Source organism: Spiroplasma platyhelix PALS-1, from assembly GCF_021496725.1.
Lineage (GTDB): Bacteria > Bacillota_I > Bacilli_A > Mycoplasmatales > VBWQ01 > Spiroplasma_D > Spiroplasma_D platyhelix.
The window spans coordinates 1-57,671 of sequence record NZ_CP051215.1 but is presented as its reverse complement, the minus strand read 5'-3'; the positions used below and the strand labels follow the sequence as shown (position 1 = coordinate 57,671).

Annotated in this window: 51 protein-coding genes and 1 other RNA gene; 6 read left to right on the top strand and 46 right to left on the bottom strand. The window is 28.2% G+C overall.

Features of this window, described 5'->3' with window-relative positions; all coding sequences use genetic code 4:
• Positions 1 to 207 precede the first annotated feature (207 nt).
• The 22 genes from SPLAT_RS00260 to rpmE all read right to left on the bottom strand — a co-directional run bounded on the left by SPLAT_RS00260 (position 208) and on the right by rpmE (position 18,440).
• Positions 208 to 438 (bottom strand): hypothetical protein, encoded by a 231-nt coding sequence (locus SPLAT_RS00260; RefSeq protein WP_168105084.1) that lies wholly within the window; start codon positions 436 to 438, stop codon positions 208 to 210.
• Positions 439 to 440: 2 nt separating this feature from the next.
• Positions 441 to 752: a FoF1 ATP synthase subunit delta/epsilon gene (locus SPLAT_RS00255; RefSeq protein WP_168105083.1), complete on the bottom strand. Its 312-nt coding sequence runs from the start codon at positions 750 to 752 to the stop codon at positions 441 to 443.
• 15 nt (positions 753 to 767) lie between these two features.
• The gene (gene atpD, locus SPLAT_RS00250; RefSeq protein WP_168105082.1) at positions 768 to 2,264 is read right to left on the bottom strand and encodes a F0F1 ATP synthase subunit beta; all 1,497 of its coding nucleotides are present in this window, start codon (positions 2,262 to 2,264) and stop codon (positions 768 to 770) included.
• A gap of 18 nt (positions 2,265 to 2,282) precedes the next feature.
• Positions 2,283 to 3,140: an ATP synthase F1 subunit gamma gene (atpG, locus tag SPLAT_RS00245; protein ID WP_235083226.1), complete on the bottom strand. Its 858-nt coding sequence runs from the start codon at positions 3,138 to 3,140 to the stop codon at positions 2,283 to 2,285.
• Between the two features lie 18 nt (positions 3,141 to 3,158).
• Positions 3,159 to 4,745, bottom strand: a complete 1,587-nt coding sequence (atpA, locus tag SPLAT_RS00240) for a F0F1 ATP synthase subunit alpha (RefSeq protein WP_168105081.1) — start codon at positions 4,743 to 4,745, stop codon at positions 3,159 to 3,161.
• A gap of 5 nt (positions 4,746 to 4,750) precedes the next feature.
• On the bottom strand, positions 4,751 to 5,302 hold the full coding sequence (locus SPLAT_RS00235; protein ID WP_168105080.1) for a F0F1 ATP synthase subunit delta: 552 nt from the start codon (positions 5,300 to 5,302) through the stop codon (positions 4,751 to 4,753).
• A 14-nt stretch (positions 5,303 to 5,316) separates the two neighbouring features.
• Positions 5,317 to 5,847, bottom strand: a complete 531-nt coding sequence (gene atpF, locus SPLAT_RS00230; RefSeq protein ID WP_168105079.1) for a F0F1 ATP synthase subunit B — start codon at positions 5,845 to 5,847, stop codon at positions 5,317 to 5,319.
• A 25-nt stretch (positions 5,848 to 5,872) separates the two neighbouring features.
• The gene (gene atpE / locus SPLAT_RS00225) at positions 5,873 to 6,184 is read right to left on the bottom strand and encodes an ATP synthase F0 subunit C (protein WP_168105078.1); all 312 of its coding nucleotides are present in this window, start codon (positions 6,182 to 6,184) and stop codon (positions 5,873 to 5,875) included.
• A 74-nt stretch (positions 6,185 to 6,258) separates the two neighbouring features.
• The gene (locus SPLAT_RS00220) at positions 6,259 to 7,074 is read right to left on the bottom strand and encodes a F0F1 ATP synthase subunit A (RefSeq protein ID WP_168105077.1); all 816 of its coding nucleotides are present in this window, start codon (positions 7,072 to 7,074) and stop codon (positions 6,259 to 6,261) included.
• Positions 7,068 to 7,484: an ATP synthase subunit I gene (locus SPLAT_RS00215; RefSeq protein ID WP_168105076.1), complete on the bottom strand. Its 417-nt coding sequence runs from the start codon at positions 7,482 to 7,484 to the stop codon at positions 7,068 to 7,070. The genes SPLAT_RS00220 and SPLAT_RS00215 overlap by 7 nt, the downstream gene beginning before the upstream one ends.
• On the bottom strand, positions 7,471 to 8,133 hold the full coding sequence (gene upp, locus SPLAT_RS00210) for a uracil phosphoribosyltransferase (protein WP_168105075.1): 663 nt from the start codon (positions 8,131 to 8,133) through the stop codon (positions 7,471 to 7,473). Before upp ends, SPLAT_RS00215 begins: the two co-directional genes overlap by 14 nt.
• A 140-nt stretch (positions 8,134 to 8,273) precedes the next feature.
• Positions 8,274 to 8,546, bottom strand: coding sequence for a zinc ribbon domain-containing protein (locus SPLAT_RS00205; RefSeq protein ID WP_168105074.1), 273 nt, complete (start codon positions 8,544 to 8,546; stop codon positions 8,274 to 8,276).
• Between the two features lie 69 nt (positions 8,547 to 8,615).
• Positions 8,616 to 9,233 (bottom strand): hypothetical protein, encoded by a 618-nt coding sequence (locus tag SPLAT_RS00200; RefSeq protein ID WP_168105073.1) that lies wholly within the window; start codon positions 9,231 to 9,233, stop codon positions 8,616 to 8,618.
• A gap of 15 nt (positions 9,234 to 9,248) precedes the next feature.
• Positions 9,249 to 9,800, bottom strand: coding sequence for an L-threonylcarbamoyladenylate synthase (locus tag SPLAT_RS00195; RefSeq protein ID WP_168105072.1), 552 nt, complete (start codon positions 9,798 to 9,800; stop codon positions 9,249 to 9,251).
• Positions 9,801 to 9,886: 86 nt separating this feature from the next.
• The gene (locus SPLAT_RS00190; RefSeq protein WP_168105071.1) at positions 9,887 to 11,815 is read right to left on the bottom strand and encodes a BglG family transcription antiterminator; all 1,929 of its coding nucleotides are present in this window, start codon (positions 11,813 to 11,815) and stop codon (positions 9,887 to 9,889) included.
• A gap of 113 nt (positions 11,816 to 11,928) precedes the next feature.
• Positions 11,929 to 12,771, bottom strand: a complete 843-nt coding sequence (gene prmC, locus SPLAT_RS00185) for a peptide chain release factor N(5)-glutamine methyltransferase (protein WP_168105070.1) — start codon at positions 12,769 to 12,771, stop codon at positions 11,929 to 11,931.
• A 2-nt stretch (positions 12,772 to 12,773) separates the two neighbouring features.
• Entirely contained in the window at positions 12,774 to 13,163 is a 390-nt protein-coding gene (locus SPLAT_RS00180) for a hypothetical protein (RefSeq protein WP_168105069.1), read from the bottom strand.
• A gap of 60 nt (positions 13,164 to 13,223) precedes the next feature.
• Positions 13,224 to 14,324, bottom strand: coding sequence for a peptide chain release factor 1 (gene prfA / locus SPLAT_RS00175; protein ID WP_268833980.1), 1,101 nt, complete (start codon positions 14,322 to 14,324; stop codon positions 13,224 to 13,226).
• A gap of 22 nt (positions 14,325 to 14,346) precedes the next feature.
• Positions 14,347 to 14,940 carry a thymidine kinase gene (locus SPLAT_RS00170; protein ID WP_168105067.1) on the bottom strand — a complete coding sequence of 198 codons (594 nt, stop codon included), beginning with the start codon at positions 14,938 to 14,940 and terminating at the stop codon, positions 14,347 to 14,349.
• Positions 14,941 to 14,964: 24 nt separating this feature from the next.
• Positions 14,965 to 15,993, bottom strand: coding sequence for a DHH family phosphoesterase (locus SPLAT_RS00165; protein WP_168105066.1), 1,029 nt, complete (start codon positions 15,991 to 15,993; stop codon positions 14,965 to 14,967).
• A gap of 12 nt (positions 15,994 to 16,005) precedes the next feature.
• On the bottom strand, positions 16,006 to 17,973 hold the full coding sequence (locus tag SPLAT_RS00160) for a hypothetical protein (RefSeq protein ID WP_168105065.1): 1,968 nt from the start codon (positions 17,971 to 17,973) through the stop codon (positions 16,006 to 16,008).
• Positions 17,974 to 18,116: 143 nt separating this feature from the next.
• The gene (rpmE, locus tag SPLAT_RS03535; protein ID WP_168105064.1) at positions 18,117 to 18,440 is read right to left on the bottom strand and encodes a 50S ribosomal protein L31; all 324 of its coding nucleotides are present in this window, start codon (positions 18,438 to 18,440) and stop codon (positions 18,117 to 18,119) included.
• Between the two features lie 145 nt (positions 18,441 to 18,585).
• On the opposite strand from rpmE, the gene SPLAT_RS00150 reads away from it, so the two are divergent.
• Entirely contained in the window at positions 18,586 to 18,723 is a 138-nt protein-coding gene (locus SPLAT_RS00150) for a hypothetical protein (RefSeq protein ID WP_168105063.1), read from the top strand.
• Here SPLAT_RS00150 and SPLAT_RS00145 read toward each other — a convergent pair.
• Positions 18,720 to 20,366, bottom strand: coding sequence for a lysine--tRNA ligase (locus SPLAT_RS00145; RefSeq protein WP_168105062.1), 1,647 nt, complete (start codon positions 20,364 to 20,366; stop codon positions 18,720 to 18,722). The genes SPLAT_RS00150 and SPLAT_RS00145 overlap by 4 nt on opposite strands.
• Before the next feature lie 203 nt (positions 20,367 to 20,569).
• On the bottom strand, positions 20,570 to 21,589 hold the full coding sequence (locus SPLAT_RS00140) for a restriction endonuclease subunit S (protein WP_235083225.1): 1,020 nt from the start codon (positions 21,587 to 21,589) through the stop codon (positions 20,570 to 20,572).
• A gap of 59 nt (positions 21,590 to 21,648) precedes the next feature.
• Here SPLAT_RS00140 and SPLAT_RS00135 point away from each other — a divergent pair, with 59 nt between their 5' ends.
• Entirely contained in the window at positions 21,649 to 22,365 is a 717-nt protein-coding gene (locus SPLAT_RS00135; RefSeq protein ID WP_168105060.1) for a tyrosine-type recombinase/integrase, read from the top strand.
• 24 nt (positions 22,366 to 22,389) lie between these two features.
• Positions 22,390 to 23,544: a restriction endonuclease subunit S gene (locus tag SPLAT_RS00130; protein ID WP_235083224.1), complete on the top strand. Its 1,155-nt coding sequence runs from the start codon at positions 22,390 to 22,392 to the stop codon at positions 23,542 to 23,544.
• Positions 23,545 to 23,553: 9 nt separating this feature from the next.
• Here SPLAT_RS00130 and SPLAT_RS00125 read toward each other — a convergent pair whose 3' ends face one another.
• From SPLAT_RS00125 to gyrB, 19 genes are all read right to left on the bottom strand, one after another.
• On the bottom strand, positions 23,554 to 25,077 hold the full coding sequence (locus SPLAT_RS00125) for a type I restriction-modification system subunit M (RefSeq protein ID WP_220190958.1): 1,524 nt from the start codon (positions 25,075 to 25,077) through the stop codon (positions 23,554 to 23,556).
• Positions 25,078 to 28,140: a type I restriction endonuclease subunit R gene (locus SPLAT_RS00120; RefSeq protein WP_168105058.1), complete on the bottom strand. Its 3,063-nt coding sequence runs from the start codon at positions 28,138 to 28,140 to the stop codon at positions 25,078 to 25,080.
• 189 nt (positions 28,141 to 28,329) lie between these two features.
• A complete protein-coding gene (locus SPLAT_RS00115) occupies positions 28,330 to 29,253 on the bottom strand; it encodes an ABC transporter ATP-binding protein (RefSeq protein ID WP_373422705.1) in 924 nt (307 codons plus the stop codon).
• 511 nt (positions 29,254 to 29,764) lie between these two features.
• Entirely contained in the window at positions 29,765 to 32,962 is a 3,198-nt protein-coding gene (locus SPLAT_RS00110; protein WP_168105056.1) for an ABC transporter permease, read from the bottom strand.
• A 122-nt stretch (positions 32,963 to 33,084) separates the two neighbouring features.
• Positions 33,085 to 33,651 (bottom strand): hypoxanthine phosphoribosyltransferase, encoded by a 567-nt coding sequence (gene hpt, locus SPLAT_RS00105; RefSeq protein WP_168105055.1) that lies wholly within the window; start codon positions 33,649 to 33,651, stop codon positions 33,085 to 33,087.
• Between the two features lie 74 nt (positions 33,652 to 33,725).
• Positions 33,726 to 35,747 (bottom strand): ATP-dependent zinc metalloprotease FtsH, encoded by a 2,022-nt coding sequence (gene ftsH / locus SPLAT_RS00100; protein ID WP_235083223.1) that lies wholly within the window; start codon positions 35,745 to 35,747, stop codon positions 33,726 to 33,728.
• A gap of 178 nt (positions 35,748 to 35,925) precedes the next feature.
• Positions 35,926 to 37,224, bottom strand: a complete 1,299-nt coding sequence (gene tilS, locus SPLAT_RS00095; protein ID WP_168105054.1) for a tRNA lysidine(34) synthetase TilS — start codon at positions 37,222 to 37,224, stop codon at positions 35,926 to 35,928.
• A 15-nt stretch (positions 37,225 to 37,239) separates the two neighbouring features.
• Entirely contained in the window at positions 37,240 to 37,992 is a 753-nt protein-coding gene (locus tag SPLAT_RS00090) for a tRNA1(Val) (adenine(37)-N6)-methyltransferase (protein ID WP_168105053.1), read from the bottom strand.
• A complete protein-coding gene (locus tag SPLAT_RS00085) occupies positions 37,982 to 38,860 on the bottom strand; it encodes a hypothetical protein (RefSeq protein WP_168105052.1) in 879 nt (292 codons plus the stop codon). Before SPLAT_RS00085 ends, SPLAT_RS00090 begins: the two co-directional genes overlap by 11 nt.
• 22 nt (positions 38,861 to 38,882) lie before the next feature.
• Positions 38,883 to 39,512 (bottom strand): dTMP kinase, encoded by a 630-nt coding sequence (tmk, locus tag SPLAT_RS00080; protein ID WP_168105051.1) that lies wholly within the window; start codon positions 39,510 to 39,512, stop codon positions 38,883 to 38,885.
• Between the two features lie 23 nt (positions 39,513 to 39,535).
• Positions 39,536 to 39,811 carry a YbaB/EbfC family nucleoid-associated protein gene (locus SPLAT_RS00075; protein ID WP_168105050.1) on the bottom strand — a complete coding sequence of 92 codons (276 nt, stop codon included), beginning with the start codon at positions 39,809 to 39,811 and terminating at the stop codon, positions 39,536 to 39,538.
• A 26-nt stretch (positions 39,812 to 39,837) separates the two neighbouring features.
• Entirely contained in the window at positions 39,838 to 41,526 is a 1,689-nt protein-coding gene (gene dnaX / locus SPLAT_RS00070; protein WP_168105049.1) for a DNA polymerase III subunit gamma/tau, read from the bottom strand.
• A gap of 33 nt (positions 41,527 to 41,559) precedes the next feature.
• On the bottom strand, positions 41,560 to 42,024 hold the full coding sequence (locus SPLAT_RS00065; RefSeq protein WP_168105048.1) for a nucleoside deaminase: 465 nt from the start codon (positions 42,022 to 42,024) through the stop codon (positions 41,560 to 41,562).
• 25 nt (positions 42,025 to 42,049) lie between these two features.
• Positions 42,050 to 42,146: signal recognition particle sRNA small type (gene ffs / locus SPLAT_RS00060), an RNA gene on the bottom strand.
• 44 nt (positions 42,147 to 42,190) lie between these two features.
• Positions 42,191 to 43,324: a C39 family peptidase gene (locus tag SPLAT_RS00055; RefSeq protein ID WP_168105047.1), complete on the bottom strand. Its 1,134-nt coding sequence runs from the start codon at positions 43,322 to 43,324 to the stop codon at positions 42,191 to 42,193.
• A gap of 72 nt (positions 43,325 to 43,396) precedes the next feature.
• On the bottom strand, positions 43,397 to 44,545 hold the full coding sequence (locus SPLAT_RS00050) for a hypothetical protein (RefSeq protein ID WP_168105046.1): 1,149 nt from the start codon (positions 44,543 to 44,545) through the stop codon (positions 43,397 to 43,399).
• A gap of 139 nt (positions 44,546 to 44,684) precedes the next feature.
• Entirely contained in the window at positions 44,685 to 45,968 is a 1,284-nt protein-coding gene (serS, locus tag SPLAT_RS00045) for a serine--tRNA ligase (RefSeq protein WP_168105045.1), read from the bottom strand.
• Between the two features lie 37 nt (positions 45,969 to 46,005).
• On the bottom strand, positions 46,006 to 48,501 hold the full coding sequence (gene gyrA, locus SPLAT_RS00040) for a DNA topoisomerase (ATP-hydrolyzing) subunit A (protein WP_168105044.1): 2,496 nt from the start codon (positions 48,499 to 48,501) through the stop codon (positions 46,006 to 46,008).
• A gap of 30 nt (positions 48,502 to 48,531) precedes the next feature.
• Complete coding sequence (gene gyrB, locus SPLAT_RS00035; RefSeq protein ID WP_168105043.1) at positions 48,532 to 50,460, bottom strand: DNA topoisomerase (ATP-hydrolyzing) subunit B; 1,929 nt, start codon at positions 50,458 to 50,460, stop codon at positions 48,532 to 48,534.
• A 386-nt stretch (positions 50,461 to 50,846) separates the two neighbouring features.
• On the opposite strand from gyrB, the gene aguA reads away from it, so the two are divergent.
• A complete protein-coding gene (gene aguA / locus SPLAT_RS00030) occupies positions 50,847 to 51,953 on the top strand; it encodes an agmatine deiminase (RefSeq protein ID WP_168105042.1) in 1,107 nt (368 codons plus the stop codon).
• Between the two features lie 25 nt (positions 51,954 to 51,978).
• Here aguA and SPLAT_RS00025 read toward each other — a convergent pair whose 3' ends face one another.
• Complete coding sequence (locus SPLAT_RS00025) at positions 51,979 to 53,520, bottom strand: ABC-F family ATP-binding cassette domain-containing protein (RefSeq protein ID WP_168105041.1); 1,542 nt, start codon at positions 53,518 to 53,520, stop codon at positions 51,979 to 51,981.
• A gap of 142 nt (positions 53,521 to 53,662) precedes the next feature.
• Here SPLAT_RS00025 and SPLAT_RS00020 point away from each other — a divergent pair, with 142 nt between their 5' ends.
• Together SPLAT_RS00020 and SPLAT_RS00015 are read left to right on the top strand one after the other, a co-directional pair.
• On the top strand, positions 53,663 to 54,325 hold the full coding sequence (locus SPLAT_RS00020) for an FMN-dependent NADH-azoreductase (RefSeq protein WP_168105040.1): 663 nt from the start codon (positions 53,663 to 53,665) through the stop codon (positions 54,323 to 54,325).
• Between the two features lie 78 nt (positions 54,326 to 54,403).
• Positions 54,404 to 54,886 (top strand): hypothetical protein, encoded by a 483-nt coding sequence (locus SPLAT_RS00015; protein ID WP_168105039.1) that lies wholly within the window; start codon positions 54,404 to 54,406, stop codon positions 54,884 to 54,886.
• Positions 54,887 to 54,943: 57 nt separating this feature from the next.
• Here the strand turns inward: SPLAT_RS00015 and dnaN are convergent, their stop codons facing one another.
• Both dnaN and dnaA read right to left on the bottom strand, forming a co-directional pair.
• Positions 54,944 to 56,131, bottom strand: a complete 1,188-nt coding sequence (gene dnaN / locus SPLAT_RS00010) for a DNA polymerase III subunit beta (protein WP_168105038.1) — start codon at positions 56,129 to 56,131, stop codon at positions 54,944 to 54,946.
• 184 nt (positions 56,132 to 56,315) lie between these two features.
• Entirely contained in the window at positions 56,316 to 57,671 is a 1,356-nt protein-coding gene (gene dnaA, locus SPLAT_RS00005; protein ID WP_168105037.1) for a chromosomal replication initiator protein DnaA, read from the bottom strand.

Here is a 57,671-nt window from a genome sequence, read left to right as displayed (position 1 = left end):
TATGTATTAGTCATAAAGTAAGAAACTTTAATTAATTAATTCCGTTATTTTTATTAATTTAATTAATATTCTTGTAATGCCCTAGAAGTTTGCAATACTTCATAACTAATAATAGTAATTAAGTTAATAATTTAATAATTTAAATCTTCCCCCAGATAATTATATCGCTATTAAATGCTAAAATAAAAAAATTAGCAAATTTAATTGCTAATTTTTTACTGGTAGTCAAATATCAATGCCAATAAACTTAGTAATTAGGCTACCAATACAAAAAGTTAGAGCTAGAACTGTTAGTAAATATAAAATTCAAGCTTCCTTAACCTTACTGTGATCAAGAAATTTATTAAAAGGAATTGCCTTAACTGCAATTGCACTAACAATAAAACTTAATAAGTAAACTGTCAACTCAATTCCCCATCTTAACAAACTGCTATCCATCGCTACTCCTGACTAGTACTATCTTTTTTTTCACTAATACTTGCTTGATTTTTCACACCTGATGTATTGTCAATCTTATCAGTGATGATTCTAACATCATGTAAGGTCGTAATTAAAAGTCCACCCGCAATACTTAAGTTATGCGGTTGATTGTTAATGCGATACATCATATTAGAAATTGCAATGTTAGCAATCAATGGTGTGTGTCACTCTAAAATAGTGATGTAACCTTCTGTTGTCTTGATGTTAACACTATCAACAGTACCATCAAAAAATATGCCATCTGGAGTAATAATTTTTAACTTTAAAGCCATGATACCTCACTATTTTTATAAGTTTTTTGCTTTTGTTCTGACTTCTTCAATTGAACCAACATATAAAAATGCTTGTTCAGGCAAATCGTCACACTTACCATCTAAAATTTCTTTAAAACTAGCAATAGTTTCTGCTACTGGAACATAAACTCCTTTATGTCCTGAAAATTTTTCAGCAACATGGAAAGGTTGAGAAAAAAAGTTACGAATTCTTCTTGCTCTACCCACAACTAGTTTATCTTCTTCATTCAACTCATCCATCCCTAAGATGGCAATAATTGGTTCTAATTCTGAGAAACGTTGTAAGACTTGTTGTACTTTTTGACCTGTTTCATAGTGCTCTTGACCAACAATGTCTGGATCTAACATTCTTGATGCTGATGCTAAAGGGTCTACAGCAGGATAAATACCTAAAGCTGCAATACTACGATCTAGCACTGTTTTGGCATCTAAGTGAGCAAAAGTTGTTGCTGGAGCAGGGTCAGTTAAGTCATCCGCAGGAACGTAAACAGCCTGAACAGATGTAATTGAACCTTTATTTGTTGAAACAATTCTTTCTTGTAAGGCCCCCATTTCAGTAGATAAAGTAGGTTGGTAGCCAACAGCTGAAGGCATTCTTCCTAATAAAGCAGATACTTCACTACCAGCTTGAGTAAATCTAAAAATATTATCAATAAACAGCAGCACATCTTGTTGCTTTTCATCACGGAAGTATTCAGCAATTGTTAGACCTGTTAGCGCAACACGCATTCTAGCACCTGGTGGTTCAGACATTTGCCCAAAAACCAATGCTGTCTTGTCCAACACACCAGCTTCAATCATTTCATAGTATAAATCATTTCCTTCACGAGTTCTTTCACCAACACCAGTGAAAACAGAAATCCCACCATGTTCAATGGCGATATTGTTAATTAACTCTTGTACTAGCACTGTCTTGCCAACACCAGCACCACCAAATAAACCAATTTTTCCACCTTTAGCATATGGCACTAATAAATCAATAACCTTAATCCCAGTTTCTAAAATCTCTGACTTAGTTTGTAAGTCTTCAAAATTTGGCGCTGAATGATGAATTGGATGAGTTTCTTTTGTCTTGATTGGACCTTTTTCATCAATTGGTTCACCCAAAACATTAAACATTCTTCCTAAAGTTTCTTCACCTACTGGCACAGAAATTGGATGACCTAAGTCAACTGCATCTAAACCTCTTGTTAGTCCTTCTGTTGGTCCCATTGAAATACAACGAACAACATCATCACCAATATGTTGTGAAGCTTCAACAATTAATTGCTTATCATGATTAGTGATACTAATTGCGTTATATAAATTAGGTAAATGGTTGTCATTAAATCTGATGTCGATTACTGGTCCAGAAATTTGGACAATTTTTCCAACCTTTTGTTCTTCAGCTTGAGCATCAGTAGTATTTTTAGTGCTAGTACTTTTTACGCTAGCTTTTTCTACTTTTGCTGGGGCTGATTTTTTAGTTGTTGCTTTTTTTGCTTCTGCCATTTTTTTCTCCTTACTTAGTTAGCTTGATGTTTTTTGAGCATCAGCACCACCAATAATTTCTGATATTTCTTGAGTAATTGCACCTTGTCGTGCTCTGTTGTAGTGAATTAGTAAATCATCTTTCATATCCCGAGCATTGTTAGAAGCATTCTCCATTGCTACTCTTCTTGAAGCTTGCTCAGAGACTTGCGATTCAATTAGTGCTCCATAAATAATTGCTCCGATATAAAGGGGGATTGCTGTTTCAATCACAGTTCCAGGACTTGGTTCAAAATCTGTTAGCACTAAACTACCTTTTGTTTCTTTGCTCTCACTAACAATTGGTAGTAAATCAATAATTGTTGGTGTCATTGTTACAGTATTAATATATTTAGTATAAGCAATTTTAATACTATCAACACTTTGATCATTAAATTGTGACATTAAAGTCAACGCAATATCCTGTGAGTCATTATACGTTGAGTTAATATTAAAATTGAGATACTCTTTAATCACAGTTTTATGATGATTTTTAAAAAATGTCACTGCTTTGCTACCAATCGCAATAATCTCATCATCAGCCTTTAGTTGTGGTAGCACCATTTTATTAAGATTACTATTGAATCCTCCACATAAACCTAAACTAGAGTTAAAAACAACTCATAAAGTTTTTTTAGGTTCAATTGGCTTATCTTTAATATACAGAGAATTCTCTAGTTTTGGCAATAATTGATGAAAAGTATCGTAAACTTCTGAATAATAAGGTTTAATAGCTTCAATTCGCTTACCAATTCGTTTCAACTTCGCTGTTGCAACTAATTGGGTTGCTTTAGTTATCTTATAGTTAACTTCAATCACTTTGATTCTTTGACGAATTTGTTCCATACTTTGAGCCATCAATCTTACCTCCTTAATTTATTTTTTAACTGAATCTGCTAAAATCTTTCATTCTTGAGCAGTACCATATTTGCTAAAGTCATATTTAGAAATTTTAGTTGTTAGATCGTAAACAACATGAGCAATTCCTTCACTAATGTTTTTCATCAACTGGTCATCAAACTCTAACTTTTCTTGTAACTTTTGATAGTCAGTACGTTGATTCTTAGCAAAATAAGAAATTACTTCTTTTTTAAAGTCAGCCATCATCTCAACTGGTAGTCACTTAATCACTTTGTTTTTAATTGCTAACAAAATAATCACTTGATTAATTTGACTTAAAGGATTATTTTGCTTTTGCTTTAACAACTCAATTGCTCTTTTTCCATGCTCAATCACATTTCTAGTGTTCTCATCTAGATCTGAACCAAATTGTGAAAAAGCTTCTAATTCACGGAATTGTGCTAGTTCTAATTTCAAACTGCCAGCAACTTGTTTCATTGCTTTGATTTGTGCTGCAGATCCAACACGAGAAACTGACAATCCAACATCAACAGCTGGACGTACTCCCGAGTTAAATAATTGTGTCATCAAGAAGATTTGACCATCAGTAATTGAGATGACATTAGTTGGGATATAAGCAGAAATGTCACCAGCTTGTGTTTCAATAATTGGTAGGGCAGTGATACTTCCTCCACCATACTTATCATTTAATTTTGCAGCTCTTTCTAACAATCTTGAGTGCAAATAGAAAACATCACCCGGATAAGCTTCTCTACCTGGTGGTCTTCTTAAAAGTAAAGAAATAGAACGATAAGCAACGGCATGTTTACTTAAGTCATCATAAACAATCAGAACATCCTTACCTTGTTCCATTCATTCTTCAGCAATTGTTACTCCAGTATAAGGAGAAAGATATTGTAAAGGTGCTAACTCACTAGCTGTGGCGCTAACAATTGTTGTGTACTCCATTGCTCCTAATTGTGTGAACTTTTCAACAATTTGAGCAACAGTTGAAGATTTTTGACCAATTGCGACATAAACACAATAAACATTTTTGCCTTTTTGATTCAAAATTGTATCAATTGCAATTGTTGTCTTTCCAGTTTGACGGTCACCAATAATCAATTCTCTTTGACCCTTACCAATTGGAATCATCGCATCAACAGCAATCAGACCTGTACTTAATGGTTGAGAAACAGACTTTCTTGTCATAACCCCTAAAGCAATTCTTTCAACTGGACGACTTTTAGCACCTTGAATTGGTCCTTTACCATCAATTGGTTGTCCTAAAGCATTCACAACACGCCCTAAAAGTTTGTCCCCAACAACAGTTTCAACAACATTCCCTGTTCTTTCAACCATATCATTTTCTTTTACACTGGCATCACTTCCCATCAAAACAACACCAACAGTATTTTCTTCTAAGTTCAGAACCATACCATAAGTGTTTGAACTAGGAAAGAACACTAACTCACCATTCATCGCCTTATCCAAGCCATTAACTAAAGCAATCCCATCTCCGACAGTAAGAACCATCCCTTCTTCGTTAGAAACGATTTTCTCACCATAGTTTTTAATTTGGGCTTTGATTATCTCTGCAATTTGATCAATGTTTAGGGACACTTGAACTACCTTCCTTCTTGATTATTTCTTAATAAGTCATTTCTTAATTGGTCAACTTGTGCTTTAACTGACCCATCAAAAACTTGATTTTTGACTTTAATTTTAACCCCAGCGATTAAATTTTCGTCAATTTTGTTAACTAACTCAACAGTTTGCTTAGTAACTAGTTTTACTTTTGCTTCTAACTTCTTCATTTGTGTGCTACTTAATGGCACAACTGAGTAAACAACACCATATTGAACACCGTAATAAGCGTTACACTCTTTACGAAATTCTTTTAAAATTAGTAATACGTAACAAAAACAATTTTCTTGCGCTAAAAGTAAAAGAAAGTTCACCATATATTTAGCAAATTGCTTAAATGTTGTTCTAATGATAGTAGCTTTTTCTGAAAATGGTAGCACTGCACTATCAATAATATGGAGAAAGTCTTGATATTTAGTAAATAAATCAATCAAAATGACTGATTCATCACTATATTCTTTTACTTCTTTTTCTTCAACAATTAATTGGAAAAAAGCATGACTTCAATTAGTGACTATTGTTTCATTAATCATAATTTCTTAAACCTTTAAAATTCGTCAATAAAATCATCAATTAGCTTTTGATGCTTTTTAGCACTAATTTCTTCCTTTAAAATCTTTTTTGCTACCTGTAAAGATATCGATTCAATCTCTTGCTTAATCTGCTTTTCTGCTTCTCTACGTTGTCTTACAATATCATGCTTTGACTGATTAGTAATACGCATTGCTTCTTCGTTAGCCTTATCAATGATTTCTTTTCTTTCATCATACGCTTTATTCTTAGCAGCACTAAGGATATCATCTGCTGATGTCTTAGCAGAATTTAATCTTGCGATTGCTTCACTACGATCTTGATTAGCTAACGATTGCTTACTTGCTGCATCATCTAATTTACTTCTAATTTCTAAATGTCTAGCATTCAACATCTTACGAAATGGATTATAAACTCAACGTCAAAGAACTAACAGCAACACAATTGTCGAAATGATGTGAGCAATTAAAACTGGAATATTAGGAAATAATTGATTGATGATCTCATCACCATCAATCGCCTCTGCTAAAATTGCAAATAAATTCATAAAAACACAACCTTAATCTTTTTAGCTAAGCAACGAAAATTAAAATTAAAGAAATAACTAAACCATAGATAGCACCAGATTCAGCAATCGCTGCTCCAATAATAAACATATTTCTAATTTTCGATTCTACTTCTGGGTTTCTTGCAACCGCTTCAACAGCTTTCCCAGCTGCATACCCTTGTCCAATCCCTGTTCCAAAACAAGTGATAATAGCAAGACCTGCTCCAACAAATTTTAATCCTTGCCCAACATCACCTGTTGTTTCTAAAAGATTTCAAATGTGACTAAAAAATACTGTAATAATATCAAGATGACTAGCATCAGCAAATATGTTCATAATTTTCTCCTTTGGTTTTTCTCTATTAATATTTTATTAAATTTTCTTATTGAAAATAACAAAATATATTTAAACTATTTTTTTTCTTTTAAAAAACGATCTAAGAATTCACGTTCATTTTCTAAAATTTCAGTTAAATGTGATTGTTTGTGCTTCTTACGATATTTCTTTGGAAGCTTAATTTCTACTTCAGATTTTTGATCAGTTACCATTTGTAATTTTCAGTAAACAATTGTCAACATCCCAAAGATTAGTGCCTGAATCGAGCCAGCAAACAAATCAAAATACATATGTAGAAATGGAGCAATGCCACCAATTAAAAAGTTTGCTTGACCAATAATTGGAATCTTAGCTCAAATTTGTCCTGTAACTCCGTAAAGTAAACTAAGGATAATCGCTCCCCCCATAATGTTTCCAAATAAACGGAAAGATAAAGAAATTAATGGGGCAAACTGAGTAATCAACTCAATTGGGTTAATATACTTTTTAAAAAATACTAATTTTTGAAATTTAATCCCAACATAGTAAATTCCTATAAAAGTTACTAAAGCTAATGATAAAGTTACTGTATAAGTTGATGCTGGAGATTCAAGACCAATAATTGAAAGCCAGTTACCAATCAAAATATAAAGAATTAAATACATTAAGTAGACAGTTAAATTTTTATATTTAACACCTAAAACTTCAATAACCATCTTTTCAATGTATTTAACAATTAACTCAACCACCAAGACAATCCCTCTTGGATCATCATCAGATTTCATTTTCTTAACCTTACGGCTGTAAATGAAACTAATAGTAACAATGAAAACTGTGGTAATAACAATTGTCACTAATTGCGGCATGATTTTTCAATAATTTCAATTATCCATTCCCGCTGCTATTAACATTTTGTTTTTTCCTTCTTTCCTTGTCTAAAAAATAAAAATTCACTAGTTATAGTAGCAAGCACTAATAGCGAAAATCCACCAAGTATACTAAATCAATTGAAAGAATTAAAAACTATTGCTAGAGTAACTATCGCTCCATAGAAAGCAATGCGAATTAAAAATGTAAAATAAGCTAGAACTTGCTTAAAAGTAGTTTTGCTAAAAAATCACTTGCTTGTTGATGCTAAAATTAAAAAACCAATAAAACTGCCAACAAATCCTAAATTAAAACCATTGATTATCATTCATTGATTACTAATAACATTGATTAAACTAAATAGAACAACATTAATTAATAATCAATAAACTAACATCACAACACTAACTCGATAAGTATTGTTAGTTTTAAAGTTAGATTTATTTTGTGCCAAAAATTCGATCACCTGCATCACCCAATCCAGGAATAATAAAGCCATGTTCATTTAATTTTTCATCCAATGAGGCTAAGTAAATTTTAACATCTTTATGCTCTTTATGGATTTTATTGATACCTTCTTGAACTCCAACAATACCAATGAAGACAATATTCTTAACACCAATACTTTTTAATTTCTTAATTGCTGCTAGAGTACTACCTCCTGTAGCCAACATTGGATCTAAAATATAAACTAAAGTATCTTCATGATTGCTAACATTAGGATACTTAAAGAAGTATTCTTGTGGTTCTAAAGTTGCTTCATCACGATACATACCAATATGACTGATGATTGCATTAGGTATCAAATGTTCAAGACCATGAACCATACCTAACCCTGCTCGTAAAATTGGACAAAGGACAATTTTCTTTGCTAGTGTTTTACCTTGCATTTGAGCAATTGGTGTTTCAATAGTAACATCTGCTAAAGGAACATCTTTAAAAACCTCATAGGCCATTAAACTAACAATCTCAGTTAGATTTTCTTGAAAATCTTTCTTTTCTGTTTTCTTATTTCTAATTCTTGTTAGCTTATCTAAAATTAATGGATGATTAAGAACAAAAACATTACCATTATTTGATTGATTTGAAGTAGCTTCTGTCATTTATGATACGCTCCTTTGGTGAAATATTCTGCTTTCGATAATTAGTTTCTTACTAAATTATACTTAATAAAAAATTCTACGCCTTTGTTTCTAATAATTCAACCATAATAATAAAAAATAGTTAGATATACTAACTATTTTTATTGAGTTCAGCGTTCTAATTTTGCAATTGAGGTAATATATTTTTTTCCAAATAATGTTGACATAACTGGATGTTCAATTTTAAAGAATTCAGCACACTTCTCTTGCATTTCTTTTAATGTAATATTAGGTTCAATAAATTCGCCATCTTTGTAGCAAAACTGACAGTATTTCATACTTAAAGTCTTATTTGCTTCTAATCCTTTGTTTTCATCTTTTTTAATTGACATCGCACAACTTTGACATTTCTTATAACTTTGATTTTCAGTCATTTGAATTCCTCTTTCTAAACCTAAAAATTTTGTTGACTTTTCTTAATGCAACTCTATTATATCAAATAACTAAAGCAAGTAAGTTAAATTCAAACAAGTAAGAAACTTAAGCATTTCATTATATGTTTGAAATAGCAAGAAATAACTACGTTTCTGACAATTGAACCCAACTCCAGGAAAAAATTCTTTTCTTTGAATTAAAGTATTCTTTTCTCAAAAAATTGTAACATTCTTAATTTTATTCAAAGTAATTGTTTCTGGTTCTAAAGGATGATAGAGATAAACCTTACTTTTAGTTACTAATAAATCAATTTTATTTAACGGAACAAATTTTGAAGTACCCAAATTAATAATTTTATAATGATAGAAAGTTTCTAACTTATTAGCTTCTAGTAAACTTGAAACATTAAAATTTTTTTCATTGATAACTCTAGCAGGACTATCATAATTTCCAATCACTGCTTTGTTACAAAAATAAATATCTTCTTTTATTTCATCTATTGCAACTGGTAGTTCTTTAATTTCAATTTTTTTAAGTTGGGCGTTTTGATAATTATGATTTAAATCTTTAGCAAAGTTATTTAAAACTGCTTTACGATGCTTTTGAAATAATGATAGTAAAAAAGTTACTAAACAAATTGTCAGTACTAAAATTACTGTTAGAACAATGATACTAATTACATTCATTAGATACTCCTTTTTTTAAGAACGAATTATTTTTTTAGTGACGCTATCATAAATAGTTGATTCTTCAGGCTTTGAAATTTTTCCACTTACAACATATTCTAAAAAAGGTAAATTAATTTTGCTAGAATCATTAATTGGCTTTTGACCACTGATATTACAACTAGTAGCTGCTAGTGGTCCAACAGCAGCAATAATTTTTTGTACTAAAGGATATTTAGTAACTCTAATTGCAACACTATCTCATTGTTGTCAGTACTTAATTTTATCTAACAACTCTTGCTTTTTCACAATCACTGTAACATGACCTGTTGCATATTGATCTTCTAAATATCTAACTAAATGATCATCGAAAATCCCAATCTCTTTTGCTTGCTCTCAATTAGCTACTAAAATTTGTAGTGCCTTTGTTATAGGACGCTTTTTCATTTCATAAATCTGTACAATAGCTGATTCATAATCATACTTGCAAACAAGTCCATAAATTGTATCTGTTGGTAAAGCAACAACACTGCCCGCATCAATGATGTCAACAATTTGACTAAATTCAGTTGGTTCAACAACAGTCATGATAAGACTCCTTTAATTTACCTAAAAATATGAAAAAATTATATCATTTAGTGCTAAAAAGTCAAAAAACATAAAAAAATAAAAGTCTAGTTTCGCACTAGACTTTTATGAGATAAAGAATTGCTACAAACTTGAATTAATTTTTTGATACTTGTGATTTTAATATTAAAATTATTCTTAATTAAATTGAGATACGAACTCATTCAATCGTATTGATATAAATTATTTGAATTATTAATTAAGATAAAAATAAAATGAATTGGGTTTCTTTTATGAAAAAATAAAGGGTTTTTTAAATAAATTAGGATAATAGGTAAATCAATATTATTAATGGGGATTAATTTATGTACTAAGAGAATATTTGCTTCAGAAAATTTCTGATCAATAAAGGCATCTTTTAAATCAAAATCAATTCAATTTATTTTAAACTTCCTAATTAACAATGCTTGAAACAATGTTAAAAAAGTTTTTAAGCTATAGAATTTTTGTTTTAGAAAGAAATCAAGAACTAAGATTGATGAACTAATTTTATTAAACATTATCTTTTCAATCATTAAATCAATACTTGTTTGTAGTTGATTTAAAGTTAAATGATGATATTTAATTGGGAGAATTTGCTCAAATTGCGATAATTTTAAAGAGGGAGTATCATCAAGCAAAATCATATACTGCTTATTTAAAATATTCCATTGATAAACATTATTATTTATATCTAAGGATTTTAAAATAATGTTTGGATATTTATTCTTAATAAATAAAAGCACTTTATTTAACTCAGAATAAGAGGCTAGATTTTCTTGATAATAGAGAGGAATTATTCAGTTTTTTTGACTGTTTCGCAAGTAAAGACTATTAAAGTTCATCAATCAATAATCATTGACAAATAAATTAAAATTGATGTTAATGTTAAATTGCTTAAAAGCAAAGTTAATAATATTAAGTATTTCTCAACCATAGAAATAAGAATCATCATTTGAAAAAGGACTTTTTTTAACCTCATTAAAATTAAAAGACTGATAAAGATTAAACAGGAATCTTAAGTAATTTTCTGTCAGAAAATTATTAAGCGTTAATTTAAAGTTTTTAACTAATAATGTAAGCTGATATTTTTTAAAAATTAAATCTTTGATCAAATTCTTAAGTTCAAGCATTAGTTTTGAAAACAAACTATTATTAAAATGCTTCTGATTAAAAAACATTACAGATTTAAGATAATCCATTTCATGTTGATTAAATTTCAAAGCAAAATTTCTTTGTAATAAATTAATTAATTCATCACAATGTTTTTTGATCGTCTTTTCGCAATTAACTAATTGCGTTAAAAGCTGATGACAATCGTAATTATTTAGTAATTTATCAATCTTTATTCTTCTAACGACCATAATCAAAAAATATAATATTTCAGAATAATAGAATTTATAAATGCTACTATTTACCAATACTTCTTTCAATTTGTTAATAAGATGAAATAAATTAGATTCTAAATAATTACTAGGATTTGAAGCATTATGACTAAGATTGATTAAAATATTTGTTGCAAGTAATCGCAAATCTTGCTCAGAACCAGCTAACAATCATCCTTTTTTAGTTTTAAACTTCAAGCTAAGATTCAATTGATAATATTGAAAAAAACTATTAATTAAATCTAACTGTTGTTTCAAACTATATAAATTACCACTAGTAAAGCTAATCAATTTACTATTAGATAAAGGCTGATTCTCTCAAATAAAAAACAAAAGTAATTGATAAGTTTTTATCTCATTATTATTTGAAAGTTTAAGAAATTTTTTTAGTAAATTATTAATCGCAAAATCAGAATTATCTCCAATGAGAATTAATCGATCTTTACTTTTAATAATCTTACAATTACTAATTTCTGATAACAAAGTGTTAATTCTTTGAATATCCCTTTGTAAGGTTCTAATAGTTAATGAAAACTTTGCTGTTAGATAAGTTAAGGAAAGAGATTGTGAGTTATTTTGAAATTCTTTTAATATTTCAATAAACCGCCCCATTAAATTGCCTCCATTATCCTAATTAAAAAGATATGGAGCAATTTCCTTTTTCAAATATAAAAAATATCATTATCTCAATGAAAAAAATAATGATATTTAAATTTAAATGTATGTTATAATCCTTTGCTGCTAATAAATAAAAAGCGTCAATGATTTTGATAGTCTTTTTCAAATCAATAAAAATAACTACTAAATTTTTCTGCTAACATTTTTTCAAGCGCTTGCTTCTGATCAAAGCCAATTTCTAAAGCAAGCAAAAAATCTGGTTTTGTATAATTTAAAACTGAAGCAAAAATTCTTTGATAGAATTCCAGCCCACCATCATCAGCAAATAACGCTAGTTCTGGTTCATGAGCTAATTTACTAATTTGATAAGTATCAGAACTCTTTTCAATATAAGGTGGATTACAAACAATCAAGTCAAATTTGCTCTCTGCTAAATTAACAAATAAATCACTAGTAACTAACTTAACGTTAACTAACTGATGTAAGTTTTGATTCAAACGAGCAGTATCTAAAGTTTTAGTACTAATGTCACTAGCAATAAAATTTCAATTTGCTTTTTTTAAAGCCATACTAATAGCAATACACCCACTACCAGTACACAAATCTAGCACGTTTAGTATTTTTGAAGCAAATAGCTTTTCTGCATAAAATAAAGCGCGATCTACTAAAATTTCAGTTTCATTTCTTGGGATGAGCACATTCTTGTCTACTAAAATTTTGTTGCCATTAAAAAAAACATAGCCAAAAATATATCCTAATGGTAGACCATCAGCATATTGTTTGACTAAAGCTAAATATTTTTTTAAAAACTTTTGATCATATTTAATTGTGTTGAGATTGGAATACAATCAAACTAAATCCTTATTCAACAAATTAACTAAAATTATTTTGTTGACATTTTCGTTATCATTAACTGTTCTAGCAAGATTTAAAAATTGATAAATTTGCATAATTAAAGTTGATCTTTACCTTTTTTGCGTTTGAATAAACTTTTAATTCATAAAATTAAGATTGCTATCGTAAAAATAACTAAAAAAGCAAGCGATAAAATTGCAATAATTGGAAATAAGATAATGTAAACAATTAAAGATAAGAAAAATGTGTAATTGTTAGTTCTTGCAATATCCAATGCTTGTAAGAAAGGTAGATTTCTTCATAATAGATAATGAAATAATAATGTTGTCGTTGTACCAAATCAAACAAACATCATTAAATATCAAGTATGAGAGGGATTAGTTTGAATAACTAAAAATGCTACAAACATTCCAATAGTCAACATTAAAAAAATAATGGTAATTAAAAAGAAAAGTTTAATTCGATTGCCAAAAACTTGGAAATTCATTTTTGAAAACACCTCAAATATTCTACTATTAATTATAATTGAAAAAATGAAACTAAACTACTAATTTAGTTTCATAACTTCATTCTCTAAATTTTCTAGTTTTCTTCTTTCTTCTGCGCTAATCAAAGCGAGAATAATTTCATCTAAGTTACCTTCAATCACTTGATCTAATTTATTTAATGTTAGACCAATACGATGATCGGTAACACGATTTTGTGGATAATTGTAAGTTCTAATTTTTTCTGATCGTTCACCAGAACCAACAGCATTTTTTCTGATGTCACCAATTTCACCTTGTTGCTGCGATAATTGGAATTCATAAAGCTTAGCTCGTAAAACACGCATTGCTTTATCTTTGTTATCATGCTGACTACGACCATCTTGTGAGGTCACCACTATGCCTGACGGCAGATGAGTGATTCTTACTGCTGAATCAGTTGTGTTAACATGCTGACCACCTGCTCCACTAGAACGATAGGTATCAATTTTTAAATCGTTAGGGTTGACGTTCACATCAATCTCACTTGCTTCTGGTAGTACTGCTACAGTAGCAATTGAAGTGTGAATTCTACCTTGCGATTCAGTTTTTGGTACTCGTTGAACACGATGTGCACCAGCTTCATATTTTAATTTTGAAAATACTTGCTTACCACGAATCATAAATGCAATATAAGTGAAACCTCCTGAAGGAGATTCTTTTGCTTCAATTGTTTCAACTTTTCAATTTTGATTCTCGCTATACTTTAAATACATGCGATATAAATCACCAGCAAAGATATTAGCTTCTTCTCCACCAACAGCACCACGAATTTCAAAAATAACATTCTTGTTGTCGTTGTCATCTTTTGGAATTAAAATCAATTGTAATTTTTCTTCTGCTTCAATTAGCTTTTGTTCGTTAGCTTTAATTTCTGCTTTCAGCATTTCAACTAACTCAGCATCTTTTTCTGATTCTAAATATTGCTTTTCTTCAATCAAACTATTTTTAATTTTTTGATAAACTAAAAATTGATTAATAATTGGCTCTAATCTTTTTTGCTCTTTACTTAATTCAGTGTATTTTTCTCTTTGACTTTTGATATCTAAAGTCAAAAGTTGTTTTTCAATTTCTTGATACTTTTGCTCAAGTAAATTTAATTGTTGTAAAATTTTTTCATTAATCATTTTTAAAAGCACCTAACTTTTATTTTAAAACTTTATGATCCTTGCGACATCTAGCTTCATATTTTTCTTGTGCGCCAATCTCAATAATTGGATCATTATAACTTGCTTCCTTACCATTGATGATTCTTTGTGTTCTTGTTGCTGCTGCACCGCAAACAACACAAATTGCATCTAATTTTGTCACAAACTCTGCTCTTGGCAGGATAGCTGACATAACTTCAAAAGGCTCAGCACGAAAATCTTGATCTAAACCAGCCACTATCACCTGCTTATTATTATTCGCTAATTGATCTAAAATTTCAACAATATTTTTATGGAAAAATTGAACTTCATCAACTGCTATTGCATTAACATTCTTATTTTCTTTCTTTGCTAAGATTTTTAAAATCTCTTCTGGCTGATTACGATCAATCATAATTGCTTGAATTGAGACACCTTTATGAGTCACAACTTTAGTTGTTGCGTAACGAACATCTATTGTTGGTTTGAAAACTAAAACCTTTCGGTTAGCGTATTGCAAACGAATTATACGACGAATAAATTCTTCTGTCTTTCCGGCAAACATGCATCCTGCAATTACTTCAATTCAACCATCATTATAACGATTATACATTCCAACTTCTCCTTTTGCTTCCAATTATTTAATATTTGGTGCTAAATTTGCTAATTTATCTAAAGCATTGAATAAATTCTTGACAATTGCTAGATTTTCTAATCTTGCTCCTGCTGCGCTATCGTGGCCTCCACCACCAAACTTTGCAACAACATCATTAATTTTTCATCTTGCACTTCGGACACTAATTTTAAAATCTGAAGTTATGGCGTCTTGACAAGCAATAAATCAAATTTTAATTCCTTTGATGTTACTCATTAAATTAACTTGATTAGTAAAATCTTCTCTGATTAAAGTTATTTTTGCTTTCTTATCAATTGCTTTGATTTTATTATTTAATTCTTTCTCTAATTTTAATAATTCTTCTTTTGTAAAAATTAAATAACCAACACCATGACTACTAACTGTAAAATTACTTAAAATGTATCCTTTAATTCAGGCATTTTTTAATTCTTGGATATATAAATTTTCATATAAATCTAAAAGACTAAATTTACTTTCGACTAAAAAACTTGCAACATCAAATGTTTCACTACTAACTGAACGATACAAGAATCTTCCTGAATCAGTTACCAATCCTAAAAATAAATCTCTAGCAGCTTCTTTAGAAACTTTTAACTTTAGTGTCTGAGCTCATTTAGCTGCCACTTGGCAAGCTGCCGAAGCAGAACTATCAACTAAACTTAAAGTACCATAATCATCAACCTCAGGATGATGGTCAATCTTGATAATATTTTTTGCTTCTTGTCAGAACTGACCACTAATTCTTTCTCGATTAGCTGTATCACAAATAATAACTAAAGCATCATGATAGTCACTTTGATTTACAATATCTGCTGGTTTAAAAAATTTCAACATGTAATCAGTCATATCACCTGGAACTAAAACTTTTTTCTTAGGGAAATTTTCTTCAATAATTCTTTTTAATCCTCATTGTGAACCTAAAGCATCTCCATCTGGATTGACGTGACGATGAATAATTATTGTGTTACTTTTTTTAATTAAATCATAAATCTTTTTCGCATTTTTTTTAAAATCATTCCTATCATTCATGATAAATCCTTTCTATCAAGTTCCAATTAATTGTTTATTTTCAGAATCAAAGATATAAATTGTATTCTTAACAATTGAGATTCAACCTTTTGAACCAATTTTAAAATTATTATAATTATAAACTAAAACTTCAAATAAATTATCATCAAAAGTTTTAAAAGTCAAAAGTGATTGTCTTTCATTAATCTTATTAACTTCCTTAATCGTACCACTAATTTTAATAACCTTAGAGAAAAAGGTAAATAATGGTTTTCTGTAACTAAAAATAATATCGCTTGCTTTTAAAGCGATAATTGGAGCATTTTTTAAGTTAGGAAAAATAGCAATTTGCTTATTATAGAAACTTAAAGTTGGCGGGTATCATTGCCCTAAAAAAACATTTAAACCTCTTTTATTCATTTCTTTTAATAAATTTAGTGATAGTGGCTTAGCAGAAATTTCACCAATCTTACCTTGCTGAACAACAAGACCATTTTCAATCACAGCAAGATGAGAAGCAACTAAACTAATTTCTTCATTTGATTTTGAAGAAAAAATAATAATAATTGATAATTTTTTTGCTAGGATTTTTAGTCATTTTGCCAACTTAACCTTATCAGAACGTTCTAACAAGTAAAACGGATTTTCTAACAATAAAACTTTGTTCACAACTACTAATTTCTGAATAACCTTAACAATTCTTCGTTCTAAAAGTGAAAGATCACTATATCTTCTTTTTAATAAACTTGTTAGTTGCAACTCTTCAAAAATAAGACTAATATTGTCATCAATTAAATCACGAAAATCAATTAGCTTATCTTCTAAATCTTTTAATTCTTGATGATAGACACTAGCATCTTCAAATTTTTGATGATCTAAAAGTTTTTTGTGATAAATTTCAATCTCATGTCTGATGTTTTTTAGCAATAGTTGCATTTCATCAGGTAGCAACTGCATTGCGATAAAATCTTGCTTCATGTTAAATTTAATTCTTTGCACTTCAGCTAAGTCTACTCATTCTTCAATGATTTGATCAACTTGTGTGCGAGAAAGATTAATTTTTTTATATGCTAACGCTTGATTTAATTCGTTACTAAAAATTTGATTGTGATTGTTACAACTTTTTAAAGTAGTACGAATTTGCTTTCTAGTTAGAAAAATCTTATCTTCTAAATAACTATTTATTTCATCAATAATGAAAGGCATCTCATTTAATTCAAATTCTTTTTTTCTTTTCTTTGGTGGTTCGCAACCACAAATACAATCGCCAACTAAATTTTCCAAACTAGAAATACGATCTTGAAGCGATTGATAAAATAACAAATTATTGTTCACAATCATATTTTCTTCTTCAGCATTAAGTTTTCTAATTAAAACTTCTGCTAGTTCTTCACCACCAGGAAAATTAAATTTATTCTTAGCAAATCTTTCATGAAATTCATTAATTTGTGTTTCATATTCTTTGATAAATAAATTTCTTGATGTTTGAGTTTCATTGATAAATGCTTTAATCAATTTAATAACTCTAGCTTTAAATTCTGCCCGATTTAAATTTCTACCAGTATTTTTTAAACTTGCAATATCAATCTTAACTTTAGTATTATTTCGCCCTATTGCTTGTAAAAATGGTCTGACTGATTTTGCTGTTTTGATAAGATTATGACGAACTGAAAAAAGCTTATTTCATTGAAATTGATTGCTAGCTAAATAAGCAATCTGTCTTTCTCAACCAGGAAAATTATAAGTAACATCTTCTTCATTTAAAATAATTTGACCAAAGATGATGTTCCCAAAGCCACCAAAGGCTTTTAAAATATTATTTAGGTTATCTTCTTCATTACTAAAAAGTGCTAAGATTATTGGTGAACTAGCATCAAAGCTTCAATTCTTAACACCTTTAGCAATTGTCCATTCTTTAACTTTTAAAGATACTTTCTCACTATTTGAAGAACCATATTTAAGATTTTGATTTAAGCTTCAATCAATCAATACGTCTTTCATAAATTTGCCTATCTTTCTTTATTCTATAAATAATTTTAACTTAAAATTGAAAAAAAATAAGTTAGATAAAAAGAATAATCTCTTTCTAACTAAAAAATGGAAAATAACCTTATGTGGTAAAGTTACTTTCCATTCTTGCTTTATTATTTATTATTTTTTTCTGACTTTGTTTCAACCTTGAAATTATCTAAACTAACCACTTTAGTGTTTTTTGGTTCTTGTTTTGTCTTAGCATCTTTCTTTTCTGGCTTTGCTTCAACTTTCTTACTTGCTTTATTCAAGAAGCGTTCAACTTGACCTTTAGCAGAAAGGAATGATTGTTTTCCAGTATAAAAAGGATGACAATTAGAACATGTATCAACACGAATCTCTGGACCTTTTGTTGAACCAGTAATAAAATGATTACTACATGTTATACAAGTAACCTCAGTTTTAAAATATTTAGGATGAATATTAGCTTGAGCCATAAGTGGCACCTCACTTTAAATTTAATAAAAATTACTTAGAAATATTATCATTATTAATAAAAAAAAGCAATATCTTTTTTAGTTTATTAAATAAAAATGATGTGTTACAATTTTTTTATATATAAAGAAAAGGGGTAGATATAAAATGAAATGCGGTGAGTGTACTAACACAGCTTCTGTTAGCATTACAGAAAATAAAGATTTAGATGCTAACAATGAACTAGCAGTATATTACTATTGTATTGATTGTTATGTTAGTTATAAAGAAAAAAGCGCCAATTAAGGCGTTTTTTTTGTTTTCAATTGTGGAAAGAAGAGAACATCTTTAATACTATGTTGACCAGTAACCAACATAACTAAACGATCAATTCCAATCCCTAAACCTGCTGTTGGTGGCATACCATATTCTAATGCTTCAACATAATCTAAATCCATTTCAGAGGAAGCTTCTTCATTTCCTTTTTCTTTTTCATTAACTTGTTCTTCAAATCTTTGATATTGTTGAATTGGATTATTCAACTCAGAATAAGCATTAGCATACTCCTTACCATTAATAAATAATTCAAAACGATCTGTAAAGTTGAGACTATTTTCACTTAATTTTGATAGGGGTGAAATTTCAACAGGATAACTATAAATAAATGTTGGTTGAATTAAAGTTTCTTCAACAAAATGTTCAAAGAATAAATTAATAATATGACCTACACCAGTATGATGCTTATCAACATTGATTTTATATTCTTTTGCTAAGTTAACTGCTAATTGATAAACTTCTGCTTTTTGTTTTGCTACTTCTTCTTGATTAGGATTACGATCATATTGTTGAATTAGATCATAAATCTTAGCAAAAGATGCGCTAAACTTTTGATCACTAACATTTTTAATTGCATCTAACATTTTAATCTTTTGTCATGGCTTTGCAAAATCTAATTCTACTTTTGTAACTTCACCTTGTTCATTAACAGTTTCTTCAACTAAAGTTAATTTATTGTTGACTTTGTTGATGATGTATTTAAGACAATTTTCTGTTAGATCAAAAAGAAAATTCATATCTTGATAGGCTACATACACTTCAACAGTAGTGAACTCAGGGTTATGCTTTGGACTAATGCCTTCATTTCTAAATAAACGTCCAATCTCATAAACACCTTCAAACCCACCAACAATTAAACGTTTTAAATGTAGTTCTGTAGCAATTCTTAGATAAAAATTACTATCTAATGCATTATGAAAAGTAATAAATGGTTTAGCTGCTGCACCACCAGAAATATCTTGTAAGATTGGTGTTTCCACTTCTAAGTAACCTTGATTATTTAAAAATTCTCTTAAACTATTAATAATTTTAGTTCTTTTAATAAAGATTTCCTTCACCTCTTGATTCATCACTAAATCAAGATAGCGATGACGATAACGATCTTCAATATTTTTAATTCCATGTCACTTATCTGGTAGTGGCTTAATTGCTTTAGCTAACATGACAACTTTAGCAACTTTAACAGTTAACTCTCCAGTTTTTGTACGCATGATTTTTCCTTCAACACCAAAAAAATCACCAATGTCACCATATTCAGAAAATAAATTAAATTCTTTACTATCTAACGAACTAGTATTTAAATAAATTTGAAAACGACCATATTGATCTTGTAAGTTAGCAAAAATAGAATTCTTACCCATAATTCTTTTTGTCATTAATCTTCCAGCAATCTTAATTTGATCATTTGCTGCTTTATCAGATAATTCATCTAATTGTTCTTTGATTTTTTCACTAAATTCTTTAGTTAAAGTTGAACTATTATAATTTCTTTCTCATTTACGACCATAAACATCATAATGTTCTTTTTCTAATTCTAATAATTTTTGATAACGGTTCTCTTCTTGTTCTTTTAGAACACGACCATTAACTAATGTTTCATTTTTGTTTTCCATTAGGTTTCATCCTTTTTATTAATATCATTTATCTTATTTTATCTGATTCTTATTGACAATTAAAGTAGATTATAAAAATAACTTTTTATTTTCATAAAAATTAAATTAATAAAAAAGCACCTAATCTCATAAGAGATTAGGAGAAGGAAGCCTATAACTCCTTGCACGTTTATCTTACATAAATGTACTAACACATTAATATACTATTTAATTAACAATTTTATTTCACAATTTTTAATCTTAATAATTTTATTTTTTAAAAGTAATAATTTTATATAAAATTTATTAATTAATTCATCATTTAATTTTTTTTCAATTGTTTTCAAATTTAAAATATCATTCATTGTAATATTTTTTTGAACTGCTCCAGTTGCATTCTTTAATAAAAAATCAACTTGTTTTTCTATAGCAATTTTAAGATTTAAAGGAATATTACTTCTTAATGTTAATGTTCGTTGATTTGAAACTCAATCGGATTCAAAAATAATTCCTACTGTTCCAATCGTTCCAGACAAACCTGTAACTAAATCACCTATATTAATTAAATTATTTTTTAATACATTTGTTCTAGAAAATTTAAAATCATCAATTATATTTTTGATTGTAAATATTTTATATAAACCGTCATTAATTTTTTCATAACCTTCATATGCATAACCATTTGTTTTTCAAATTATATTTTTTTTAATAGAATCTTGAAAATTTAAAGATCTAGAAAAAAAAGATTTTTCAATATTATTTATTATTTGAATTATTATTTTTTCTAATTTTTCTATAGGTTCAATAATGTCGATTATTTGTTGTTGAGTTTCAATTTTAGGTATAAAAATCATTAATTCTGAAACAACAGGTGGATTAAATTGTGGTTGTCCACTGCCTGTTATCATTTTTTTTACTTGATTTTTATATTTACTGGTTTTAGTTCAATAATAAAAATACTTATTTTTTAATTTTAAATCATCAAAGTGATATCTAACCAAAAAACCTGCAAATACACATTTTTCTTCAGTATCATGAATATAAGTTTCTCCAGCATTAGATCCAACTCTTGATATTAATATATCATCTTTTTTTAAGAGTGGTCCTGAATTTACAAATGTATTAAATATTTTGTTTTTAATATCTGTTTGTCTAACATATTTATATTTTCCTAAACTAAGTGCAGGCAAAGGCGCTCCATATTCAGGATTATCTTTATATAATTCTTTAAGTTTAATTGCCATTATTGAACCTCCTTTGTTTTATTTAATTTTACTCTATATAACAATATATGGAGGAAAAAATGAAAGACTATATAAATTATTTAAAAAGAAATAAATATTCTGAAAATACTATAAAAACATATAAAAGTATTTTAAATATTTATCAGGAAGATTTAAAAGATATAAGATTAGTTAAAAAAAGGCTTACTTTTTATTTTAAAAATCCTAATACAGTTTGAACACACTATAATGTTCTTTGTTCTTATTTAAAATGAACTAAAGATAAAAGATTGGATTCAATAAAAGAAATAAAACTTCCGAGAATTCCAAAAAAATTTATGGTTGTCTTTAACAAAAAATTTTTATTATCACGAACTGAAATTAAAAATACAGATGATTCAGAATTAATTAATAAAAAAATGTTAGTTAGATTTTTATTTGAAACAGGTCTTCGAGCTGGTGAATTAAAACAAATTATTTTAATTAATAAAAAAACAATAACAGTAGTTGGGAAGGGGAATAAAATTAGAGAGGTATTTCATAATTTCGAAACAACAAAAAAAATTATTTTTAAAGATGTCAGTACAAAAACAATTAGATTATGAACAAAAGATATTCTTGGTGATAAATATACTCCTCATTCAATTAGAAGATCTCATGCAACCCATTTGCTTTTAAAAGGAGCTAATCCAAAAATGGTAATGATGCAATTAGGTCATGAAAAAGTTGAAACAACTTTTAGATATTTACAATTATCAATTGAACAAAACAAAAAAATATATGACAAGTTCTATTAAATAGAACTTGTTTTTTGTTTATTAATGGCAATTATTAAACTTGGTGAATTATCTTTTATTAAAAGAGGGAGTTCACCACGACCAATAAATCAATGATTACAAAAAGATGGGTTAATGTGAGCTAAAATTTCTGATTTAAATGGAAATTTTTTAAATAAAACTAAAGAATTTATAAATCCTATCTGAGAAAAAAAAGGCTTAATAGGGAAATATGGGGATTTATTAATAACTAATTCGGCAACTCCAGGTATTCCTTTTATACAGCTTACTAAAAAAGTTGCGTATCACGATGGTTTTTTAGCAATTAATTGCAATGAAAATTTGATTCTTAAAAAATATTTATTTTATAAACTCATAATAGATAGACCAAAATTAATAAAAATGGGTAATGGTGCAGTTTTTATTAATTTATCTTCTGACATTTTAAAAAATTGGAATGTATACATTCCAAATATTTCTATTCAACAACAAATAATCGACATTATTGAACCAAATGAAAAACTTTTTTTGAAGTATTCAAATTGTGTTAGAATTGATAGTTTTGAAAATGTTCAAAATGATATGAAAGATTTAATCGACATTATTGAACCTATAGAACTAATTGAAACTAAACTCGCAAAAATAAAAAATAAATTAATTAAATTACTAATTGACCTTTATAGTACAAATGTTAAAATACAAAATTCTTTTAATTCTAGAATTAAAATTTTAAATAGTTCCTATGAAGGACAAAATAACTATTTTGCTACAAACGCTATAGGCGAATTGGAAATTGACTACAATAAAATTATTCCACTTACTGGAAAAATTCCTTCTAGAGCTAATATTTCTCCTACCAATGATTCATTTATTTTTTCTAAACTTGATGGAGAAAATAAATTATTTTATTTTAAAGAAAGACCTAAAGAAGTTTTTTCAACTGGCTTTTTTAATTTTAAAACAGAATATCATGACCATATTTTAGGATTTATGCTATCTGATAAATTCAAATTACAAAAAGAACAATATGCAACTGGAACAACAATGCGAAGCATAAATAATCAATCACTAAAATTAATTCAATTAAATGAACCAAAATATAAATCAAATAATATAACAATCATGCTATATGATATAGAAAAAACTTCTAATAAAAGTAAAGAATTAAAATCTAAATTAATCAACTTACTAATAAAATAAAAGAAAGCACTAGACTTCCTCATACTCTAGTGCTTTCTTTATTGCTTCTTCTACTTTTGGAGCTAATTCATTAAATTCTTTAAATAAACTAGAAATTTCTCCTGCTAGTTCTTTAATCTCTTTTTTGATTGCTTCTTTATCAACAACTTCTTCTTTTGAACCAACATATCGACCAGGAACAAAAGAAAAATTGTTCTCAATTAGTTCATCTTTTAAAACTGATTTTGCAAAACCAATTTCTTCAATATATTCAGCATTTTCATGCTTATTAAAAATTTCTACAATTTTATCAACATCCGATGTTTGCAATTCTCTTAATTTTTTAGAAATCATCTTACCTTCAATTGATGATCCAGAAATCATTAATACATTATCTGTTTTTTTATTATTATTAAAAAATCAAATAGAGGCAGGAATTCCAGTTGTATAGAAAAGTTTATCTGGTAATTCAACAATGGCATCAACTTTATTTGTTTCAACTAAATTCTTTCTAATTTCAAGTTCATCTTTTTGTGAAGAAGATAATGAACCATTTGCTAAGACAACAGCCGCTCTACCGTTTGTATTTAATTTAGCAACGATATGTGAAAGTCAGGCATAATTTGCATTTCCTGAAGGAGGAACTCCTCATTTTCATCTTGGATCATCTAATAATCCTTCTTGACCTCATTTTTTCATATTAAAAGGTGGATTTGCCATAATAAAATCAAATTTCTTGTCTTTATGCAAATCGCTGGCAAAAGTGTCAGCAGAAATATCTCCCAAAACACCATTGCCATCTACATCAACTAAAGCAAATCCATTAAGAACTAAATTTAATTTTGCTAATTTTCATGTAACATTATTATATTCTTGACCATAAGCTGTAATGTTTGAAATGTCTCCATGATGATCTTTAATATATTTTTTTGATTGAACTAAAATGCCAGCAGTACCACAAGCAGGATCATAAATTTTTCCTTTCATTGGCTTTAAAATATGAACCATTAATTGAACAATTGATGTTGGAGTATAAAATTCTCCACCTTTTTGCCCTCGATCTTTAAAAAAGTGCCCTAAGAAATATTCATAAATTCTACCAACAATATCTTCTTCTTCATTATCAGAAAAATCTTCATCAGAAAAAATTTTAATTACTTCTCCAAGTTTTTTTTGATCCAATCCTTCTTTGTTATAATTTTTATTAAAAATACCAGCTAGCATTTTATTGCTTATTTCTAATTCAATAAAAGCTTCATCTAATTTTTGCCCTATTTCTGGTTGATTCGCAAATTGCATAATATAATCTCAAGAAGCTTTTTCAGGCACTTTAAAAGCATTATAAGTATAATATAAATCTTCAGCAGAAATCATATCATCTGTCAATCCCTCTGCTATTACTGCTTTTATTCCAACTTTGTTACGATCTGAAATATACTTTAAAGATAAAATCCCTAAAATAACATGCATATAATCTTCAGCTGACATATTACCTCGTAAAGTATCAGCAGCAGATCATAATTTTGCTTCAATATCATTAATATTTGTTGCCATTTAATCATCCCTTCTAAAGAAATCTTTATTTATTTTAATTTGTCTAGTAACCTGATCAACCAAAATACCTGACATATCCGTTAAATGTTCAGGAGGATAGTTATATTTCGTTTTTAGTAAAATTTGTAACTGTATTTTAATTTTAGATCTTACTTTAGGATTATTTTCATATTGTTCAGTTCCACACTCCTTAATTTTATCTAACAAGTCTTCAGCTATTCTTCTAAGAACTTCTGAGTTCTCATGATTTTTCAAGTAGTCATCATTAGAAATCACATCATAAAAAGCTTGTAGTTGTTGATTTTCAAAATCTAATGGTTTATTTGTTTCTTTAGTTACTTCTTTTCCTAATTGTCGTAACATCTCAATAACTTTTTGAACATCTTCCATTTTTTCTAAGGCAGTAATAATCTCTCTTAATTTATCAGATGCATTCTTATAAAATATCGGTCTTATATTCTGTAAATTTTTTAATTGCGCCTGAATTGAGTGTTTCATCATTTCAATTGCTACACGTGGCGAAGATTTTTCTAAATCTTGTGCTTCTAAGGCTAAGATTGCTGCAACTTCGTTAATATTTTTAGAAATCTTACTTTCAGATACAAAAACATCTGAAGTTTTTGAGTCAACTGCTTTAGCGATAGATTCTTTAATTAATTCAATTGTATTTTGTAATTTTTCATCTGTTTGAATTGAACTTGTAGAGATAAGTGAATTGATAATTTCAACACATTTAGCCAAAATTGATTCTTTTTGACTAATAATTGAATAAGACATTTTAAAAAATCTTTTCGTTTTTCTAGCTAAAAGAATAAACTTATTTCTTTCTTCAATATCCAAAGATAATATATTGTCATATGAAGCAATAACAAAATTATACTGTTCTTTTGAGTTTAATATATCAAAGTTATATAAACCTTTAATATACGAATCATTAAGAATGTCAAAACCCTCAATCAGTTTTTCTTTAGCTTTAGTAACATCTTCAATTGAAAAATCAACTGTTTTTTCAACACCTGATGCATATTGCAATAATGCAGCAGATAAATATTTTCAAATACCAATGTAGTCAACAATTAAACCATTTTCTTTTACTTGCTTTGTTTCTTTATCTTCATAAGTACGATTAACACGAGCAATAGCTTGCATTAAATTATGTCATTTAATAAATTTATCCATATAAAGAACATCAAGATCTGGAACATCAAAACCTGTTAGCCACATATCAACAACAATTGCAATTTGATACTTTGAATTTTCTTTTCTAAATTCTTCAGCTACTTTATTAATGTCTCTTTTAGGAACAATGGCATCTGACATTTCTTTATCATCTTTATTATTTTCAGTTACAACTAAAATTACTTTGTCTTTTAAAGCAGGATCTATTGCTTGAATTGCTTGATAATATTTAAAGGCAGCTTTTCTAGTACTTGCTACAATCATCGCTTTACCATGTAAAACTACTTTTCTTTTTTCTAAATGCTGCAACATATCAGTTGCTTTAGCTTTAATAACATCATCATCTTCTAACACTTGCTTAATTCTTACTGATTTTAATAATGTATCAATTTTTTGTTGTGAAGTAATATCTGTTGGATCTAGTGTCTTAATGTATTCTCTTTGGATTAAATCCATTTCTTTTAAGTAAGTTTCATCTAAATCAATTTTAACTTTTCTCATCTCATAGTGAATTGGAACAGTTGCATTATCTGCAACAGAATCATTCATTGAATAAATATGATTATAGTCACCAAAAACTTGAGTAGTATCTTTATCTAACTTCATTAATGGTGTACCAGTAAAACCTACTATCTTTGCATTTGGAAATGCATCCCTCATATATCTTGCATAACCAAATTTAAGAATAAATTCTTTTTTCTCTTTAGAAAGACTTCTTTCTCCATCAATATTATTTTGACTTCTATGAGCTTCATCAACCAAAATAAAAACATCATCTCTATTTGTTAAAGCCCCTGTTTCTTCTGTAAATTTTTGTACTGTTGAAAAATAAATGCCAAAATGTTTTTTATCTTCAAGTTTTTCAATTAAATCTTTTCTACTTTCAATTGCTATCGCTTCATTTCTTAAATAATCATAAGCATTCAAAAATCGTGCAAATAATTGCTTATCTAAAGTATTTCTATCTGTCACAACAACAATAGTAGCATTATTCATCTGTTCAATAATTGATTTAGCAAGCATCAACATTGTTAATGATTTGCCTGAACCTTGTGTATGTCAAACTACACCACCACGATTATCATTAGTAATCTTAAGTTTTTCAATTGTTTGCTTAACTGCTTCAATTTGATGAGGAGCAGCCATATATTTAATAAATGAATTAGTCTCATTTGAATAAAAAGAAAAGGTAGTAATGAATTTATAAAAATCATCTTTATTAAACAAATATTCAATAACATCAATACCATTTTTTGTTTTAAAATCTGTAATTTTATGCATTCTTTTAAAACCAGCTAAAGTTGATCCGTATAATGAAATAAATCTATTAGATAAAAAATTCATAATATTAAAAGCCCATAATTTAGGTACAAAACTTTTTAATGATTCATTTTGCTTAAATGCATCCTCAACAGTTTCAGTTGCTAAAGGTGCTTTTAATTCAAAAATAACAACTGGTAGACCATTGATATATAAAACAATATCTGGACGTCTTAAATTGAAACCATTAGAAACATCTAACTGACGAATAACTTGATATTTATTTTCCTCACTATCTTTTGAAATTAATTTAATTGTTTTAGTTAACTGGGAATGCTTATCATAAACCTTGATACCTTCAACTAATATATCTCAACATTCTTTATTCATATTTATCAAAGTATCGTTTATTCTTTTAATTTGATTAATTGCTTGAATTGCTAATTCATCTGAAACATTATTAATTAATTTAATTTGTTCATGTAACAAATTAAAATCAATAACTTCTCTTGAATCTTCTCGTTGAATCTTAGCAATTTCTTTTCAACCTAAAGAAACAAGTTTTTCTGTTATTTCTTCTTCAAATTTAAGTTCCTCTAGATAAAAAACTTTTTCTTCTTTCATTTATATTTCTCCTTTAATTTGCCCTATTAAAATTTAAATAAAATGCTTTATATTTATTAAAAATTATCTTAATATTTTCTCTTATTTTACCCTTTTATTAAAATAATTATACAACGAAATAGTTCATCTAGAGTATAAATTTCAATTAAAAAAGCAACAATATTTATTGTTGCTTTTTTAATTAGAATGCTACCCTCAGTTAATCTCGCTTGGTTTCTTAGGACTAGCGTTATGCTTGACAGAAGTGATGCTTCCATTTTTGACACTGATCACGATATCAGCAACATATTGGAAGTTAGGGTTGTGAGTAACCATAATAATTGAAGTTTTGAAAGCTTTGTTAACATCTAACAAGATTTCTAAAACTTTTCTTCCCATTTCTTCATCTAACGCTCCAGTAGGCTCATCACAGAAAAGAATCTTTGGATTTTTAGCTAAAGCTCGACCAATAGAAACTCTTTGTTGTTGTCCTCCAGATAATTGACTAGGAAACTTATTCATATGTTCATCCATTTCAATAACCTTAAAGATTTCATCAATTCCTAAAGCTTTATTTTTTGTCTTAGCTAAATTCTCGCCAACTTCAGCATTTTCTCTTGCTGTTAGGTTAGTAAGTAAATTATATTGTTGGAAAATAAACCCAACAGTATCTCTTCTAAATTTTGTTAGGTGACTATCTTTTAATAAAGATAGATTGTATCCTGAAACAAAAACATCACCTTGATTAGCTTTATCTAGACCTGAAATAATATTTAGTAGTGTTGTCTTTCCAGAACCACTGGGTCCTAAAATCACAACAAAAGTTCCTTTTTTAATTTTTAAATCAATTCCTTTTAGTACTTCATATTCTAAATCACCAGTTAGATAAGATTTCTTAACATCAAATAACTCAATAATATTATCCTTAACATCAGGAACATTATTAGAAATTGAAACAACCTTACCTTCTAAAATTTCTTTTGAATGTAATTTAGTAATCTTTGCTAACTGCTTTTCACGTTCTTTAAAAGCTTTACGCTTCTTTTCTTGTTCTTTATCTTGTTGTTTTGTATAAGGCTTATCTGCTTGACCATGCTTCTTAATGATCCCTGCTTCTGTTTCTGACTTACGCAATCTTTTTGGCTTAGCAAGTGCTGATGCTTTAACCACACGCTTAGGTTTTGCTGGCTTTGCAACTTTAGCGGCAACTTTTCTTGGCTTTGCAGTTTGTTTTGCCTTTTTTGGTTTTGCAGTTTTTTTTGCTGGCTTTTTTGCTACTGTTGCTTGATTAGCTTGTCTTTCGGCTTCTTTAGCTTCTTTCTCTGCTTCTCTTGCTTTTCTTTCGGCTTCTTTGGCCTTTCTGTCTGCTTCTCTTGCTTTTCTTGCAGCTTCTTGTGCTTGTTGACGCTTTTCTGCTTTGGCTTTTTGTTCAGCTTTCTTTGCAGCTGCTTTTTCCGCTGCTAGCGCTCTTTTATACTCTCTTTCAGCTGCTTTTTCCGCTGCTTGTGCTTTTTTATATTCTTTTTCAGCTTTTTGTCTATTTTTCAACGCCATAAAAATCCTCACTTTTTAATTAACACAAATTTAAAATATAATTCTATTCTTAAAAATTATAATTTAATTATAGCAAAAATTATAATATTAATTAATCTGATTGCAATAAACTACTTACTGGTTTAAATTTAATAAAGTATAGACCAACAATGTAACCAATAATAATCACAACAAAAATTAAAAGAAATGATAAAAAGATTGTTAAAGCACTAATTGGCAAAAGAAAAATTGTACTTGTCAATTTGGCAACAATTCAAAGAATCACTCCTCAAATAAGATAAGAGAATATGCTACCAAGAATAAAAGCCAAAATTAAAGTAAAGATATAGGAACCAATAATTAATAAATTAATTTCATTAATACGGTAACCTAACGCTTTCATCATCGCAATAATCATTAAATTGTTATCTAAAATCATGTTGACAATAATAATAAGAACAAAAGCTAAAGCAATAATTGTCAGTCATTTCGAAATTTCAATAATTGTTTTAATTGAATCAAAGATTTGACCTAAACGATCCTTAACTAAAGGCATGATGATTGGAATCTCATTCATCATCTTGGCACCATTTTGTAAACCATTCATTGAATAATCATTATCTAATTGAGCAATATTGATACTATTTAATGGAAAAATTGAACTTGAATCTTTTGAGTAAAAATTATTAAATGAATCAGTAATTGGTTGACCTTGATCGTTTAAATATCCAACTGCTTTTCTTAAGTCATCAATATTAATATAAGAAGTTGCAATATCTAAATTTTTTGTTGTAATCCCTTTAATATCAAAAATTATTGGGATAAATCTACCATTAGCATTAATAATTGCTAACTGTTGGTCATTAACTTTGTATTTATTTAAAGTAGCAAGAACTTTAGAAATTACTGTTGGAATAACGTAAGCAGTTTCAGTTTTTGTGTCACCGAATCCATCAACATAAGTAACTTGTTGTTGACTTAAATTATGTGAACTATTAAATACTGGATCAATATCGTAACCCTTTTCTTCTTTGAAATTAAATCAACTTTTTCATGCCAATGGGTTATCAGGATTACTATCATTATACAAACTAATAACATCAATTCATTTTGCATTCATTGGTCCTTGATCATGCCCTGATCAACTAACTGGAGTAGTAGATCTAAATTCTAAATTAGGATAATAATTATTATTAAGGACATTTTGTCCAATTGCAAATCCTGGTAGTGGTTGCATGCCACCACTATATTCAGCAACTAAATTAAAAAACTTTGTCAGACCCTGACAAACTAAAGTTGCTTCACTTTCACTCATAATTTCTGGATGACCTGCTCTAACATACTCAATACATTTATTAGGATCATCAGGATCTTGAGTATTTTCATACAATAAATTTATTTCAGCACTAGTGATGTAGTAGCCTTTATAACTTTCCTTAGCCATCAATTCATACAACTTTGTCTTTTTTTCTGCTGTATCAATATGAAAAGTATCCGATTTGATTTCTTTTTCTGAATCTAAATTTTTTTCAAGTACTCAATCATAAATTTGATCAGTTATTTTACCGCTATCATCAAACTTATACATATTGATACTTGGATTATAGGTGTAAACATCCTTACTCATAAAGCTATAAAAATTATCAATTTTGCTATCAAAGACATCAAGTGCGACATTCTCAAACATTAAAAGAAAACTAGCAAAAATAAAAATTAAAAAAATCAAAGCCAATTTCCCAACTGACTTCAAAGCAAAAGAAACTGCTAGTCTAGGTTTGAATTTTCAATAATTAAAAGGTTTTTTAAAAATTGCCAGTCACTTTGCACTAGTATTTGTTGTCCGATCATAAATTAAAAGTAAAGGTTCCTTACTCAAGCTATTAGTTGCTTGCAAGTAACTTGCAAGCGTAAAAATTATTGTTGTCACAACAACACTAAAAATCAAAGCAAGAACACTAAAATAAACTGGTGGCATTGGTAAAAAGAACCCAAAGTCAGCTAAAGAATTAAAGCGCATTTGCAAAGGTAGACCCAATGCAAACCCAATGCATGTCGAAATAATCGACAAAATAAAAAACAATAAAGTAAATCCAAAACTAATTTCATTGTTGTTGTAGCCCAAAGCTTTAATTAATCCAATTTGTTTCTTTTGCAAATCAATTTCTTTCTTAACATATGATAAGACAATAAAAATTACAGCTAACAAAACAATAAAACTAATTGAAGCAAAAACAATGTTTTGCATATTATAATTTTGTCTCATTGCTCCACTTCTTAAATCATCACCGTTCGCAATAATTAGTGAACCATAATTAAAATTAAAAAATTGATTAAAAATACTTTCAACTTTATCTTGAAAAAAAACATCTTTATTTGCTACTCTTAAGAAAAAAGGAATACTTAAATTGGAAAGATAGCTACTGTTATTGTATAAATATTCATTAAGTCATTCTCTTGTTGCAAAAACTGCTGTGGTGTTGTTTGGATTAGCATCAACATTATCTGCTGTTAGCGGAGGAATAATACCTCAATAAGTGTAACCAAAGCCAACAACTTTTAATGTTTGTTCAGGAATAAACTGATATGAACTATCTAAAGCGATATGATTTTTTTTCGCAAAAGTAGGATTAATTACTACTTCATCAACTGCTGTTGGCTTTCTACCATCAACAAGATAAACTTCATTGGAACCATTTCTTTCAGGCATAAAATCAAATTCTGATTGACCAGGTGCAGGAGCAAAAGGCATAGGATTAAGATAAAAAGCATCTTCAAAAGCAAAAAATAATTTCTTTTCTTTATCATTGTAGTTAAATGACTTTAAAAAAGATTTATCAATTTGATAGTGAGTAGTTGCTGGGTCATTTTTTACTTCAGTATTTAAGATATCATTAAGTAAAATTACCTTATAATTGACACCTCAATTTAATAAATAAAGCTTTAATTTTTCATTAAGCGTACCACTTGGCAAAGAATTATTTTGTAAGTTACTACTTGTGATTGATTCAATTTGACTTTGAATCTCACTATAATCAGGCAAATCAGTAGGGAAAGATTTTTTAATTGCAGCTTTTACTTTGACTAAAGCTTCATCACTATTTTTATAATCTGTCAACAATTGGGTGTCGATTCGATAGTCATAAGTACCACTATTTTTTTCAAGTTTTACAAAACCTGCTTGTCCTCGATCAGAACTACCATATAATCCTGTCATAGTAGCAACGATAATAATAAGTAACAACGCGATCCCAATATATTGAAACAAACGCTTCTTCACACCTCTTAAAATGTTCAGTACTATAATACCCATGATTGGACCCCAATTAAATTAAACGTTACTTATTTTAATTAATTTTAACATATTTAAATGTACTTAATTATTTCTAGTTTTATCATATCTAAAAAAAATAAAAATCATAAAAAAATGAATTTTTATGATTTATTCTTTAATGCTTTAATTTTTTCAAGATCAGCAATTCCAATATAAGGTAAGTTTCTTAAAATCTCTTGATAGTCCAATCCGTAACCAACTAAGAAGTGGTCTGGAGCCTCAAAACCAAATCAATCAGCTTCAAGATCAACAATTCTTTTTGCTTTTTTATCTAACAAAGTTAGAATCTTAATTGACTTTGGTTGCTTTTGAGTTAAATGTTCAACAAGTTTAATTAAAGTTTTGCCTGAATCAATGATATCTTCAACAATCAAGACATCACGATCCTTGATGTCAGCAAAAATATCAAATTTAATTCTTGGTTCAATTGTTGGTGATGTTTGTCCTAAATAAGACTCAACATACATAAATTCTGTTGTACATTCAATATTTAATTTCATCATTACATCAGCAAAGAAAGGTAGACAACCTCTTAAAATTCCAATTAAAATTAAAGGCTTTTCAATATTTTGATAGTAAGTTTCAATTTCTTTTGCTAGTTCAGTAACTCGTTTTTGAATTTGTTCTTCAGTGATGATAATTTCTTTTACTAAGTTATGTTTCAACATTATTAAACTCCTAAATAAATAGAATTAGCAAAGCTTGAATTTATAAGCTTTGCTAAATTCTGACAGACTACTTTCTATTTTTTCTTTGGCTTTGCTGTGATTGTTTCATCTGAATCATCAGCAGCATCGTCTGATTCTTTTTCATTTTCAGCTTGCTCGTCTACCTTACTTTTAATAAGTTTTTCACGATCAAGTTCTTTTTGACGATCAAGAACTTCTTGCGGCAATTTATTATGAACGTTGATATACTCAATTTGTTCTGCCGTAATTGTTTCTAGTGTCATCAAAGAAGTAGCAAGTAAGTCTAAAGTCTTACGATTAGCTTTAATCACTTTTAAAGCTTCTTTGTAACATTCTTCTAAATTTTGCTTAATTTCGTCATCAATACGATTTGCAATATTATTAGAGATAGTACTTTTTGCAAATGGCATCATGTCATCACGAGGATTTTCAAATTGTGCAAGTCCTAAATCTTCTGACATACCATATTCTGTAATCATTCTTCTCGCAATATTAGTTGCTTTTTCTAAGTCATCATGGGCACCAGTAGTAACATTTGGTTTACCAAAAATAATTTCTTCAGATGCTCTACCACCTAAGTAACCAGTAATAGTAGCAAGTAAGTGCATTTTTGAATAGAACATAGTTTCTTCTTTTGGTGTCATGATAGTGTAACCACCAGCTTGACCACGTGGAATAATTGTTACTTTTTGAACTTTTGAAGCATGTTCTAGTTTTAATCCAATCAACGCATGACCTGCTTCGTGATAAGAAACAATTTGCTTGTCTCTGTCAGTAATAACTCTTGAAGTTTTAGCTGGTCCACCAACAACACGATCAATCGCTTCATCAATTTCTACTAGACCAATAACATTTTTATTATGTCTTACAGCTAATAAAGTTGCTTCATTTAGTACATTTTCTAATTGAGCACCACTAAATCCTGGTGTTCTTTCAGCAATTCTTTGGAAGTTAACTTTTGGTGAAATATTCTTGTTTCTTGCATGTAGTCTTAAAATAGCTTCACGCTCTTTAATATCAGGTCAACTTAAAGTGATTTCACGGTCAAATCTTCCTGGTCTTAATAACGCATCATCAAGTACATCTCTTCTGTTAGTTGCCGCCATAATGATGATCCCAACATTTGTTTGGAAACCATCCATCTCAACTAATAATTGGTTTAATGTTTGTTCATTAGCAGTAGTTGCTGCAGAAGCACGTTTTCTACCAACAGCATCAATCTCATCAATGAAAATAATACAAGGAGCAGTTTTCTTAGCAGCATTAAACATTTCTCTTACTCTTGAAGCTCCAACTCCAACAAAGACTTCTTCAAATTCTGCTCCAGAAATTGAGAAGAAAGGAACACCAGCTTCTCCAGCCACTGCTTTAGCTAATAATGTTTTCCCTGTACCAGGAGGCCCAACTAAAAGCACACCTTTAGGAGTTCTTGCACCCATTTGTGAGTAACGTTGTGGGAATTTTAAATAATCAACAATTTCTTCTAGTTCTTGCTTTTCTTCTTTAATTCCAGCAACATCACTGAATTTAGTATCTGATTTTTGTGTTTTTGCACGATTTTTACCCATTGAAAATGGACTCATACCACCACTAGATTTAGTTAATCTTGTCATCAATCAGAATGAACCAAAGACTAAAATTAAAATTGGTAGTAAATTAACTAAAAGATTTTTTCAAATTGAAACTGCTTGACTATCATAATCTCAATATTTTAAGCCATTAACTTTAGATGCGATTGCACCAGTAGCACCACTTGGTAGCAACATACCATAAATTTGATCATCTCAATATTTATTACTTATTGTTGAAGCATAATGAATCATCTTCCCGTTAACAGTTAAATAACCATTCAGAGTTAATGTATTGGGACCAAAACTAACACTAAGACCACCATTAAAGACGACCTGATTAGTATCACCTGGCAAAACACCATCTTTAAATAAATTATACAATTCAGTTGATGATAATTTAACAACGTTACCTTTTAAAAAGTATCAAAGTAAAAAACCAATGAACGCTAAAAAAAGAATAAGAACAAGAATAACCATTCAATTAATTTTCATTTTTGGTTGCATTATAAATTCTTCACCTGCATTAAATTTCTTTCCATAATTTTTTATTTTTTTAATAACTATATATAATAATATAACGAAAATGAATAAAAAATACTACTTTTTTATTTTTTAATTTTCTTGACTATCATAATTATTATAAACTAATTACTTACATATTCAGCAAATAAAGATATCATAATTAATTAGTTGCATCTTGCTTAACAACAAACATATTTGCCTCTTCTGCAAGATGATTTTTACTAATTGCTAACCCAGGAATTGCGATCACTTGATTTTGTGAATTAACAATAACAGGTCAAGTTAATCTTTGACGATAAGGAATTTTGTTATCAATAAATAAGCGATTAATTTTCTTAGTTCCAAAACTAACAGAAATTTCTTCTGTACCAGTGTTGGTTCTAATTGTTAAAGGAAAATCCTGTTTGCTAACATATAAAGCTTGAACTTCATTTTCTTTTGGTTTTTTTCTTAAAATTGATAATTCTTTAAAATGATAGTTTCCTAACTTCTTAACAATATATTTATAAATATTAATTTCTTTTTTCTCACTAATGTAAGCATAATTATATTCTTTAATTAACCATGCTCCCTCACTAAGATTAAAACTAATATTTGGTTTCTTTGATTTTGAAAGCACCTTAACAATTTCTTTAATCTTTGCTTTTTTTAACTTTAAAACTAAATCTTCATCATAATTAAATAAAAATTCATAAATAATCATTTGTTGTAAATAATTATTATCATTATATTTAAGAAAATCAGGAACTGACAATATATCATTGCTAACGATAATAGAATTGTAAATAACTTCTAATTCATCTTTTAGTAACTCTTGTTCACTATTTAATTCTTTAATTTCACTCAACATTAAATTAATATCAAAATCAGTTAACTTATTAATTTTTTGTTGTCTAATTTTATTTCGTTCATATATTTCTAATTCATTAGTTTCATCAAAACCATATTTAATCCGATATAAAGTTAAATAATCGAGAATATCTTCTTTTTTTAATTCCAACATTGGACGATAAATTGATAAGTTTTTGTAAGTATTTTTGAATTTCAAACCGTAATAAGAAACAATTGCTTTTCTTTGCTTTTGAATTAAATATGTTTCTAATAAATCATAAACATGATGAGCAACTATTAAATTATAAGTTTGATACTTATGAGCGATGTCATTAAAAAAATTATAACGAATCACTCGAGCTTGATCTTGAAAATTACCCTTACCATATTCTTCAGGTTTAACATTTTTAATTTCTAATGGTATCTTATGTTCTTTACAATAATCTTCAACAATTTTTTGATCAACATTACTACTTCATCTTTTGTGATAATTCACATGTCCAACAACAATATCAAAATCATTCTTAACTAAATTATCAAGCAAAAACATACTGTCTGGACCACCCGAAACAGCAACGATATATTTTAAATTTTTATTTAATTTTCCTAGTCAATTAACATAAACCATTATCTTAGCAACCTTTTATTTAATGTTATTTCTATTATATCATTTTGCAATTTCACTATTATAAGTATTATCTTGATTGTGACATATTAAGGGTGGCTCAACAATCATGCCAACATTTGTTTTAAAAACTGCTTCAATTAAAACAAGATTAGCTTTTTTATCAATTTTTGGGTAAACAACTTGCATTCTTTTCACTGCAAATTGATACTGCTTTAAAGCAAGAAGCAATTCGTCTAGTCTTTCAATATTATAAATCATAAAAAGTTTTCCTTTATCTTTTAACAATTTAGCAGCACTACTAATAATTGTATTTAAATCAATATAAATTTCATGTCTTGCAGCAATTTTTAATGGATCTAATTTTAAATTAGTTTTTTGTAGCACCGGAAAAAAGGGTGGATTGCAAACAATGATATCCACTTTTTGATTTTTGTTTGCCTTTTCTTGAGCATAGATTTTGATATCATCATGATAGATTACAATTTGATTTGTCAAACTATTTAAAGCAACATTTTTAATTGCTAACTCAACTGCTTCTTTTTGAATTTCAACACCAATAATTTCAATTGGATATTTTTTAGCTAACAAAATAGGAATTGCTGCATTGTTGGTACCAAAATCAATTAAGGTTTTTGTTTGATTTTTAATTTTAATAAAGTTAACTAATAAGATCGTATCTAAAGAAACAGTAAACATATCTTTTCTTTGTAGAATTGCGACTTCATTTTCTTCAACTTTTAATTTTAATATTTTTGTTTTATCATCCATTTTCTTGTCCTTGATATATTGTAATAAAAAAGTAGTTTAGTAATAAATTCAAATTAAGGTTTTTAGTATTACTAAACTTATTTATTAGTTTTGTAATACTTTCAATTAAATTAATTAAAAATATTTGATTATTATTTTTTCAATTTTGAAGTAAATTTTTTAACTCACTATTGGCAGTAAAATTACTATCCCTAATAAGTTTATGTTCTGCTAGTAATAATAAAAACTGAAAAAATAAATCAACTTTTTCTTTTAATTCAACAATTTCCTTAATTAAAAAGAAATTCTTACTAAACTCTTTGTTGTTGTCATGGTTAATAAATCTACTAATTAAGTCTTGCACTAGTAAAAAATCTGCTTCAACAAAATTAGCAGTTTCAAAAGTTTCAATTGTATCATTTGATCAATTAAAAATTTGAGTTCGAGACTTAATAGTTGGAAGAACCTTCTCAATATTTGTTGAAACAAAAATTAAAAACGTGTTCTCTGGCAAATTCTCTAAAAATTTCAAAAAGACATTTGCTGCTTCTAAAGACGAATGTTCTATTTCTTCAATCACACAAATTTTAGGATTGTTGTTTTCTAAACTTTGATAGGATAAAGTGTTGATGATATTGCTAACATCCTGTTTTTTCATTAAATTACTTTTGTTGAATTTGTATCAACTTAAATCAAAGTAACAATCTTCTTTTAATTTCTGACAATTGTGACATAAATCATCAGCTGAACAAAACTGCTTCAAACAAACAATTCTTTTTAAAAATTCATCAATAGCTACCTTAAAAAAGTTTTTTGGAATGTCTAAAAGACTAACTTGAGGAACAAATTTTAAATTGGCCAATAAAAAATTATCTTCTTTTAGCTGCATATCCTAACCTCAAATCTCTAAACTAACTACTAGTACTAATAAATTGCTTAATAATTTGATAGACTTCATTCAAAACTTCATCAAATTTCTTACTTGCATCTACTACTTTAATTCGCTCTGGATTATCTTTAACAATCTCTTGATAACCTTGATAAACTAAATTATGAAATTCTAACGTTTCTTTATCTAAACGATCATTTTCATTTTGATTACGACTTTCAATTCGTTGTAGACCTACCTCTGGACTAACATTAAATAAAATTGTTAAATTTGGCTTAAAATTATCAAAAGCCATATCTTGAATTGCGTTAATTTTATTGATATCTAATTTACGACCATAACCTTGATAGGCCAAAGTTGAATCAGAAAAACGATCACAAATAATAATTTTTTTGCTGCTAACTTCTGGAAAAACTTTTTCAACTAAATGCTGTCTTCTTGCAGCAATATAAAGTAAAACCTCAGTTCACGGATCCATTAAAGTATTTTCTTTATTTAAAATAATCTTTCTGATTTCTTCAGAAATAACACTACCACCAGGTTCTCTTGTAGTAGTAATTTCTATGCCCTCACTAGCAAATTTTTCTTTTAATTTAGCAAGAACACTAGTCTTGCCCGAACCTTCTGGGCCTTCAAAAGTAATAAACAACATCAAACTAATTTAATTTACCAGCACTAAACAGTGCCAATAATCTTACTTTCTTTTTTCTTCACTTCAGTAATTGCTTCATTAATTGCTACTTGGACAAGATCATTAAGCATTTCGTAATCATGATCTAATTGTTCTAAAAGAGTTTTAAAGTTAACATCTAAAGTAACTTTATAAGCACCTGAAACAGTAATTTTGATTAAGTCTCCTTGATTTGAAAATTCAAAAACTTCTTTTTTAAAATTTTCATGCTTTTGTTGTACCATTCTTGCTTGATTTAGCATTTGTTGAAAATTATTCATATTTCCACCTCAAATTTAATTTTATCTTATATTTCTTCAATCTCACTAAATATGTTTTGTAAGAAAGCTAGTGTCTGACTTTTAGTTTCTGTTGTTTGGCTAGCAACTACTTCAGGAATTTCAATTGCTTTAGCTTCAGGCAACTGATTATTTTTTAATAAAGATTGATATTTTTGTCCTACTAACTTTCATTGTTTTCTATCGAGCGCATAAACCATATATTCTTTAGTCAGAATAAAATTTAAAAAATTGCGATGCTCTTGAAAATAAAAATTCTTATTAATCAAGTCAGCTTGAATAATATTATCACAAATTATAATCAAAGCATTAGCACTTGCAGCACTAATTATTGTATTCAAATAGATTTTGCTAAAGTTTCGAAATTTATTATTTTCAATTAATTGATGAATTTTTAGTCATTGTTCTTTAACTTCTTTTCTAACATCCTTATCAGCTTGAACAATAACATTAAGAACATTAGCTAACATATCCTCATCAAGAATAGTATCACTAATTTGTGGTGTTTCAACTTTAGGCTTTTCATCAAGGCTAACAGTTACTTCTTTTACTGGCTTATTTTCTACTATTTCTTGTTTGATTTCTTTTGCTGGTTCTAATTTAATTGATAAGTCATACTGTTTCATAACATCAAATAATTTTAGTATTCTAGCAATCAATAAAGTTCTTAAATTTAAATTATCAAGATTTAAAGCAATAACACTTTCAAATAAACCTAAAACTGTTTTTAAATCTTTCATTTCAACAATAGTAAAACTTTTGATTTGATCTAAACTTAAATATTTACTAATTTTAATATTCTCAGTTAAACGATAAAGCACAAGATCTTGAACTAAAACAAGCATCTCAGTTAGAAATTTTTTGAAATCAGAAAGAGACATACTAATTTCATTAAGAATTGCAATTATCTTATCAGTATCATGCTTTAAAATTGCTTTTAAAAAATCAACTTTTTTGTCAACTGAAATGACATTATAAAGTTTATTTACACTTTTTAGTGTTATTTCACTTGAATAATTAAAAACTTTTTCTAAACTATTAATCCCATCTCTTAAAGATCCATCAGATAGTAAAGCTAATTCTGTTAGCGCTTTAGGTTCAAAGGGAATTACTTCAATTTTTAAAATTTCATTAAAGACTTTGATTAAATCTGCTTGACTAATTTTTTCAAATTGCAATCACTGACAACGAGAAATAATTGTTTCAGGAATTTTATATGGTTCAGTTGTCGCAAAAATAAAAACAATATGTTTAGGAGGTTCTTCTAAAGTTTTCAATAAAGCATTAAAAGCAGCAGTAGTTAACATATGAACTTCATCAATAATATAAACCTTGTATTTTAGATTCATTGGCAATAAACTAACATTATTTTTAATACTTCTAATTTCTTCGACACCATTATTAGAAGCACCATCAATCTCTAAAATATCAATATCATCATGACTTTCATTGATCATCTGACAACTTGGACATTGGTTGCATGCTTCACCATTTAAACTGTGCTCGCAATTAATTGCTTTAGCAAAAATCTTGGCAACAGAAGTTTTCCCAGTCCCTTTTGTCCCAGAAAATAAATAAGCATGAGCAAAAGACTTACTCATGATTGAATTTTTTAGAATTGTGGTAACTTCATTCTGCCCTACTACTTGGGCAAAACTTGTTGGTCGATACTTTCGATATAATGCTTTATGATTCATAATTACCTCCCATAATTTTAATAAATCAATTAATTATATCATACCATTTTGCGTTCTTAGTTGACCAAAAAATGCTTGCAACATTTCTTTGCTATCAGCGATTGGTTCATAGGTGTAACCAACGGAATGATTAAAATTTTCATTAATTTTTAGCTTTTCTAAGGTTTTAATTGAACCAAATTTCTCTGATTCTAGACCAAAGACAATCCAACTAATGCGTGCTTGTAAAATTGTTCCTAAACACATCAAACAAGGCTCTAAAGTTGAATAAATAATACATTCTTCTAGTCTTCAACTACCGCGTTGCTTACAAGCTTGTTGAATTGCAATAACTTCAGCATGATGAAAAGGATTTTGATCTTTTTCTTTGCGATTGTAACCACGACCAATAATTCTTCCATTTTGATCAACAACAACTGCTCCTACTGGTATATCATTATTCTTAATTGCCTTCTTAGCTAAACTAACAGCAACTTTTAGATATTTTTTATTATTCATATTTTTCCTCGGTGGTTTTTAATTTAAGTAAATAAAAACCACTACACACAATCCTTAATCTTATGGCTGCTACCTTTCGGTCCTGACCAAGTTCAATTGTAACTGTTGTAATGGCTTATATATTATATCATTTATTTACTAAAAATATAATAAAATTTGTGGCATTTTATTTAAAACTAAATTTTCAATAATTACCCATATTAAAGTTAATACTAGGTGATTTATCAGGATTATTTCTATCACCATTACCTGTTATTTTATATCTAAATGTTAAAGTTAAATCATTATTTTGCTTGCTTAGTGTTTGATTAAATTCAACATTAACAATTGCTTCATCATTAGCATCATCTGTCCAATGAACACTTTTTGCATTATCTTTAATTCAACCACTATCCGCTGTAATTTTTGTTGGATCTAAATTAAATTTAGGTGCATAATCATGCATTTTTTTCCAATCATAATTAAGTCAAAATTCGGGAAAATCAATACTTGTAGCATTATGTAGAATATCTAAAGAAAGGATTCCTAAGCTACCAAAAAGATTAGCACTTTCATAAATAATTTGTGGATCTGGCTGTGCTCAATCAATAAGATTACCTTGCGCACCATTAACTCAAAGATTCATTGTTTCATCGACAAAATTATAAACATTCTGATTTGGTAAAAATAAGAAGCTTTCATGAATAATCATAGCTCTTAAATCCTGACCAGTAAATGTAGAAAACTGTCCAGTTTCAGTTTCAGCAACAGTATACACTGTTGCTTCAGGATTATCATCAACTTGAATTCCAGTTATTGCAACAGCATGACCCTGAGTTGGCGTTAATCCTGTTCATGGTACATAACCAACAAATCCTAAAACTACTGGCAAGCCCTGGTCTAAAGATTGAATTATAGCACTCTGAAACATCAGCATATGATTCATAGTTGCGCCATAGTAAGGAGGAAGAACATGTGGATAATAAACCTGGCGATTTCCTCAAAGAAAACTTTCAAAAAATTCTCTAACATTATGAGCAAATGTCCCCGATGGAGTAGTTCCAACTCTAGCAGCTATTTCCTGCTGTGATGGTGAATTATCCGTTAAATATTGTAAAACTCCTTGTAAAGTTGCTGGAACACAATAGTTATTACCTACTTGCAAGAAAATAGGGAAATTTTCTAAGTTTTTGTTATAAATATTCTCATAAAGATTTACTTCCTTTTGCGCGTCTGTTAAAGGAGTAACATTTGCTATTATTGAGCTACTAGTTACTAACCCTAAAGTAAGGGCACCTAGCATAGTTAAAATTTGTTTCATAAATTTTCTCCTCATATTATTTTTTAAACAAATATGTTTCACGTGAAACATTGATAGTTAAAAATTAATAAACTATCTTCAATGAAAAGTTCAACTATTTCCCATTGATATTCCAATATAAGGAAATTCAGAAGGAACTCATTCATCACCATATCAGTGAACTTGATTAAAAAGCTCTAATGTATGCTTACTATTTCCGTATTGATAGCGATATTTTATCGAAGTATCAATCGTCATTTGTTCATCCACTTCGGTATCAACGAATTTAGTACTATAGTTAGTAACAAGATCTCAATCAGATTCATCTGGTGCATCTTTATCAAAATATACACTTGTTTGTGGTTTTTTAAAGACAAAATCTCTTCAAGAAAAATAAAGATAAGATTTATTTCATGTCATTTTATTTATATATTTTTTAATTCACTCAAAAGAATATATGCCACCTGATTCAAAAATATCAGCATTTTGACTAACAGTAATTGTTCTGGTAGTAAGATCTGTTAATTTATTAAAACTAGATTCCGCAACACTAGTATTAAATGTAAGTAGATTATTCTCAAAGTCAAATAAATCATCAATCATTCATAACTGTGCACCAGAAGAAAATAATTCTGTTAACTGTGATGAATATAAATATCCAACACCATTTGGTATCATTTCTGGATCAACAGTACTATACATAGTTTTTGAAAAATCATCATAATCACTAGTTGAAACACCATAAATGGTAATAAAAATTGGCTTTGCTTCTTGACCTTCATCTCATCAGGGTAAATTTCAATTATTAACCTGCAATAAAACCGGAAAACCCTTTGATAATGAATAAAACATTGCTGCTTGAAAGAGCATGTTTTCAGCTTCAGTTCTATCATAACCTTCTTTTATTTTTTTATTAAAATATGTATGATCTTTTTCATACAAATAACTATTTAAAACTTGAGTAACAGAATTTTTAAATGATTCTGGAGTTCCTTCATATAATTGATCAAATTGTGATTTTAAACCTTTTTGCGAAGGAGCTTTTTTATTTTTTGTTTTTAATATTTGTTGAACATTAGCAGCGAAATTATATTCAGGACCTTCTTGCTCAAACCCCTCAACAGGAATAGAAAAACTTACTTCACGGTCAGCGAAAACATCTATCACATTAGTTTGTGCTACAAGCAATACACTAGAACTTGCTAAAGTAAAAACACTTAACATTTTTAATAATAATTTCATAATTTAATCCCCCTTTATTAATTTTTTTCACATAAAAAACTTTCTCTATACTACCCTCCTTTTTGTAATTATAACCAATAACTACAAGAATGTCTAATTTTTAAAAAAATTCACTCTTATTAGAGTGAATTTAAAATTATTAATTAAATTTTATTGCTGTTAAATTATTCATATAAGGCTGCAGTGCTTTTGGAATCGCAATTTCATTCTGCTCAGCATCATAATAGTTTTCTAAAATTGCAGCTACAACTCGATCAATTGCTAGCCCTGAACCATTTAAGGTATGAGGCAATATTTTTTCATCAGCACCACCAATATTAGCTCTCAAGTTCATTCGCCGTGCTTGAAAATCCTCACAATTGCTACATGAAGAAACTTCACGATACTTTCCTTGAGCAGGTAGTCACAATTCCAGGTCGTAAGTCTTAGCAGCACTAAAGCCTAGGTCTCCCGTACATAATGCCAGAACACGATAAGGAATTTCTAGTAACTGTAAAATATGCTCAGCATCGGTAACTAAACTTTCAAGTTCTTGGTAGGAATCTTCTGGTTTAACAATCTTGACCAACTCAACTTTGTTAAATTGGTGCAATCTAATAATCCCTCTTGTGTCCTTACCTGCTGAACCTGCTTCTAAACGGAAACAAGGAGTGTAACCACACATCTTAATTGGCAAGTGCTCAAGATTAAGAATCTCATCACGATAAATATTAGTTAACGGTACTTCAGCTGTGGGGATAAGGTACTGCTCACGATCTGCAATCTTAAATTGATCATCTTTAAACTTTGGTAACTGACCAGTACCAACCAATATGTTGCTATTGACAATTAATGGTGGCAGTTGCTCTTGATAGCCCCTTTGTGTGTGTTGATCAAGCATAAAATTTGCTAAAGCACGCACCAACTTGGCACCTTGATTAGTGTACATAATAAAACGTGAACCACTAAGTTTAGTTGCTCTGGAAAAATCAATTAATTTAAATTTTTCAGCAATTTCTCAATGTGGTTTGTTAGTTTCTTTGGTAATTTTGCCTCATTTTCTTACTTCCTGGTTGGCATCTTCATCAGCACCTTGTGGGACAGAATGATGCGGAATATTTGGTAGTGTCAGCAACTCTTGACTAATTTCACTAGCCAGTTGACCAATCAACTCATTATTTTTATCAATATCAGTCTTCAACTTGCTCACAAGTTGCTTACTTTGGTCAGCTTCTTGCTGCTTTTTATCTCGAACTAATTGACCAATCAATTTTGATTGCTGATTACGTTGCGCTTCTAATTCTTGCGTCTTAGTAACCAAACCTCGTCATTGTTGATCTAATTTAAAAATCTTTTCAAGACTAGCAGTGTAGTCTTGATTACGTGTGCTTAGCAGTTTTGCTAATTCTTGATAATTTTCTCTAATTTTTTTAATATCAAGCATGGCTCATACCTCATAATAATTCTATTGGTCTTAATTACTAAATAGCACTATCAACGCCATGAAGTTCAATTGGATTAAGAATTTCAACTGCACCAATACTATCATCTTCATTCTTTAGTCTAATTAATTTAACACCTCTGGTGTTTCGACCTGTAATTCTGATGTCTTTTAAAGAAAAACGAATAACTACTCCTTTTAAAGTAATCATTAAGATTTCTTTACTATTATAAGTGTTATTTAGTGTTTTGATAGTAACTAATTTACCTGTTTTATCATTAGTTTTCATTGTGATCACACCTTTAGATCCTCGATTTAATAAACGATAATCTTCAAAAGCACTGATTTTCCCAAATCCTTTTTCACTAATAGAAAAGACTAGATCAGCATCTTGGTTGGAACAAATTCCAATTACATAACTACCCTTAACATCCATTCCTTTAACTCCAGTAGCTTCACGAGATAATAAACGAATTTTTTGTTCATTAATTCTTATGGCTTTGCCATTTGCTGCAGCAATAATTAACTCATTATCTCCATTAGTTTTGATAACTTCTACTAATTCGTCTCCAGGTTTAATTTTGATTGCTTTCTTTCCATTAGTTCTAATTGAACTAAAGTGTTCTAAACTAGAACGTTTGATAATACCTTTTTTAGTAATAAAAACTAAGTTTTCATTAGAATTATAATCTGAAATATTAATTACTGTCTTAATTTTTTCATTCTTTTCAATATCAATTAAATTAATAACAGGAATTCCTTTGGCTGTTTTTGAACGGAACATTGGAATTTTATGAGCACGAATACGATAAACTTTACCCTTTGAAGTAAAGAATAAAATATCACTATGGGTTGAAGCAACAATTAACTTATCAATATCATCTTCTTCGTTAATAGAATTTGATGCCTTAACACCAACCCCACCACGATTTTGAGTACGATAAGCATCTAAAGGTAAACTCTTGATGTAGTTGTTTTTTGACAACATCACAACAACTGTATCTTCTTTAATTCAAGCTTCATCATCAACTTCTTCATCATCAAAGTTTTCAATGATTTCAGTTTTTCTTTCATCACCATATTTTTCTTTAATTTCTGTTAGACGTTTAATTAAAGTGTTAATTTTTTCATCTTCATTAGCTAATAAAGATTTTAATTTAGCAATTTCTTTTTCTAATTCAGCTAGTTCTTTAGTCAACTTAGCTTTCTCTAGACCTGTTAGACGTTGTAACTTCATCTCTAAAATAGCTTTTGCTTGCTCTAAAGATAAATCATACTTTTCATGTAACTTAGTAACTGCTTCACTACTATTGTCTGATTTTTTAATTAATGCAATCACAGCATCAATATTTTCTAATGCCGTCACTAAACCGCTAATGATATGAAATTGCTTTTCAGCTCGTTTTAATTCAAATTTTGCCTTGTTAGTAATCATCACAATTTGATGATCAAGATAGGCAACAATCAACTCTTTTAAGTTCATTGTTCGTGGTACGGATTTATCTAAGGCTGTTAGATTGATGATAAATGAACTTTGAACAGAAGTAAACTTATATAGTTGATTCAACACAACATCTTTATAGTGCTCATCCTTTAGCTCAAGAACAATTCTAATTCCTTGATAGTCTGATTCATCTCTTAAATCAGTAATAAATTCAACTCGCTTATCCTTTACTGCTTCAACAATATTATTGATTAAGCTAGTCTTATTTACTTGATAAGGAATCTCTTCAATAATAATAGCATGTTTACCATTACTTAATTTTTCAAAACTAGTCTTACTTCTTACCTTAATAACAGCTCTTCCTGTTGCATAACCCTTTCTTAGGTTATTTGTACCTAAAATAGTTGCTCCAGTTGGAAAATCTGGTCCTTTAATGATATCTAATAAATCCATAACATCACAATCACGATTATGAGCAACGTGAACAACAGCATCGATAACCTCATTTAAGTTATGAGGAGGAATACTTGTTGCCATTGCAACCGCAATTCCAAGCGTACCATTAGCTAATAAGTTAGGGAAATATGAAGGTAGAACCATAGGTTCTTTTTCGGTAGCATCAAAATTAGGAATAAACTGGACAGTTTCCTTATCTAAATCTTTAACTAATTCACTAGCAATTTTACTAATTCTTGATTCAGTATAACGCATAGCAGCTGGCCCATCACCATCAATTGAACCAAAGTTTCCATGGCCATCAACTAATGGATAACGATAAGAAAAGGGTTGAGCCATTCTCACCATTGATTCATAAACTGCCGTGTCACCATGAGGGTGATACTTCCCGATTACTTCACCAACAATTCTGGCTGATTTCTTATATGGCTTATCATGAGTTATCCCTAAATTAAACATACTATATAAAATACGACGATGAACTGGCTTCAATCCATCTCTTGCATCTGGTAGTGCTCTGGCAGTAATAACTGAAACAGCATATCACAGGTAATCTTTTCTTACTTGATCAGAAATATTAGCTGTACTATCGTAAAATTCTAATGATTCTTGTTCATCTTTTAAATTCTCTTTCATATTTTTTCCTCTTTATTTAGTAGACATCCATTAAACATCGATATCTCTAACATATTTCGCATTTTCTTGAATAAATTCTCTTCTTGAGTTAACACTCTTACCCATAAATGTTTCAAAAACTTCATCTGCTTCAGCAGCATCATCAACACTTATCCTTGCAACAACACGATGTTCTGGATCCATTGTTGTTTCTCATAACTGTAAGGCATTCATCTCTCCCAATCCTTTATAGCGTTGAATACTATAATTCTTATTAGGTGATTCTTCTTTCAATTGTTCTAATTCTTCTTCATTGTAAGCATATTTAATTGACTTACCAACTTGAAACTTAAACAATGGTGGTTTAGCAATATAAATGTGTCCAGCATCTAATAAAGGACGCATAAAACGATAAAAGAATGTCAACAATAGTGTTCTAATGTGAGCCCCATCAGCATCAGCATCAGTCATAATAATCACTTTATGATATCTAAGTTTACTAATATCAAATTGGTTACCTATCCCACAACCTAAAGAAATAATTAAGTTCTTAACTTCTTGATCTGCAAACACTTTAGCAAAGTAAGCTTTTTCAACATTAAGAATTTTTCCTTTTAATGGTAGAATTGCTTGAAATTCTCTTCTTCTACCTAATTTAGCTGTTCCTCCAGCTGAATCTCCTTCAACTAAAAAAACTTCTGTTTTTTCTGGATTGTTACTTGAACAATCAGCTAATTTACCTGGCAAAATTGAAAATTGTAATGGATTTTTTCTACTAGTGATAACAGTTTCACGTGCTTTTTTAGCAGCTACTCTAGCGCTTAAAGATAATAAAACTTTATTGATGATAATCTTAGCTTCACTAGGATTTTCCATTAAAAATTTATTTAAAATCTTCCCAGTAACATTAGAAAGAATTTTTCTTACTTCAGAATTTCCTAATTTTGTTTTTGTTTGACCTTCATATTGCGGATCTGGATGTTTAATTGAAACAATCGCAACAAGACCTTCTCTAACATCTTCTGGTAAGAAACTTTCTTCGCTACTTTTCAACATTTTATGTTCTTTGGCATAATTATTTAATTCTCTAACTAAAGCTAAACGGAAACCATCCTCATGAGTTCCACCTTCAGGAGTATTAATATTGTTACAGAAAGAAAGAATTTGACTTTCTTCACCATCATTGTATTGTAAGGCAATCTCACTAACAATATCTTGATTCTCTGATTCACCATAAATAATCTCATGTTTTAAAGGTTCAAATTTATCATTTAAAAACTCAACATATTCTCTAATCCCACCTTCATAAAGAAAAGTTTCTGTTTTTTCTGTTGCGTCTCTTTGATCGCTAACAATTATAGTAAGGCCTTTATTTAAAAACGCTAACTGACGTAATCTTGTTTTAATAACTTGATAATTAAAATTAGTTGTTTCAGTAAAAATTGTGTCATCAGGTTTAAATAATACTTCTGTACCAGTTTCTTTTGTGATGCCAACTTCTCTTAATGGAGCTTCTACTTTTCCACCATTAATAAATCTTTGAAAATAAGTCTTATTATCAGTGTAAACAATAACTTCTAGATATTTACTTAAACCATTTACAACTGAAGCACCAACACCATGAAGACCACCTGAAACCTTATAAGATCCATTATCAAATTTACCACCAGCATGTAATGTAGTAAAAACTGTTTCAACAGTTGAAACACCAGTTTTTTTATGTACTCCTACTGGAATACCTCGACCATTATCTTTGACAATTATTTCATTATTTTTTGTGATGATTACTTCAATTTTATTACAAAAACCTGCAAGTGCTTCATCAATTGCGTTATCAACAATTTCTCAAACTAAGTGATGCAAGCCACGCTCACTAGTTGAACCAATATACATCCCAGGACGTTTTCTAACAGCTTCTAATCCTTCTAATACTTGAATTGAAGTTGCATTATAGTCATTCTTTTTCGCAGTCAATATCATTTACTCCTTTTGAAAATTAAGTTTATTTTTTAGCTAATTTTATAAAATTCAACAAAAAAATCACTGCTATTTCTAGCATCTTTTTATATATATTTCCTGATATAATTATACCTTTTTTTGCACTAAATAACAACTAATAATTGCATCAATATAACCCGTAAAGATAGTATTAAAATTAAAAAAGGTGGGAAACGAATCGACGTTCTTACCAATGTGGGAAATTAATCCTATGGCCACCTTATACAGTTAAATATTATTATTTGCTAAATCTTTGTCAATATTTCCTTATTTTAAATAAATAAAAAATAAAATTGAAATAACATAAACTTTAATTGTCAATCTTATAATTGCAACTTATATTTAAATAATAAAATAGGAGGCTAATTATGAGTGAATTATTAGAAACAACACCAAAACAAGATGAGTTTTATGCTCCAATTGAATCTACAAAACATGTAGGCACATGAATGCTTTGACCACATATGAAAGATAACTGATACAACAATAGAAAACCAGCCAGAAAAGTTTTTGCTAAGATTGCAAACACTATTGCTAAATACGAACCAGTAAAAATGATTGTCAATCAAGAAGACTATCTAGAAGCTAGAGCAATGCTCTGCGCAAAAGTTGAATTAATTCAATTAAAATATCATGATAGTTGAGCAAGAGATATGGCACCAATTTATCTAAAAAATAAAAATGATGAAGTTAGAGCAGTCAATTTTCACTTTAATACCTGGGGTATGCAAAATCGTAAATCACTAGAAGAATGAAATAAGACATGAGACTACACCATTGATGATCAAGTTAGTATTGATATGTCTAAAAATAGTAATGTTGATTACTATCAAGCTCCTTTTGTTTTAGAAGGAGGCTCAATTCATACTGATGGTGATGGAACTTTATACACAACTGAACAATGTTTGTTAAACGAAGAACGTAATCCAGAACTAAATAAAGACCAAATTGAAAATTATTTAAAAGAATATTTAAATGTCGAAAAAGTAATTTGAATTCCTCATGGTACTTATCATGACGAAACAAAAGGTCATGTTGACAATTTAATTCATATTGTTGAACCAGGTCACATTTTGTTAAATTGAACTGATGATGAAAATGACCCACAATACGAAATTAGTATTGAAGCATATAACTTTCTAACAAATACTACAGATGCTAAAGGCAGAAAAATTAAAATCACTAGACTACATCAACCAACACCAGTAACAATAAAAAAAGAAGAAGAAAATCAAGATGCTTCAGTACGTTTTCCTACTAGAGTTGAAGGATTTCGTATGCCTGCTACCTATGTCAATTTTTATATCATCAATCAAGCAATTCTTCTACCAATTTACAATGATGAAAAATGAGATCAAAATGCCATTGATATTCTAAAAGAATGTTATGGAAATCGAAAAATTATTCCAATTTATACTCGTCCACTACTATTGGGTGGGGGAAATCTTCATTGCATTACCCAACAAGAATTATAAAGAAAGCAGAACATAATGTTCTGCTTTATTTTGCTGAAATATTCTCAAAATTTAGAACCTGGTTGGCTCATGATTGATCAAAATTAATATCATGGGTTGTTAGGATTACTGCTCCAGTAAAATTATTTATGGCGTTGTTCAAAGCAATCTTAGCGTTATTGTCTAAATGGTTTGTTGGTTCATCCATAATCAATAAATCATAACTTTTTGTTGATAGTGCAGCTAATTGAACTTTAGTTTGTTCACCACCAGAAAGATTTTTAATTGATTGAAACATTAATCCACCTTTAATAGCAAAACTAGCTAATAGTGATCTTATTTCTTGATCTGTTAACTTATCATTTACTTCTTGTAAAAATTGAATTGGCGTTAAATTTTTTAAAGTGATAATCTGTTGAAAGTAACCAATACTAAGGTTGTCAGCAATAGTGATTTGACCACTTAAAGGTCTAATAAAATTCATAATTGTTTGTAATAAAGTTGTTTTACCAACACCATTGCCACCTTTAACTAATCATTTTTCTCCTGCCTTTATAGTAAAACTAAGAGGTTTAATTAAAGGATTTTGATAGCCAATAACTAAGTTATTACTTGAAACAATGATATTGCTAGGTGCTTTTTTAGTTTGAAAATGAAAATTAGGAGGAATTTGTGGTGCTTGTGGCTTTGCCATAACATCCATTTTTTCTAATTGTTTTACTCTTGATTGCGCACTTTTAGCTTTACTAGCCTTGGCACTATTCTTAGCAATAAATTCTTTCATATGTTTAATTTGTTGCTGTTGAACTTTATATTGCTTTTCATATTGCTTTTTATTAGTATCTTTTAAACTTAAATAATTTTCAAAATCGCCAACATAACGATTAAAAATTAAATTATCAATTTCATAGATAATTCTAGCAATTTGATTCACAAATTTTTGGTCATGAGAAACAACAATAAAAGCTTGCTGATAACTTTGTAAGAAACTAGCTAATCAATTAATTTGTTCAATATCTAAAAAGTTCGTTGGTTCATCAAGTAACAATAAATCATAATTCGATAGTAAAAGTTTTGCTAACAAAATCTTACTCTTTTGACCACCACTAATACTTGCTAAATTCTTATCTAACAATGTCTTATCAATATTCAATCCAGTAATTAAATTATTAATTGTTTTATTAATTGTATTAAATCCCTTAACATCTAATTCATGTTGAATTTTTAAAGCTTGATCTAATAACTTCTCTTGATAGTCTTCTGCCATCGCTTGATATAAATCATTCATTTTTGCTTCTTTATCAAATAAATCTTGATAGTTAGTTTTTAAATACTGATTAACAGTTAAATAGTCATCAACAACTAAATGTTGATCTAAATATCCTACTTTAATATTAGGAAAAAAAGTAACTGTACCTTGATCTGGAGTAATATCTTGATTAATGATATTTAATAGCGTTGTTTTCCCACTACCATTTGGTCCAATCAAAACAATATGTTCACCTTTATTTATTCTTAAATTAGCATTTTGATAAATTTTCTTACTACTTGTTTGATATGATAAATTTTCAATTATTAATAAGCTCATTTTAATTATTTTCCTTTTTTTAACTAGAATTATTTTAACATAATCATTGTTATTTAGATTGTTTTTTATTATCTAGTCTTTACTTTATTAATTAACATTTAATGTTAAAATTAAAATAACCAAATAACGTAAGGAGAAAATAATGGCAAATAAAGTTTTAGTTATCATATCTTCAATGATTGAGGAGAAAAATTCTTTTTCAAATGCTTTAGTAAAACATTTTGTTAAGCACTATCAAGAATCTCATCCTGAAGATGAAATCAATTACTTAAATCTTAATGATGTTGCAATGGCTTCAAAAACATTAACTACTCATAATTTCAATACATTTTTTAATGAAGAAGATAGTGATAAATATATTAACCAATTAAAATCAATAAATAAAGTAATCTTTTCTAGTCCTATGACTAATTATAATGTTACTAGCATGGCAAAAAATTACTTAGACCATATTCTAGTTGCAGATAAAACTTTTTCATATAAATATTCTAAAAAAGGTGATGCAGTTGGTTTACTAACTAATTTAAAAGTTCAAATTCTAGCAACTCAAGGTGCACCATATGGTTGATATTTATGAGGAAATCATGCTAAATATTTAGAAGGTACTTGAAAATTTGCTGGTGCTGAAATTGCACCATCAGTGCTTGTGTGTGGAACAAAAGTTCAAGATGCTCATGAAGATGATGTTAAATTACGTATTGGAGAGCAAGACTTAGAAAAAGGTGATAGCCTACCAAATTTAGGTCCAGAAAAAACAATGGAAAAATTTGAGCAACATATCAAAAAAGCTGCACAAGAATTTTAAAAGATATTAGATTTTAAAACTTTTTGTAAAAAATTTTAAAAAATGATATACTAAAAAAAACAATAAGGGGGTATTTTTATGAAAAATTTATTAATTACTTTAAGTACATTATCATTGCTAGCAACTCCGATAATTACTTTAGAAAGTGCAGTAAATACTAGCACTCAACAAGAAAATTTAAAAACTGAAGTTAACAACCTTATTAAAGATTTTAATATAACATCATTTCAAAATTATGTTGGAGAACTAACACAAGAAACTGATGTGTTTGACTCAGGTTCAAATGATTATGAATATTATTTTGGATATCACGTTATTTCTTTCTCACATGATGTAACAAGAAGAATTAGTGATAATGTATTAGCAGGAGCTGGTGCAGTTGCATCTATAATAGGTAGTATTTTAAGTGTTGCTGCTCCTATTGCTGCAGCTATTGCTGCAATTCTTGTTGTTCAATGATTAGCATGAGACGTTTCAGGTCATGATAAAGGAAGTGGAGTCACTATTAAACTGATTGGTTTTGGTATACCTCAATATATCGTTGATGTTTCTTCACAATAATTTATTCTAAATTATATTAATTAAAAAAAGGAATGAAGTTTAAGTTCATTCCTTTTTTTAATTATAATTATTAATAATTGGTAAAACTAATTGTGATAGCGACAAATCTTCATCACTAGTAATAATAGTATGATAGTTGTAACTAGCAACAATATTTAATTTAACCTTTTTACATTTACTAAATGTTTTTAAAGCATAAGTTAGTAAGTTATAATTAAAAACAATTGTAAATTTTTCTTGATTCTTTTCTTGATTTAAAAAAGTAACATTATTAAATTGTTCGTGAACTTCACCAAAGCTATTGTTGTTAGAAATACAAAGAATTTCAATTTTATTATTTTTTTTATCAAAAATTAGTTGAACTAAAGGTACTAATTCTTTTTTTGCTAGCACTACTGCTAAATCAATTGTATTCAAAAATGTTTTTAAATTATTAATTTCAATAATTTCTTTATTTTCTGATTCTAAATATTGTGTGATAACATTTTGGATTTTTGGATATTGACCGTCAATTAAGCGACCTTTAAATAGAAAGTTATCATTTTCAATTACTAAACTTTGATCATTATTTAAATAAAAAAGATAGTCTTGATTCAAATCACTAGTAACTTTACCAATATCATTTAATAGAAAAATTGGAATTGTAATGTCTTGTTCGATAAGTTCATTTTGAATTGGAATGGTTTTTTGTGCCATTGAAACTCGATCAGTTCCAGTTGTTAACAAATTACTTTTACTAAAACTAAAATTAATTCCTCGTAAAATATTACTTGAATTATTAGTATTAATAACAAAATTAATTTGATTATTAACTTCTTCAACAATTGAATTTGCTAGCGCAATTGGTTGATTATCTTTATTAAAACTTATGTCTGGGAAATTTTTTATTTCTAAAGTATTTAATTTAAAAACAAAATTGTTATCCTTATCAAAATTACTAATAATTAAGGCATTTATTTTAATTTCAAATAAAAGTCATTCATCATTTAGTTTATTAAGAATATCATAAAGAATTTTAAGATTAATTAAAAAATTACCTGATTGATAAATTTCTAAATTATCTTTTTTTGCAACAAGAAAAAATTTTAAAAAGGTTTTTTCATTCAAGCTATAAAAAGATATTTTATTGTCTTCTACTTCTACTTTAATATTTTTGTATATTTCATTAATTGGATTAACAGGAGCAATTTTAATCATTTTTTTAATGTTTGTTAGTAATAACTGACTTTTAATTTTAAATTTCATGTCCTACTCCTTTTGTTTATTTAATTAATATTATATTAGATATTAATATTATTTATTATATTAATTAATTATTAATATTAATAAGACCTTAATTCATGTTAATAAAATGTTTGAGTTAATTTTTACTACTAAAAAAAGAAAAAAATAATGTGGAAAACCTGTGGATAAAAATGAGTATTAAAATTTAGATTGTAACTTTAGTACATTCTTTTCTTAATCCTTCAATGGTTTTTTTAAATTCATAATTTTGTTCAATATTTTTTTTGATTTTATTATAAGCATTAATTACTGTTGTATGATCCTTACCACCAAATTCATTTCCAATATTAACAAATGATTCATTTAATAATTCTTTAATTAAATACATAGCAATATGTCTAGCATTTGTTATAGCTTTTACTCTTGTGCTGCTATTTAGAATTTTAATTGGAATATTGTAGTATTCTGCAACAATTTTTTTGATTTTTTTTGCTGTGAGCTTTTCTTTAGACAAATTAGTATTAGTTTTGAAAGCTTTCATGACATCTTCAATTGTCATTAATTGATTTGGTTTAAGATATAAAATACTATAAAAAATTAAACGATTTAATGAACCTTCTAATTTTCTAACATCACTATTAAAGTTTCGAGCAATAAAATGCAATGTTTCTTCAGTAAAAATTGTTGGATCATAGTTTAATGATTTAATTTTTTCTTTTAAAATTGTTAGCGCAGTTTCAAAATCAGGAGAATCAATTCCAACACTTAAACCACTTTGGAACCGTGAAATATTTCGTTCTTCAAAGCCATATAATTCATCAGGACTTTTATCAGAAGTAATCACAATTTGTTTTTGTTTGTTAACAAAATTGTTAAAGATATGAAAAAATATTTCATTAGTTTTACTACGATTAGCTAAAAATTGAATATCATCAACTAGAAGAACATCATAATCATTAAAAGAATTTTTAAATTTTTCAATATCATTTGAACTATTTTGATGCAAAATTTCTGGTACTATACGACCAAATTCTTCTGATGATAAATAAATAGTTTTTTTCTTATTTTTATTTTTTCTAATAATTTCATTTTCAATTGCATGCAGCAAGTGAGTTTTACCTAACCCAGAATTACCATAAATAAATAAAGGATTTCAATATTTTCCTGGTTCAATGGTAATTGCTAAAGCTGCTTGATAAGCTTCATTGTTAGATTCTCCTTTAATAAAATTTTCAAAAAAGAAGTTATTAATAGTAGAATCAGTTTTATTTTCTTTTGATTTTTGTTGTTTTTCTTTTTTAGAATCACTAGGTTCAATAAAATTAACTTCAATTTTATTGTGATTAATTTTTTCTAAAATATCTTCAATTTTTGTTTTTAAATTTTTATTTAAAATTTCTTTAGCAAAAATTGAATCAACAATAATTAAACAATGATTATTATTGATATCCGAAATATAGGCATTTTTAACATAATTATTAAATATCATTGGATCCACTGCTTCATCATATTGTAAGAATTGCTTAATCTTATTTCAAATTTCTTGATAATCGTTGCTCAT